At 72.2% G+C, this 57671-nt stretch carries 47 protein-coding genes and 2 riboswitches (1 of these 49 only partly in view); of the genes, 35 read left to right on the plus strand and 12 right to left on the minus strand.

The genetic code is table 11. The features are described 5' to 3' along the window. Window positions 1-23: 23 nt before the first annotated feature. The 6 genes from LIU39_RS13370 to gcvT form a co-directional block, all read right to left on the minus strand. Window positions 24-488, minus strand: a complete 465-nt coding sequence (locus tag LIU39_RS13370; RefSeq protein ID WP_227046894.1) for a MarR family winged helix-turn-helix transcriptional regulator — start codon at window positions 486-488, stop codon at window positions 24-26. Window positions 489-734: 246 nt separating this feature from the next. After that, entirely contained in the window at window positions 735-2117 is a 1383-nt protein-coding gene (locus tag LIU39_RS13375) for an L-serine ammonia-lyase (RefSeq protein WP_227046895.1), read from the minus strand. A 104-nt stretch (window positions 2118-2221) separates the two neighbouring features. Next, window positions 2222-3892 (minus strand): APC family permease, encoded by a 1671-nt coding sequence (locus tag LIU39_RS13380; protein WP_227046896.1) that lies wholly within the window; start codon window positions 3890-3892, stop codon window positions 2222-2224. A 212-nt stretch (window positions 3893-4104) separates the two neighbouring features. Next, the gene (glyA, locus tag LIU39_RS13385; protein ID WP_227046897.1) at window positions 4105-5364 is read right to left on the minus strand and encodes a serine hydroxymethyltransferase; all 1260 of its coding nucleotides are present in this window, start codon (window positions 5362-5364) and stop codon (window positions 4105-4107) included. Between the two features lie 65 nt (window positions 5365-5429). Beyond that, the gene (gcvH, locus tag LIU39_RS13390) at window positions 5430-5807 is read right to left on the minus strand and encodes a glycine cleavage system protein GcvH (protein WP_227046898.1); all 378 of its coding nucleotides are present in this window, start codon (window positions 5805-5807) and stop codon (window positions 5430-5432) included. A gap of 99 nt (window positions 5808-5906) precedes the next feature. Continuing rightward, window positions 5907-7034: a glycine cleavage system aminomethyltransferase GcvT gene (gene gcvT, locus LIU39_RS13395; protein WP_227046899.1), complete on the minus strand. Its 1128-nt coding sequence runs from the start codon at window positions 7032-7034 to the stop codon at window positions 5907-5909. A gap of 34 nt (window positions 7035-7068) precedes the next feature. After that, a riboswitch (glycine riboswitch) is annotated at window positions 7069-7185 on the minus strand. Continuing rightward, window positions 7186-7280, minus strand: a riboswitch (glycine riboswitch). A 218-nt stretch (window positions 7281-7498) separates the two neighbouring features. Between gcvT and LIU39_RS13400 the strand changes: the two genes are divergently transcribed. The 9 genes from LIU39_RS13400 (at window position 7499) to LIU39_RS13440 (ending at window position 18128) form a co-directional block, all read left to right on the plus strand. Continuing rightward, window positions 7499-8209, plus strand: coding sequence for an AAA family ATPase (locus tag LIU39_RS13400; RefSeq protein WP_372463853.1), 711 nt, complete (start codon window positions 7499-7501; stop codon window positions 8207-8209). A gap of 102 nt (window positions 8210-8311) precedes the next feature. Continuing rightward, window positions 8312-9109 (plus strand): enhanced serine sensitivity protein SseB, encoded by a 798-nt coding sequence (locus tag LIU39_RS13405; RefSeq protein WP_227046900.1) that lies wholly within the window; start codon window positions 8312-8314, stop codon window positions 9107-9109. 59 nt (window positions 9110-9168) lie between these two features. Then, on the plus strand, window positions 9169-9972 hold the full coding sequence (locus tag LIU39_RS13410; protein WP_227046901.1) for an enhanced serine sensitivity protein SseB C-terminal domain-containing protein: 804 nt from the start codon (window positions 9169-9171) through the stop codon (window positions 9970-9972). 381 nt (window positions 9973-10353) lie between these two features. Next, complete coding sequence (locus LIU39_RS13415; RefSeq protein WP_227046902.1) at window positions 10354-11352, plus strand: ABC transporter permease; 999 nt, start codon at window positions 10354-10356, stop codon at window positions 11350-11352. A gap of 105 nt (window positions 11353-11457) precedes the next feature. Beyond that, complete coding sequence (locus LIU39_RS13420) at window positions 11458-13209, plus strand: ABC transporter substrate-binding protein (RefSeq protein WP_227046903.1); 1752 nt, start codon at window positions 11458-11460, stop codon at window positions 13207-13209. 76 nt (window positions 13210-13285) lie between these two features. After that, window positions 13286-14296 carry an ABC transporter permease gene (locus LIU39_RS13425; RefSeq protein ID WP_227046904.1) on the plus strand — a complete coding sequence of 337 codons (1011 nt, stop codon included), beginning with the start codon at window positions 13286-13288 and terminating at the stop codon, window positions 14294-14296. A 131-nt stretch (window positions 14297-14427) separates the two neighbouring features. Continuing rightward, entirely contained in the window at window positions 14428-15492 is a 1065-nt protein-coding gene (locus tag LIU39_RS13430) for an ABC transporter ATP-binding protein (RefSeq protein ID WP_227046964.1), read from the plus strand. Continuing rightward, complete coding sequence (locus LIU39_RS13435) at window positions 15489-16607, plus strand: ABC transporter ATP-binding protein (RefSeq protein ID WP_227046905.1); 1119 nt, start codon at window positions 15489-15491, stop codon at window positions 16605-16607. Before LIU39_RS13430 ends, LIU39_RS13435 begins: the two co-directional genes overlap by 4 nt. Before the next feature lie 90 nt (window positions 16608-16697). After that, a complete protein-coding gene (locus tag LIU39_RS13440; RefSeq protein ID WP_227046906.1) occupies window positions 16698-18128 on the plus strand; it encodes a M1 family metallopeptidase in 1431 nt (476 codons plus the stop codon). 19 nt (window positions 18129-18147) lie between these two features. Here the strand turns inward: LIU39_RS13440 and LIU39_RS13445 are convergent, their stop codons facing one another. Further along, on the minus strand, window positions 18148-18777 hold the full coding sequence (locus tag LIU39_RS13445; RefSeq protein WP_227046907.1) for a trimeric intracellular cation channel family protein: 630 nt from the start codon (window positions 18775-18777) through the stop codon (window positions 18148-18150). Between the two features lie 96 nt (window positions 18778-18873). Between LIU39_RS13445 and LIU39_RS13450 the strand changes: the two genes are divergently transcribed. From LIU39_RS13450 to LIU39_RS34905, 5 genes are all read left to right on the plus strand, one after another. Then, on the plus strand, window positions 18874-19722 hold the full coding sequence (locus LIU39_RS13450) for a thioesterase family protein (protein ID WP_227046908.1): 849 nt from the start codon (window positions 18874-18876) through the stop codon (window positions 19720-19722). 120 nt (window positions 19723-19842) lie between these two features. Continuing rightward, a complete protein-coding gene (locus tag LIU39_RS13455; protein WP_227046909.1) occupies window positions 19843-20283 on the plus strand; it encodes a CU044_2847 family protein in 441 nt (146 codons plus the stop codon). Further along, entirely contained in the window at window positions 20280-22442 is a 2163-nt protein-coding gene (locus LIU39_RS13460) for a VMAP-C domain-containing protein (protein WP_227046910.1), read from the plus strand. The genes LIU39_RS13455 and LIU39_RS13460 overlap by 4 nt, the downstream gene beginning before the upstream one ends. 66 nt (window positions 22443-22508) lie before the next feature. Beyond that, entirely contained in the window at window positions 22509-23525 is a 1017-nt protein-coding gene (locus LIU39_RS13465) for an AAA family ATPase (RefSeq protein ID WP_227046911.1), read from the plus strand. After that, entirely contained in the window at window positions 23522-27841 is a 4320-nt protein-coding gene (locus LIU39_RS34905; protein ID WP_264482718.1) for an SAV_2336 N-terminal domain-related protein, read from the plus strand. Before LIU39_RS13465 ends, LIU39_RS34905 begins: the two co-directional genes overlap by 4 nt. Window positions 27842-27854: 13 nt before the next feature. Here LIU39_RS34905 and LIU39_RS13480 read toward each other — a convergent pair whose 3' ends face one another. Beyond that, window positions 27855-28691, minus strand: coding sequence for an alpha/beta fold hydrolase (locus LIU39_RS13480; RefSeq protein ID WP_227046913.1), 837 nt, complete (start codon window positions 28689-28691; stop codon window positions 27855-27857). A gap of 166 nt (window positions 28692-28857) precedes the next feature. On the opposite strand from LIU39_RS13480, the gene LIU39_RS13485 reads away from it, so the two are divergent. After that, window positions 28858-30027, plus strand: coding sequence for a cysteine desulfurase family protein (locus LIU39_RS13485; RefSeq protein ID WP_227046914.1), 1170 nt, complete (start codon window positions 28858-28860; stop codon window positions 30025-30027). 73 nt (window positions 30028-30100) lie between these two features. Then, entirely contained in the window at window positions 30101-30877 is a 777-nt protein-coding gene (locus tag LIU39_RS13490) for a GIDE domain-containing protein (RefSeq protein WP_227046915.1), read from the plus strand. On the opposite strand, the gene LIU39_RS13495 is transcribed toward LIU39_RS13490, so the two are convergent. Continuing rightward, the gene (locus LIU39_RS13495; RefSeq protein WP_227046916.1) at window positions 30867-31553 is read right to left on the minus strand and encodes an N-acetylmuramoyl-L-alanine amidase; all 687 of its coding nucleotides are present in this window, start codon (window positions 31551-31553) and stop codon (window positions 30867-30869) included. The two genes, LIU39_RS13490 and LIU39_RS13495, sit on opposite strands and share 11 nt — an antisense overlap. A 53-nt stretch (window positions 31554-31606) precedes the next feature. Here LIU39_RS13495 and mnmA point away from each other — a divergent pair, with 53 nt between their 5' ends. The 3 genes from mnmA (at window position 31607) to gdhA (ending at window position 35156) form a co-directional block, all read left to right on the plus strand. After that, window positions 31607-32734, plus strand: coding sequence for a tRNA 2-thiouridine(34) synthase MnmA (mnmA, locus tag LIU39_RS13500; protein ID WP_227046917.1), 1128 nt, complete (start codon window positions 31607-31609; stop codon window positions 32732-32734). A 169-nt stretch (window positions 32735-32903) separates the two neighbouring features. After that, complete coding sequence (locus tag LIU39_RS13505) at window positions 32904-33632, plus strand: VC0807 family protein (protein WP_227046918.1); 729 nt, start codon at window positions 32904-32906, stop codon at window positions 33630-33632. 147 nt (window positions 33633-33779) lie between these two features. Further along, complete coding sequence (gene gdhA / locus LIU39_RS13510; RefSeq protein ID WP_227046919.1) at window positions 33780-35156, plus strand: NADP-specific glutamate dehydrogenase; 1377 nt, start codon at window positions 33780-33782, stop codon at window positions 35154-35156. Window positions 35157-35268: 112 nt separating this feature from the next. On the opposite strand, the gene LIU39_RS13515 is transcribed toward gdhA, so the two are convergent. Next, window positions 35269-35928, minus strand: a complete 660-nt coding sequence (locus tag LIU39_RS13515; protein WP_227046920.1) for a hypothetical protein — start codon at window positions 35926-35928, stop codon at window positions 35269-35271. 407 nt (window positions 35929-36335) lie between these two features. Between LIU39_RS13515 and LIU39_RS13520 the strand changes: the two genes are divergently transcribed. The 14 genes from LIU39_RS13520 to LIU39_RS13585 all read left to right on the plus strand — a co-directional run bounded on the left by LIU39_RS13520 (window position 36336) and on the right by LIU39_RS13585 (window position 53634). After that, window positions 36336-36878 (plus strand): LOG family protein, encoded by a 543-nt coding sequence (locus LIU39_RS13520; protein WP_227046921.1) that lies wholly within the window; start codon window positions 36336-36338, stop codon window positions 36876-36878. A gap of 86 nt (window positions 36879-36964) precedes the next feature. Next, the gene (locus tag LIU39_RS13525) at window positions 36965-37654 is read left to right on the plus strand and encodes an SDR family oxidoreductase (protein WP_227046922.1); all 690 of its coding nucleotides are present in this window, start codon (window positions 36965-36967) and stop codon (window positions 37652-37654) included. Window positions 37655-37728: 74 nt separating this feature from the next. Further along, window positions 37729-38172: a MarR family winged helix-turn-helix transcriptional regulator gene (locus LIU39_RS13530; RefSeq protein ID WP_227046923.1), complete on the plus strand. Its 444-nt coding sequence runs from the start codon at window positions 37729-37731 to the stop codon at window positions 38170-38172. Window positions 38173-38350: 178 nt separating this feature from the next. Next, window positions 38351-39811, plus strand: a complete 1461-nt coding sequence (locus tag LIU39_RS13535) for an MFS transporter (protein ID WP_227046924.1) — start codon at window positions 38351-38353, stop codon at window positions 39809-39811. A 173-nt stretch (window positions 39812-39984) separates the two neighbouring features. Continuing rightward, window positions 39985-40938: a methionine synthase gene (locus LIU39_RS13540; protein WP_264482740.1), complete on the plus strand. Its 954-nt coding sequence runs from the start codon at window positions 39985-39987 to the stop codon at window positions 40936-40938. A gap of 31 nt (window positions 40939-40969) precedes the next feature. After that, the gene (gene ligA / locus LIU39_RS13545; protein WP_227046926.1) at window positions 40970-43186 is read left to right on the plus strand and encodes an NAD-dependent DNA ligase LigA; all 2217 of its coding nucleotides are present in this window, start codon (window positions 40970-40972) and stop codon (window positions 43184-43186) included. 156 nt (window positions 43187-43342) lie between these two features. Beyond that, on the plus strand, window positions 43343-45451 hold the full coding sequence (locus LIU39_RS13550) for a putative bifunctional diguanylate cyclase/phosphodiesterase (protein ID WP_227046927.1): 2109 nt from the start codon (window positions 43343-43345) through the stop codon (window positions 45449-45451). Between the two features lie 402 nt (window positions 45452-45853). After that, complete coding sequence (gatC, locus tag LIU39_RS13555; RefSeq protein WP_030258164.1) at window positions 45854-46150, plus strand: Asp-tRNA(Asn)/Glu-tRNA(Gln) amidotransferase subunit GatC; 297 nt, start codon at window positions 45854-45856, stop codon at window positions 46148-46150. Window positions 46151-46155: 5 nt separating this feature from the next. Beyond that, on the plus strand, window positions 46156-47649 hold the full coding sequence (gatA, locus tag LIU39_RS13560) for an Asp-tRNA(Asn)/Glu-tRNA(Gln) amidotransferase subunit GatA (RefSeq protein WP_264482720.1): 1494 nt from the start codon (window positions 46156-46158) through the stop codon (window positions 47647-47649). A gap of 5 nt (window positions 47650-47654) precedes the next feature. Further along, a complete protein-coding gene (locus LIU39_RS13565) occupies window positions 47655-47888 on the plus strand; it encodes a hypothetical protein (protein ID WP_227046966.1) in 234 nt (77 codons plus the stop codon). Between the two features lie 16 nt (window positions 47889-47904). After that, window positions 47905-49416 (plus strand): Asp-tRNA(Asn)/Glu-tRNA(Gln) amidotransferase subunit GatB, encoded by a 1512-nt coding sequence (gene gatB, locus LIU39_RS13570; protein WP_227046930.1) that lies wholly within the window; start codon window positions 47905-47907, stop codon window positions 49414-49416. Between the two features lie 190 nt (window positions 49417-49606). Next, a complete protein-coding gene (locus tag LIU39_RS13575) occupies window positions 49607-50509 on the plus strand; it encodes a TIGR03620 family F420-dependent LLM class oxidoreductase (protein ID WP_227046931.1) in 903 nt (300 codons plus the stop codon). A gap of 214 nt (window positions 50510-50723) precedes the next feature. Then, window positions 50724-52835 carry a phosphocholine-specific phospholipase C gene (locus LIU39_RS13580; protein WP_227046932.1) on the plus strand — a complete coding sequence of 704 codons (2112 nt, stop codon included), beginning with the start codon at window positions 50724-50726 and terminating at the stop codon, window positions 52833-52835. Between the two features lie 136 nt (window positions 52836-52971). Further along, window positions 52972-53634 (plus strand): hypothetical protein, encoded by a 663-nt coding sequence (locus tag LIU39_RS13585; RefSeq protein ID WP_227046933.1) that lies wholly within the window; start codon window positions 52972-52974, stop codon window positions 53632-53634. Between the two features lie 100 nt (window positions 53635-53734). Here LIU39_RS13585 and LIU39_RS13590 read toward each other — a convergent pair whose 3' ends face one another. Both LIU39_RS13590 and LIU39_RS13595 read right to left on the minus strand, forming a co-directional pair. Next, on the minus strand, window positions 53735-54886 hold the full coding sequence (locus LIU39_RS13590) for a PQQ-dependent sugar dehydrogenase (RefSeq protein WP_227046934.1): 1152 nt from the start codon (window positions 54884-54886) through the stop codon (window positions 53735-53737). Between the two features lie 144 nt (window positions 54887-55030). Then, window positions 55031-56062, minus strand: a complete 1032-nt coding sequence (locus tag LIU39_RS13595) for an aldo/keto reductase (protein ID WP_227046935.1) — start codon at window positions 56060-56062, stop codon at window positions 55031-55033. Window positions 56063-56150: 88 nt separating this feature from the next. On the opposite strand from LIU39_RS13595, the gene LIU39_RS13600 reads away from it, so the two are divergent. Both LIU39_RS13600 and LIU39_RS13605 read left to right on the plus strand, forming a co-directional pair. After that, entirely contained in the window at window positions 56151-57128 is a 978-nt protein-coding gene (locus tag LIU39_RS13600; protein ID WP_227046936.1) for a 2-hydroxyacid dehydrogenase, read from the plus strand. A 290-nt stretch (window positions 57129-57418) separates the two neighbouring features. After that, window positions 57419-57671, plus strand: the 5' end (the start) of a protein-coding gene (locus LIU39_RS13605) for an EAL domain-containing protein (protein WP_227046937.1). The gene runs 2669 nt beyond the window's last position; the window shows 253 of its 2922 coding nt (coding positions 1-253); the start codon lies at window positions 57419-57421; its stop codon lies beyond the right edge, outside the window.

Genomic DNA, 57671 nt, shown 5'->3' on the forward strand with positions numbered 1-57671 from the left:
GTCGCTTCCCCCGGCGCCGCGCCCTACCGGCTCGGTGCGGCGGGCCCGGCGGGATGGCGGAGGTCCTCGGCGGCGTTCGAGACGCGCTGGAGCAGGTCAAGGAACACGGTCCGCTCGGCCGGTTCCAGTGGGGCGAGGAAGACCTGGTTCATCCGGGCGGTGCGCACCGCGAGCTTCTTGTGCACCCGTACGCCCTCGTCGGTGGCGCGTAGCACCGAGCGCCGGCCGTCGTGCGGATCGCGGACCTTGCCCACCATGCCGCGCGCGACGAGCCGGCGGATCACCTCGGCGATGGTCGACCGGTCCAGGCCGACCCGCTCGCCGACCGTGCGCTGGTCGAGCCCGTCCTCGTCGACCAGCGCGTTCAGTACGGCGAACTGCGGTGAGGTGACCTCCTCCGAGACGATGGTGTTCCACAGCAGGGTGTGCGCCTGCTGGAAGCGGCGGGCCAGATGGCCCGGATGGCTGCTGAGGTCGAGCGTGGGCACGCCGGGCCCTCCCCGTGATCGTGTGGACACCGTGCGTGTCGCAGTGATGGACGTTCAGTCTACCGGGGCACATTTCGTGCACGGAGGGACTTGAACCGGGCTACTGGCCGCGACGGAAGTCGACTTGGCGGCAGCTGGTCAGTGCGCTGAGTAAATAACCGGGCGGTCACGGAACGGCCGACGGCCGCAGGCCCGCCCGCCGCGGGGCGGCCCTGCGGCCGTCGTCGAACGCTCCGCCGCCTGCGGTCAGCACTCGATGATGTTCACCGCGAGCCCGCCGCGGGCCGTCTCCTTGTACTTGACGCTCATGTCGGCGCCGGTCTCCTTCATGGTCTTGATGACCTTGTCGAGGGAGACGTGGTGGCGGCCGTCGCCGCGCAGCGACATCCGCGCGGCGGTGACCGCCTTGACCGAGGCCATGCCGTTGCGCTCGATGCACGGGATCTGGACGAGGCCGCCCACCGGGTCACAGGTCAGGCCGAGGTTGTGCTCCATGCCGATCTCGGCGGCGTTCTCGACCTGTTCGGGCGAGCCGCCGAGCACCTCGGCGAGACCGCCTGCGGCCATCGAGCAGGCGGAGCCGACCTCGCCCTGGCAGCCGACCTCGGCGCCGGAGATGGAGGCGTTCTCCTTGAACAGCATGCCGATCGCGCCCGCCGCGAGCAGGAACCTGACCACGCCGTCCTCGTCCGCACCCGGCACGAAGTTGACGTAGTAGTGCAGCACGGCGGGGATGATGCCGGCCGCGCCGTTGGTGGGGGCGGTCACCACCCGGCCGCCGGCGGCGTTCTCCTCGTTGACGGCCATCGCGTAGAGGGTGATCCACTCCATGGCGTGCGCCTGCGGGTCGCCCGCCGAGCGCAGCGCGCGGGCGGCGTTGGCGGCGCGGCGGCGGACCTTGAGGCCGCCGGGCAGGATGCCCTCGCGGGTCATTCCGCGCTCCACACAGCCCTGCATGACCTTCCAGATCTCCAGCAGCCCGGCCCGGATCTCCGCCTCGGTGCGCCACGCCTTCTCGTTCTCCAGCATCAGCGCGGAGATGGACAGGCCGGTGTCCTGGGACAGCCGAAGGAGTTCGTCGCCGGTGCGGAAGGAGTGCGTCAGGACGGTGTCGTCGAGCTTGATGCGGTCCTCGGCCGCGGCGTCCTCGTCGACGACGAAGCCGCCGCCCACCGAGTAGTACGTCTTCTCCAGCAGCGGCGCACCGTGCGTGTCGTAGGCGAAGAGGGTCATGCCGTTGGCGTGGTACGGCAGCGAGCGGCGGCGGTGCAGGATCAGCTGGGTGGGCTCGTCGAAGTCGATCTCGTGCGCGCTGCCTATCTCGGCCTCCAGCAGGCGGAGCCGGCCGGTCCTGCGGATGCGGTCCACGAGCGCGTCGGCGTTCTCGACGTCGACGGAGCGCGGGGAGTGGCCCTCCAGACCGAGCAGGACGGCCTTGGGGGTGCCGTGGCCGTGACCGGTGGCGCCGAGCGAGCCGAAGAGTTCGGCACGCACCGACACGGTCTGGGCCAGCAGCCCGTCCTTCTTGAGCCGTCCGACGAACATCCGGGCGGCCCGCATGGGGCCGACCGTGTGGGAGCTGGAGGGGCCGATGCCGATGGAGAAGAGGTCGAAGACAGAGATGGCCACGGTGGCGAACTCCCTTGTCTGCTCGTGGTGGACGGTGGAGCAATGGGGTGGTTGATACGTTTCTGCGCCGACTGATGAGCGTAACCCGGACCGGGCGCCCGTGGTCAGACGGCAACCGTCGGGCGGTCGTCCTCCGGGGTAACGGGCGGTGCCGCGGCCGCGGGGGCGGCCTCCGGCGGGGCGGCGGCCGCGGGTTCCGCGCCGGCCAGGCCCGCGTGATGGGCCCGGACCCCGGCGCGTACCGCCCAGAAGTAGAAGGCCACGGCCGAGACGGCGACCAGCGCGATGTCCAGGCCGCCGGGAATGATGCCACGGCCGCCGAAGTCCGGGCTGCCCAGCGCGGAGACCAGCGCCATCCACAGCAGGAAGGCGACCATCCACCACGCCGGCGCGAACTGCCCGCGCAGCCGCCGGCCGGTCCGGCGCAGCACCAGCGCGGCGACGGGCACCGCGATGAGGGTGAGCGCCGCCACCTTGGCGGTGTCCGGCGACCGCGACCAGTACAGCGCGCAGGCCGCGAAGGCGAAGGTGACCGGGCACAGGACGGCGGCGGCCGGGAGGCGGAACGGGCGCGGCAGATCCGGCTTCGTCCGCCGGAAGACCCCGACCGCGACCGGGCCGATCAGATACGAGATGACCATGGCCGCCGAGATCACCCCGGCCAGCGCCTCCCAGCTGTGCCCGACGGTGACCAGCAGCAGGACGGAGAAGCCGAGGTTGAGCCACATCGCCGGGCGCGCGGTGCCGTACCTGGGGTGCACGGCCGCCAGCTTCTTCGGGAAGAAGCCGGTCTCGGCGATGTTCTGGACCATGTAGGAGGCCGAGGCGACGTTGGCGATGTTCGATCCGGCCGGCGAGATGAAGGCGCCGAACTGGAGCATCGTGACGACCCAGTGCAGCATCAGCAGCTTGGCGAGATCGGCGAACGGCGAACTGAAGTCCACGCCCCGCCAGCCGCCCGCGGTGGTGAGCTGCTCGGGCGGTACGGCGCCCAGGTACGCGGTCTGGAGCGCCAGGTAGATCACCAGGCCCAGGGCGAGTGCCCCGACCAGTGCGACCGGGATGGCCCGGCCCGGGTTCCTGGCCGCGCCGCCGAGGTTGACCACGGCCTGGAAGCCGTTGAAGGCGAAGACGACGCCGGACGTGGTGACGGCGGTCAGCACCGCGGACCAGCCGTACGGGGCGAAGCCGCCGTGCGCGGTGAAGTTGGAGGTGTGGAAGCCGGAGGCGATCAGGGCGGCCACCGCGAGGACCGGGATCACGAACTTGACCAGGGTCAGGACGGTGTTCGCGCGGGCCAGCAGCTGAACCGACCAGTAGCAGGTCAGCCACAGTGCGAAGGTCAGGACCAGCGCGACGCCGATGCCCGAAACGGTCAGCTCGTGGCGCTCCCCGTCGACCAGGCCGCGGGCCCAGCCGAAGCTCCAGGAGGACATGTACTGGGTGGCGGCGATCGACTCGATCGGGATGAGCGAGGCGACGGCGATCCACACCGCCCAGCCGGTGAGGAAGCCCAGGACGGGCCCGTGCGAGAGATGGCCGTAGCGGGCCATCCCGCCGGGTATCGGGTACGCCGAGCCGACCTCCGCGTACGTCATGGCGATCATGCCGATGAGGAGGGCGCCGATCACCCAGGCGGCCAGCGCGGCGGGGCCCGCCACCTGGGCGGCGGTGCCGGCGCCGAAGAGCCAGCCGGAGCCGAAGATCGACCCGATGCCGATCATGATGAGGGCGAAGAGGCTGAGCCCCTTCCTGTTGCCCGCGCTCATGTCCATGGAGTGCGTGTGTCCGTCCTCTGTCGCGGAAACCCCCGTCACCGAGGGCGATACCACCTTATGTGCCGACAAATGCACGGATTGCGGGCAGGCAGACCGCGAGCCCGGGACCAACGGCCCCGGGCTCGCGGCCCGTTCACCTTCCGGATGCCGGCGGACCGGCCTCGGGAAGGCTCAGTTCGTGCATCGCGTCACATCGTGGCGCGTGCCCCTCAGAGCGAGGGGTAGAGCGGGTACTTCTCGGCGAGCGCGGTGACCCGGGCCTTGAGGGACTCGGTGTCGTACGACGGCTTGAGCGCCTCGGCGATGATGTCGGCGACCTCGCGGAAGTCGGCCTCCTGGAAGCCGCGGGTGGCCAGCGCCGGGGTGCCGATGCGCAGGCCGGAGGTGACCATCGGGGGCCGCGGGTCGTTCGGGACCGCGTTGCGGTTGACCGTGATGCCGACCTCGTGGAGGCGGTCCTCGGCCTGCTGGCCGTCAAGCCGGCTGTGACGCAGGTCGACGAGGACGAGGTGGACGTCGGTGCCGCCGGACAGGACCGAGACGCCGTGCTCGGTGACGTCGTCCTGGACGAGGCGTTCGGCCAGGATGCGGGCACCGTCCAGGGTGCGCTGCTGGCGCTCCTTGAAGTCGTCCGATGCGGCGACCTTGAAGGACACCGCCTTCGCCGCGATGACGTGCTCCAGGGGACCGCCCTGCTGGCCCGGGAAGACCGCCGAGTTGATCTTCTTGGCGAGGTCCTGGGTGGAGAGGATGACGCCGCCGCGGGGGCCGCCGAGGGTCTTGTGGGTGGTGGTGGTCACGACGTGGGCGTGCGGCACGGGCGAGGGGTGCAGGCCCGCGGCGACCAGACCGGCGAAGTGCGCCATGTCGACCATCAGGTACGCGCCGACCTCGTCCGCGATGCGGCGGAACTCCGCGAAGTCCAGCTGACGCGGGTAGGCGGACCAGCCGGCCACGATCAGCTTCGGGCGGTGCTCCTTGGCGAGGCGCTCGACCTCTTCCATGTCGACCAGGTTCGACTTCTCGTCGACGTGGTAGGGGACCACGTTGTAGAGCTTGCCGGAGAAGTTGATCTTCATGCCGTGGGTGAGGTGGCCGCCGTGGGCGAGATTGAGGCCCAGGATGGTGTCGCCCGGCTTGATGAGGGCGAACATGGCGGCGGCGTTGGCCTGTGCGCCGGAGTGCGGCTGGACGTTGGCGGCCTCGGCGCCGAAGAGCGCCTTGATGCGGTCGATGGCGATCTGCTCGACGACGTCGACGTGTTCGCAGCCGCCGTAGTAGCGGCGGCCGGGGTAGCCCTCGGCGTATTTGTTGGTGAGGACGGAGCCCTGGGCCTCCATGACGGCGACCGGAGCGAAGTTCTCCGAGGCGATCATTTCGAGGGTGGACTGCTGGCGGTGCAGCTCGGCATCGACGGCGGCGGCGACGTCGGGGTCGAGGTCATGGAGGGAGCTGTTGAGAAGCGACATGAGTCTTTCCTGGGGAGTCAGGGGGCGCGAAGCGCTTCCGGGACGGGCGGGGCGGAGCGGCGTACTCAGCCGGCGGTGAAGGCGGTGTACTCGTCAGCGGAGAGCAGGTCACCCGGCTCGGCGGTGATCTTCACCTTGAACAGCCAGCCGCCCTCGAACGGGGCGGAGTTCACCAGCGAAGGGTCATCGGTGACGACCTCGTTGACCTCGATGATCTCGCCGTCGACCGGCGCGTAGAGATCGCTGACCGACTTGGTCGACTCCAGCTCACCGCAGCTCTCGCCCGCCGTGACCGTGGCACCGACCTCAGGAAGCTGCACGAAGACGACATCGCCGAGCGCGTTCGCCGCGTGCTCCGTGATGCCGACCGTCGAGACGCCGTCCTCGGCGACCGACAGCCACTCGTGCTCCTTGCTGTAGCGCAGCTGCTGGGGGTTGCTCATGGGTCGATTCTCCTGTACGCGAAGGGGTGATCGTGAAAGGGGTCTTGCACAGTGAGACACACGGGGTGCGGCGGCGCCGGGGTGTGCCCCGGGAGCGGGCTACTTCTGCCGCTTGTAGAAGGGCAGCGCGACGACCTCGTACGGCTCGTGGCTGCCGCGGATGTCGACCCTGACGCCCTCGGTGCCCGGCGCGGCGTGCGCGGCGTCGACGTACGCGATGGCCAGCGGCTTGCCGAGGGTGGGTGACGGCGCTCCGGAGGTGACCTCGCCGATGACCGTGCCCGCCGCGTCGACCACGGGGTAGCCGGCCCGCGGGACGCGGCGGCCCTCGGCGATCAGGCCCACCAGCTTGCGGGGCGGGGCGGACTCGGCGCGGGCGGCGGCCGCCTCCAGCGCGGCGCGGCCCACGAAGTCACCGCCGTTGGAGGTCTTCTCGAACTTCACGACCCGTCCGAGGCCCGCGTCGAACGGCGTGGTCGCGGCGGTCAGCTCGTGCCCGTACAGCGGCATGCCCGCCTCCAGGCGCAGGGTGTCGCGGCAGGAAAGCCCGCACGGCACCAGGCCCGCGTCCTTGCCGGCCGCGGTCAGCGCCTCCCACAGGGCGACCGCGTCGGCGGGCCGGACGAACAGCTCGAAGCCGTCCTCACCGGTGTAGCCGGTACGGGCGATCAGCGCCGGGACGCCGGCGACCGTGCCGGGCAGGCCCGCGTAGTACTTCAGCCCGTCCAGGTCTGCGTCGGTGACGGCCTTGAGGATGCGGGGGGACTCCGGGCCCTGCACCGCGAGCAGCGCGTACGCGTCCCGGTCGTCGCGGATCGCGGCGTCGAAACCGCCCGCGCGTGCGGTCAGCTCGTCCAGGACGATCTGGGCGTTGGAGGCGTTCGCGACGACCAGGTACTCCTGGTCGCCGGTCCGGTAGACGATCAGGTCGTCGAGGATGCCGCCGCCGGCCTCGCAGATCATGGTGTAGCGGGCGCGGCCGGCCCTGACCCCGCCGATGTTGCCGACCAGGGCGTAGTCCAGCAGGTCGGCGGCCTGCGGTCCGGTGATGGTGATCTCGCCCATGTGGGAGAGGTCGAAGAGGCCGGCGCGGGTGCGGACGGCGACGTGCTCGTCGCGCTCACTGCCGTAGCGCAGCGGCATGTCCCAGCCGGCGAAGTCGGTCATGGTCGCGCCGAGCGCGCGATGGGTGGCATCCAGCGCCGTGCGGCGGGGGGCTTCTGTCATGGTTCCGGGCTCCCAGGCATGGGTGAGAGGACATGTCTCCCCATCTGTCATCGGAACCTGAGAGGTTCACCGGAATCCCGCGAACGGGCCGGTTTGCACCTTGGGTGGAGCCGCCCCTTCAACCGGGCAGTGGCTCGCTTTTCAGATCTGCCTCGCCCGCGCGGTATCGGGGCCTGAGAGATTCAAGGGAGGACTTGCTCCTTCGGCGCCCCGGCGCACGGCCGGGGACTCTCCCGCGCGGATTCAAGCGGCCGGTATGCAGTTGACGGTGCACATGTGAACGAAGGTGTGCACGTGGCGCCGACATCATTGCACGGGATCGCCGGACGCAGGAGCCCTGGCCGCCGCCCCCTTCGGCAGACCGAAGAGCCGGCCAACCGCCTTGATGGACATTACCTTTTCTTGACACTCTGCGGGGAGGGACGGGCCAGGCCCGGACCACCGGACCGGGAGGGGCGATCACGGTGCACAGCGAGGCCGCATACGCGACGACTTCGGGGGCCGCGGGCGCCGCGCTGCCGCGGCCCCGACGCGCACCGCGGGTCGTGTCGCAGCCCCTGGCACGGCCGGGGCTCGGCCCGCAGGTCATGGACCTGCGGGGGCTGCCCGCCGCCCGGCACCTGACGGGGCTGCACTGCGCCGCCGGCGCCCTCGTCGTGGTCTCCGGACTGCCCGGCAGCGGCAAGAGCACGCTGATGCACCGCCTCGTCCCGGCCCTGGACGGCCGCGGCGCCCCGGTGCACCGCATCGACTCGCAGGACGCCCGCGCACGCTGGGAGCGCGGCAGGCTGCGCCGGTGGCCGTACCCGCTTTACCGCCCGCTGGTCCGTGCCGCCCACTACGCCGGGCTGCGCCGCGCGCTGCGCTCGGGCGGCAGCGTGGTGGTGCACGACTGCGGGACGCTCGCGTGGGTGCGCCGCTGGATCGCGCGCGCGGCCCGCAGGGACGGCCGCGCAGTGCACCTGGTGCTGCTGGACGTGCCGGCCGAAGTGGCGCTTGACGGCCAGGCGTTGCGCGGACGCGAGGTGTCCTGGTACGCCTTCGCCCGGCACCGCAGGGCCGTCGGCAGGCTGCTCGGCGGGGCGGAGCGGGGACGGCTGCCCCGGGGCTTCGGCTCGGCCGTCCTGCTGGACCGGGCGGCCGCCGACGCGCTGCGCACGGTCGGATTCGGCTGAGCGGGCCGCGCGGAACCGGCACCACGGGCGGGCAACCCACTGCCCCGTGCACTCGTCTAGGCTTTTCGGCCAGGTAGCGCGGTTGGAAGTGGGCGGATGGACATGAATTTTTCGGAGCACGGGATACCTCGGCTGGCATGGCCGGCCAACGAGTTGGAAGAGGTGCTCGCGGCCTCGGTCGGGCACCCGGGCGCGGGCGCCCGGATCGTGGAGGTGCTGGGCCGCAGCCGGCTGTGGATCCCGCTGCCGAACGGCGGCGGGCCGGACGGCGCGGGCCTCGGTGCCGGCGGCCTCGACCTGCCCACCGTCGAGCTGGACGGCCTCGCCTACGTGCCGGTCTACAGCTCCGAGCAGGAGTTCCTGCGGGTCGTCGGCTCGCACCTGCCCTTCACCGTCGCGCCGGCCAGGGAGTTCGCCCGCGGGCTGCCGGCGAAGCTCGGCATCGCCGTCAACCCCGACGGCACGGTCGGGGTGCCGCTGCCGGCGCCCGCGGTGGCCGCGCTGTGCCGGGAGGGCGGTCCGGAGGCCGGGGCCGTTTCGTCCGGCGGCCGGGTGCGGCTCTTCGAACCGGACTGGCAGGACGAGCCGGTGGACTTCCTCGCGGCGGCGGGTCTGGAGTTCTCGGCCGCCGGATTTGTCCTGACTGCCCGACGTGTCCTGGCCAGTGTGGAAGGCGACACGCCCGCGTTGTTCGTCGGAGTTCAGGTCGACACCGCCGCCGTGCCGCTGCACGACGACCGCACGCGGGAGGCCGCGCTGTCGGCCCTGGGACGTGCGCTCGGTGCGGTCCCGGTGCCCTGGCCCGTCCAGCTCGTCATGCTGGACATCGCTCAGGGTGACCCGGTGGCCGACCGGATGCTGGAGCGCGTGCGCCCCTTCTACGCCCGGGACCACTCGTAAGCTGGTTGGATGACGGGCGGGCGCACCCCACGGTGCCTGCCGGAGAAGGGACGGACCACGTGAGCGCGGGTGCGCATCAGGGAGCGGCGGCGGCCGGTCAGGTCGAACAGATGCTGGCGCAGGTCTCGCCCGGCCGCTACGACGCCTACGAGGCGCTGCTGCACGCCCTCGCCGCCGGACAGGTCTGGATGCTGCTCTGGCAGGGCCGGGCCGGAATGCCCGACGCGCAGTACGGAAACATGGAGGTCGAAGGGCTCGGCTACGCGCCCTGCGTCACCTCGGCGCCGGAACTCGCCGCCTCCGGCTGGAACCGCGACCACGAGTTGGTCACCGGCGTCGACATCGCCGCCTCGCTCTTTCCCGACCGCTGGGGCCTGTGGCTGAATCCGCACGCTCCCGGCGGCGGCGTCGGCATTCCCTGGCTGGACCTGCGCCGGATCGCCGGCGGCCTTGACCGGCTGCCCGCAGGGCCGCTGCGGATCACCGAACCGGCCATCGAACTCCCGCAGTTCTACGCCCTGCTCGCGCAGAACGCGCACCGTACGCCGGCCGTAAGGGCGTTGCGCAGGGCCTGGGTGCAGCCCGCGCTCGGGGCGCCGTATCTGGCCATCGGCCTCGACCTGTACGACACCGGCCAACAGGCCGTGGACGCGGTGCGGTTGATGATCCAGCAGTCGATCGGCGCGGTGCCGGACGGCCTGCCGGTCTCGACCGTCGCGATGAACGACGAGTACGACCCCGTCGGCATGTGGATGCGGGCCTGTGCGCGCCCCTTCTTCGACCGGGACGGCTACGGCGGACCCGGTGGTCGGATGCCCGCCCCCGCGCCGTCCTACGGTTACGGCTACCCGCGTCCCTACTGACGCCGCCCGGCGCCGTCGAGGCGTCGATTTACGGGCGAATTCTCCCTGTCTGCCCACCCGTTGGGCCCCTCCTTCGTGTCCGCCTGCTCCGCTGAGCCGGTAGTTCTGTCCGTATAACGGAAACCTGCTGACCACATCACAGTTGCGCATCCATTCACCGTCAGGGCTGGTGAGTGATCGCGAATCGGATGAAGACTCCGGCAGCAGGGTCTCGGCCCTGTGTACGAACGTCATCCGACCACCGGTGTCGCGTGGCCCTGTGGACTGCCGCGGGGCGAACTTCCGCGGCACCTGCACCACTTGCACCAGTGATGTGAACCAGGCCGCCACCGCGGCGGGGCGTGGGCCGGCCACCGTCGGCCGAGAGGGGTCAAAGGCACCGTGACCGCACCGATCGAGACCACCGGGGCGGCTGCGCAGGCGCAGCCGGAAGCGGTGCTGCAGGGCGTGGAGACCAAGCGGATCGAGGGGCGTTCGCTCGGCCGCATCGCGCTGCTGCGCTTCCGCCGAGACAAGGTCGCGGTGGTGGGCGCCATCGTTGTCATCCTCCTCATCGCCATCGCCGCGCTGTCCCGTCCGATCCAGGCCCTGCTCGGACTGGACCCGGACGCGCCGCAGCAGTCGCTCATCGACCCCAACACCACGCTGCCCAAGGGCGACATGGGCGGGATGAGCCTGGACCACCCGTTGGGCGTGGACCCGAAGTTCGGCCGTGACCTGCTCGCCCGCGTGCTGGAGGGCTCCTGGGTCTCGCTGATCGTCGCCTTCGGCGCCACCCTGCTGTCGGTGGCCATCGGTACGGTCATGGGAGTGATCGCCGGCTTCTACCGGGGCCGGGTCGACGCGGTCATCAGCCGGCTGATGGACGTCTTCCTGGCGTTCCCGCTGCTGCTGTTCGCCATCGCGATCTCCGCGTCCCTCCAGGGCGGCGCCTTCGGCCTCACCGGACTGCCGCTGCACCTCTCCGTGCTGATCTTCGTGATCGGGTTCTTCAACTGGCCGTACATGGGCCGGATCGTGCGCGCCCAGACGCTGTCGCTGCGCGAGCGGGAATTCGTCGACGCGGCCCGCGGCATGGGTGCGCGCGGCCCGTTCATCCTCTTCCGCGAGCTGCTGCCCAACCTCGTCGGCCCGATCGTCGTCTACTCGACGCTGCTGATCCCCTCCAACATCCTCTTCGAGGCGGCCCTGAGCTTCCTGGGCGTCGGCATCCAGCCGCCCCAGGCGTCCTGGGGCGGGATGCTCAACCAGGCGGTCAAGTACTACGAGGTCGACCCGCAGTACATGCTCGTCCCCGGTATCGCGATCTTCGTCACCGTGCTGGCGTTCAACCTGCTCGGCGACGGACTGCGGGACGCGCTGGACCCGCGCAGCCGCTGAGGTCCGCCGGACCGCGGACCGGCGCCCGCATCCCGGCGCTCCGATGATTTCTCTCTTCCGAAGTTTTCCGACGTTTTCCGACGAATGAAGGGGACAGCCACCATCATGCGAAGGTCAGTTCCGGTCGCGGCGACAGCGGCCATCACCAGTGCGGGCCTTTTGCTGGCCGGCTGCAGCGGGGGCGGCACCTCCGGAAGTTCCGGGGAGGCGAACGCCGCGACCAAGGGCATCGTCAACGTCTCGAACGAGAAGGGCGGCACGCTCAACTACGCGATGAGCGACACGCCCGAGTCGTTCGACCCCGGCAACACCTACTACGCGTTCGTCTACAACTTCAGCCGCCTCTACGCGCGTTCACTGACCGCCTTCAAGGCGGCGCCCGGCTCCAAGGGCAACGAACTCGCGCCGGACCTGGCCGAGTCGATGGGCAAGTCCAGCGACGGCGGCAAGACCTGGACGTACAAGATCCGCAAGGGTCTGAAGTACGACGACGGTTCCGCCATCACCTCGCAGGACGTCAAGTACGCGGTCGAGCGCAGCAACTTCGCCCGTGACACGCTGTCCCTGGGTCCGAACTACTTCCAGCAGTTCCTCAAGGACAACGACGGCGACGGCTACAAGGGCCCGTACAAGGACAAGAGCAAGGCCGGCCTGAAGTCCATCGAGACGCCGGACGACCAGACCATCGTCTTCCACCTGAAGAAGGCGTTCGCGGAGTTCGACTACCTGGTCAGCGCCCCGCAGACGGCGCCGGTCCCGCAGGACAAGGACAAGGGCGCGGACTACACCAAGCACGTGGTCTCCTCCGGGTCCTACAAGTTCCAGGACTACCAGGAGGGCAAGCAGCTCACCCTGGTCCGCAACCCGCACTGGGACGCCAAGACCGACCCGCTGCGCAAGCAGCTGCCCGACAAGATCGTCCTGAAGCTGAAGGTGGCCCAGTCCACCATCGACAAGGACCTGCTGGCCGGCAACACCCAGGTCGACATGGCGGGCAAGGGCGTCGACGCGCAGACGCAGGCCCAGCTGCTGACCAACTCCAAGGAGAAGGGCAACACCGACAACGCCCTCGGCCAGCGGCTCAACTACATGGCGATCAACACCAAGGTGAAGCCGTTCACCAACGTCGAGTGCCGCAAGGCCGTCGAGTACGCCGTCGACAAGAAGGCCGTGCAGACCTCGCTCGGCGGCCCGATCCGCGGTGACCTGGCCTCCACGGTCCTGCCGACCGACATCGACGGCTACCAGAAGTACGACCTGTACCCGCAGAAGTACTCCGGCGACAAGCTGGACCTCACCGAGGCCAAGAAGCACTGGGCCAAGTGCGGCGCCGGCAAGGTCAACACCACGATCCTGGCGCGCAACGACCGCCAGGAAGAGGTGGACGCGGCGACCTCGGTCGTCGACTCGCTGAAGCAGATCGGCGTCAACGCCAAGATCCAGCAGTACCCGACGAGCAAGTACTTCTCGGACTACGCCGGTGTGCCGAAGTTCAACCAGAAGAACAACGTCGGCCTGATGATGATGCAGTGGGGCGCCGACTTCCCGACCGGCTACGGCTACCTCCAGCAGATCCTGCACGGCAAGGCCATCAGCCAGTCCGGCAACTCCAACCTCTCGGAGCTGGACGACCCGGAGATCAACAAGCTGCTCGACGGCGCCGTCGCCAACCCCGACAAGGCCGCGCGCGAGAAGGCGTACGCCGAGATCGACAAGAAGGCCATGGAGCAGGCCGCGCTGGTTCCGCTCACCTACTTCAAGGTGCTGAACTACCGCTCGCCCAAGGCCACCAACCTGGTGTCGACCTCGGCCTACAGCGGTCAGTACGACTACCTCACCATCGGCGTCAAGAAGTAAGCCCCGGAAGGCAGGTGAAGGCATTGGTGCCCGTCGGCCGGCCGGTCCGGCCCGCGGGCACCGACGCCGCATCCCCGTGTTCTCGTACATCATCCGCAGGTTGATCAGCGCGGTGATCCTGCTGCTGATCGTCAGCGCGGTCACCTTCGGCATCTTCTTCCTGCTGCCGAAGCTCGCCGGGCAGACCACCGACCAACTTGCCCAGCAGTACATCGGCAAGGCGCCCACACCTGCCGACATCGCCGCGGTGAAGAGGAATCTCGGCCTGGACAAACCCGTGTACGAACAGTACTGGGAGTTCCTCAAGGGCATCTTCGTCGGCGTGGACTACAAGTTCGGTCCGGAAGCGGCACGCTGCAACGTGCCGTGCTTCGGCTACTCGTTCAAGACCCACATCGAGGTCTGGCCGGAGATCCAGTCCCGGCTTCCGGTCACCCTCTCGCTCGCCTTCGGCGCGGCGGTCGTCTGGCTGGTCTCCGGCATCACCACCGGCGTGATCTCCGCGCTGCGCCCCGGCTCGATCTTCGACCGGCTGTCGATGGGCATCGCGCTGGCCGGCGTCTCGCTGCCGATGTTCTTCACCGGAGCGGTCGCGCTGGCCCTGTTCACCTATCAGTGGCCGATCTTCGAACGCAGCGACTACGTGCCGCTCTTGGAGAATCCCTTCCTGTGGGCCAGAACGCTGGTCCTGCCCTGGGTGACGTTGGCCTTCCTCTATTCGGCGCTGTACGCCCGCCTCACCAGAGCCGGGATGATGGAAACCCTCGGCGAGGACTACATCCGTACCGCGCGGGCCAAGGGCCTGGGGGAGCGTACGGTCGTCGTCCGGCACGGCCTGCGCGCCGCCCTCACGCCCATCGTCACCGTCTTCGGCATGGACCTGGGGCTGCTGCTGGGCGGAGCGCTGATCACCGAACAGGTCTTCTCGCTGCAAGGGGTGGGCGCCTTCGCGGTGCAGGCGATCACCGACAACGACCTGCCGAAGGTCCTCGGCGTCACGCTGCTCGCCGCGTTCTTCATCGTCCTTTGCAACCTGGTGGTGGACGTTCTGTACGCCGCCGTCGATCCGCGGGTGAGGCTCTCGTGACTGATTCCTCCGAATCCTCCGGAACCTCCGAGGACAAGGCCGGCACGGCGTCTTCGGTCGAGCCGGAGCCCGAGGCCGGGACCGTTACCGAGCCCGAGCCCGCGACGGCCCCTGCCACAGCGGCCGGTCCGGTGCCCGCGGCCGGGAGCGGGATCGCGCCCACCGCCTTCCTCGAAGTGCGGGACCTCCAGGTGCACTTCCCGACCGACGACGGCCTCGTGAAGTCCGTCGACGGGCTCTCCTTCGCCCTGGAGAAGGGCAAGACGCTCGGCATCGTCGGCGAGTCGGGCTCCGGCAAGTCCGTCACCTCGCTCGCCGTGATGGGCCTGCACCGCGCCTCACGGCAGCAGCGCAGCAAGGTCCGGATGTCCGGTGAGATCTGGCTGGACGGCAAGGAACTTGTCGGCGCCGAGCCGGACGAGGTGCGGCGGCTGCGGGGCCGCGAGATGGCGATGATCTTCCAGGACCCGCTGTCCGCGCTGCACCCCTACTACACGGTCGGCCAGCAGATCGTGGAGGCGTACCGGGTCCACAACGACGTCGACAAGAAGACGGCGCGCAAGCGGGCCGTCGAGATGCTCGACCGGGTCGGCATCCCGCAGCCCGACAAGCGGGTGGACGACCATCCGCACCAGTTCTCCGGCGGTATGCGCCAGCGCGCCATGATCGCGATGGCGCTGGTCAACAACCCGGAACTGCTGATCGCCGACGAGCCGACCACCGCCCTCGACGTCACCGTCCAGGCGCAGATCCTGGACCTGATCCGCGATCTGCAGAAGGAGTTCGGCTCCGCGGTCGTCATCATCACCCACGACCTGGGGGTGGTGGCCGAGCTGGCCGACGACCTGCTGGTGATGTACGGCGGCCGGTGCGTCGAACGCGGCCCCGCCGAGCGGATCTTCGCCACGCCGCAGCACCCCTACACCTGGGGCCTGCTCGGCTCGATGCCGCGGATCGACCGCGATCAGACCGACCGGCTCATCCCGGTCAAGGGCGCGCCGCCCAGCCTGATCAACGTGCCGTCCGGCTGTGCCTTCCACCCCCGCTGCCCGTACGCGGACGTCCCCAAGGACAACCTCACCCGCACCGTGCGCCCCGAACTCGGCCAGGTCGACGGCGGGCACTTCTCCGCCTGCCACATGGCGCCGCAGGAGCGGGAGCGTATCTGGACCGAAGAGATTGCGCCGAAGCTGTGACCGAGACGACTGACGACGAGAGCCAGAACACCCCGGCGGACGGGCCGGGCGATGCCGCGTCCCCGGCCGCGTCCGACGCCGAGCCGCTGCTGCGGGTGCGCGGTCTGATGCGGCACTTCCCGATCACCAAGGGGCTGCTCAAGCGGCAGGTCGGGGCCGTGCAGGCGGTCGACGGCATCGACTTCGACGTGTACCCGGGGGAGACCCTCGGCGTGGTCGGCGAGTCCGGCTGCGGCAAGTCCACGATGGGCCGGCTGATCACCCGGCTCGACGAACCGACCGGCGGAAGCATCGAGTTCGAGGGCAAGGACATCACCCACCTGTCCACGGGCAGGCTGCGGCCGATGCGCCGCGACGTCCAGATGATCTTCCAGGATCCGTACGGCTCGCTGAACCCGCGGCACACCATCGGCGGGATCATCGGCACCCCCTTCCGCCTCCAGGGCGTGGAGCCGGAGGGCGGAGTGAAGAAGGAGGTGCAGCGGCTGCTGGAGCTGGTGGGCCTGAGCCCGGAGCACTACAACCGCTACCCGCACGAGTTCTCCGGCGGCCAGCGGCAGCGCATCGGCATCGCCCGCGCCCTGGCGCTCAAGCCGAAGCTGGTGGTGGCCGACGAGCCGGTCTCGGCCCTCGACGTCTCCATCCAGGCGCAGGTCGTCAACCTCATGGACGACCTCCAGGACGAGCTGGGGCTGACCTACGTCATCATCGCCCACGACCTCTCGGTCATCCGGCACGTATCGGACCGGATCGCGGTCATGTACCTCGGAAAGATCGTGGAGTTGAGCGACCGCGCCTCGCTCTACGCGTCGCCGCTGCACCCGTACACCAAGGCGCTGCTGTCGGCGGTGCCGGTGCCGGACCCGAAGCGGCGTACCGAGCGCGACCGGATCCTGCTCAAGGGCGACGTGCCCTCGCCGATCAACCCGCCGTCCGGCTGCCGGTTCCGCACCCGCTGCTGGAAGGCGACCGAGGTGTGCACCACCACCGAGCCGCCGCTGGTCGCGCTGCGCACCGGGCACCAGGTCGCCTGCCACCACCCGGAGCCGGTCACCGGTGAGCCGGCGGCGGCCGGTGGTGCGGGCGGTAAGGAGTCAACTGGCGGTCACGCCTGAGGACTTGGCAAAGTCCCGGGTAAAGCGGCGCGGGAGAGTGCAGAGTCGGCACGGTTGCTTCATTCCTCCGTGTGTTCGAAGGGACGGCTCATGGCACTCTCCCGTTCTGCCCGTCGCGGTACCCGTCTGCTCGCGCTCGCCACCGCGGTGGCCGCCGCCGCGTCCATCGCCGCAGGGCCCGGCGCATCGGCCGCCGTGCCAGGGGCATCGCCCGGCGCGCCCGGCGTCGGCGACGCGTACTTCCCGAACCTCGGCAACGGCGGGTTCGACGCCCTGCACTATGACCTGGGCGTCAGCTACCACCCCGACAGCGGCCGCCTCGACGGCCGCACGACACTGACCGCCAGGGCCACCCAGAACCTCTCCGCCTTCGACCTCGACCTGCAGAAACTCGATGTCGCCTCGGTCCGGGTCAACGGCCGCCGGGCGGACTTCAGCAGATCCGGCGACGAGCTGACCGTGCGGCCGGGCGATCCGCTGCTCCGCGGCCGCAAGTTCACCGTGACCGTGGTCTACAGCGGCGTACCCAAGCCGCTGAGCGGCCCGATCGTCTTCGGGTCCGACTACGGCTGGATGAAGACCAAGGACGGCGTCTTCGTCGCCTGCGAGCCGAACGCCGCCTCGACGTGGTTCCCCTCCAGCGACCACCCGAGCGACAAGGCGACCTACGACATCCGGATCGACGCGCCCAAGGGCCTGACCGGCGTCTCCAACGGCCGCCTCGTCGACTCCGGCGAGCGCAACGGCCGTTCGTACGCGCACTGGCGGGAGAGCCGCCCGATGGCGCCGTACCTCGCCACCGCCACCATCGGAAAGTTCGACGTCAAGACGGGTACCACACCCGGCGGCACGCCGATCTACGTCGCCACCGACCCGACCCTGCCCACCGGCAAGGTCGACGTCTACGGCGTCACCGCCGCGGCCACCGACTACTGGTCCGAGCTCTTCGGCCCGTACCCCTTCGAGGAGACCGGCGCGGTCGTCGACGACATGCCGCAGGCCGGCTTCTCGCTGGAGGTGCAGTCCAAGCCGGTGTACTCGGCGGTCCGCAACGAGACGACGATCGTCCACGAGCTGGCCCACCAGTGGTTCGGCGACTCGGTCTCGGTCAAGCAGTGGAAGAACATCTGGCTCAACGAGGGCTTCGCGACCTACGCGCAGTGGCTCTGGAGCGAGCACAAGGGCACCAAGAGCGCCCACGACGCGTTCCGCGCGGAGTACGCGTCGATACCGGCGGGCGACGACTTCTGGAAGATCAAGGTTGGCGACCCGCAGCGCGACACGATGTTCTCCGACTCGGTCTACGAGCGGGGCGCGATGACGCTCCAGGCGCTGCGCGAGCGGATCGGCGACAAGGCGTTCTTCCGGCTGCTGCCGGCCTGGACCTCGGCGCACCGCTACGGCAACGCCGAGACCTCGCAGTTCATCGCGCTCGCCGAGAAGATCTCGGGACAGCGGCTTGGTGACCTCTTCACCACCTGGCTCCACACGCCGGAGCGGCCCGAGCTGCCGGGCAAGTAGCCGGGCGGGCCGGGGCCCGTCAGTCCGCCGTGCCCCGGCCGCCCTTCAGCTGCTGCGGCCGGGGCAGGTGCAGTCCGAGGTAGACCGCGGCCATCCGCAGGGCGAAGACCAGACCGGCCGATGCCGCGGTCGCCGCGGTGCCGTTGACGCCGAGGTGGTGCAGCGCCAGCAGGCAGCAGCCGCCGGCCAGGGCGGCGATGGCGTAGACGTCCTCGCGCAGCAGCAGCGGAGGGAACTCCCCGCACAGCACGTCCCGGACGACCTCGCCCGTCACGCCGGTCAGCACCGCGAGGATGATCACGGCGAGCGGGGTGGCGCCCGCGTCGATGGCGGCGCGGGCGCCGATCACGGTGACGACGGCGAGCCCGGCGGCGTCGACGACCAGCAGGGACTTGTGCGGCAGGGTCCGGAAGCGCAGATAGATCATGGTGCCGACGCCGACGCAGATGATCACTGTCAGCAGTACCCAGTCGTGGGTCCAGTACAGCGGATGCCGGTTGAGGATGAGATCGCGCAGCGTGCCGCCGGAGATCGAGGCGGCGAAGGCGAGCACCAGGCCGCCGAAGGGATCCATGTTGGCGCGGTACGCGGCCAGCACTCCGCTCGCGGCGAAGGCGGCGACGCCGACCAGGTAGAGCACGTGAAGCATGGCGGAATCATCGCAGGCCCAGGAGGTGCCGTGGCCGGATGTGTGCCATCAAAGTGACACTACCGGTCGGTAACTGTTCGGTGTAGCGTGCATGCCATGGCTACGGTGACCCCAGGTAACAGCGAGTTCGACCGCGATACGGCGGTCGTGCGCCGCGCCCCCGGCGTCTACGACGCCCGGCTCCCGGCCGGCTGGACGGTCGTCCACGCGGTCAACGGCGGCTTCCTGCTCGCCCTGATGGGCCGCGCCCTGGGCGACACCCTGCCGCACCCGGACCCGTTCTCCGTCACCGCGCACTACCTGACCGCCTCGGTCCCGGGGCCGGCCGTCATACGCACCGAGGTGGTCCGCACCGGCCGGACGATGTCCACCGGCGCCGCCACCCTCGTGCAGTTCACGGAGGACGGCACCGAGGTCGAGCGGCTGCGGGTGCTCGGGGCCTACGGCGACCTCGACGCGCTGCCCGACGACGTCCGCACCAGCGCCAAGCCGCCCGCGCTGCCCCCGTACGAACACTGCCTGGGTGCCGACAGCGCGCCCGGAGGGCAGCCGCCGATACCCGGCAGCACCTCCATCGCCGACCGGCTGGCGGTGCGGCTGGATCCGGCCACCGCCGGCTGGGCGGTCGGCGCCCCCTCCGGCAAGGGCGAGATGCGCGGCTGGTTCGGCCTCGCCGACGGGCGCGACCACGACCCGCTGTCCCTCCTGCTGGCCGTCGACGGCATGCCGCCCACCGCCTTCGACCTGGGCCTGTCCGGCTGGGTGCCGACCGTGGAACTCACCACCCACATCCGCTGCCGCCCGGCTCCCGGCCCGCTGCGGGTCGTCCTGAGCACCCGTAATCTCGCGGGCGGCTTCCTGGAGGAGGACGGCGAGATCTGGGACTCCCAGGACCGCCTCGTCGCCCAATCCCGCCAGCTGGCACGGGCGTTGCTCGACAGTTGACACCCTGGGCACCCGCCCCCGCGGGTGCCCCCGTAGCGCCCGCGGCCGAGGTCGCGTCCGCTACGTCTCCGGCGCAAAAGAGAGACCACATTCCGCCGCGCCCGTGTCAGACTGATCGACATGGGGGACGTAGCACTCAGCATCGATGACGGCACTGTCGTATGGCTGCGGGCCACACCCGCCGCCCCGGCCGAAGGGCACCGGCCTGCCGAGGGCGACGGCGGTCAACAGCATGGCAGTGACAGCGAGTTGGAACTTCCCGAAGGCTTCGGGTCGGCGCTGCCGGTCAGCGTCGACAGCCGGCTGCACCGCACGCTCACCCGCAGCGGCGAAGTGCTCGAAGAGGCCCTGCGGCCGCTCGGCAGCGTGCTCGGGCAGATCCACCGCTCGATCGCGGACAGCAGCCACCACCCGGACGAGGTCACCGTCCAGTTCGGCGTCACTCTCGGCTCCGACCTGAAGCTCGGGGTGTTCTCCGGCAAGGGCGACGCCAGCTTCACCGTCTCCGCCACCTGGAAGCTCGGCAGCGACGCGGGTGAGACCGGCGGGACGACGCCGTGATCACCGGTGCCGGTGACGACACCCCGCTGCACCGCTCCTTCGTCTCCGTACGGCACGCCGGAGCGGCCATCGGCTGCGGTGTGCTGATCGCCGACCGGCTCGTCCTCACCTGCGCCCATGTCGTCAACAGTGCGCTGGGCAGGGACCGTTTCGACCGGCAGCCGCCCGGCGCCGAAGCGGTCACCCTCCGGCTGCCGCACCTCGCACCGGGCCGCGACCTCACCGCCCACGTCGTGCACGAATGGTGGTCACCGCCGCGCGCCACGGCCCGCGGCAGCGAACCCGCCGTGCCGGGCCGGGTGCCGTACCACGGAGACCTCGCCGTCCTGGAGCTGGCGGCCGACCCGCCCGACGGGGCGCAGCCCGCGCCCTTCCTGCCGCACGGCCACGCCGGCGAGGTCATCGCCCTGTGGGCCAGCGGCCATCCGCTGCCCACCGTGCGCGCGGTGCCGCGGGTCTCGGCACCGCCCTGGATCGCGCTGGACGTGCTCGGCTCAGGACAGGTCACCGAAGGATTCAGCGGCGGACCGCTGTGGGACCGCGCACGCCAGGCCGTCGTCGGCCTGGTCGCCGCCGTCCACCGGCCCGTGGACGGCTCCGCCGGAGCGCAGCCGACGATGTACGCCCTCAGCGTGCCCGCCATCGAAGCCGAACTGCCCACCCTGCCGCCGCCCGCCGTCCCCACCGCCAAGCGCGGCGTGCAACAGCTGCTGGGCGCGCTGGAGCGGATCCTGACCCGGCCGGACGCGGTGCTCGCCTGCGAGGAACGGCTGGCCGCCCGGCTCGGCAGGCCGTCGGCAGGACCCGCCGCCGACCTGGAGCGGCTGGTCGGCCTGGCCGTCGGCGTCCGCCGCGGCATCCCCGAACTCCTCGAACTGGTCCGGGACCACCAGGAACCCCGGGGCGGCCCGCACGGCACGGCCGCCCACGGCGCACGGGACGACTGGGAAGCGCTGCGCAGAGCGGCCCGCACGGTACGCCCCGGCGAATACCTGACCACCCAGCAGCGCCGCGACCTGTCGGGACTGCTGGCCCACTGCTCCCGCACCGACCCGCGCACCCTGCTGGAGCGGGTCCTGCCGCACGCGCCGGAACTGCCCGCGGTGGCCGGACTGCCCGACGCCGTCGACGCGTTGGAAGGATTCCCGCCCGCCCCCGGGACGCCACTGCCGCCGCTGCTGCAAGGGGTGGTGCGGATCAGCACGGACGAACGGGCGGCCGGTGCCTACCCGGCCGACGACCTGGACGCCTGGACCGGCCGCGTCGCCGCCCGTTCGGGTGTGGACGAGGCGGCGGTCAGGCAGTTCAGGGCCGACCTCGCGGCCGCCGCGGTCCGGCCCCCGGCGCCCGGCGCCGCCCACCCGGCGGGCTTCGCCCCCGTCGCGCCGCGCTTCGCCCCGCGCGTCCAGGTCGAGTTGCTGCCGGGGCCCGCGGGCCGTGGCTTCACGTACCAGATGTGGACCTGGCCCGACCGCGCCTCGCACCGCCTCCTCATGGTCCGGGACACCGAGGCGGGCAGCGAGCAGGTGATCGACGACATCCGCCGGGCGCTGCGCACCGAGGTCAGGGAGGACCCGGAGACCGCGCTGGTGGAGTTCTTCCTGCCGGCCGCCTGGCTCGGCCTCGACGTGGACTCCTGGGAGTCCTGCGACAGCGACGAGGACGGCCCGTTCGCGCCCGGCATCACCCGGCGGGTGGTGGTACGCACCACCGAGCGGTCCCGGGAGAGCTATGCCGGCTGGAAGCACCGCACCGCCGCGCTGCCGCAGGCCGAAGCGGTCGTCCTCGACCACCGGCACACCGACCGCAAGGTGGCCCGCGCCCAGCTCGAAGTGCACCGCGACGCCGGCACGGTGGTGCTGTGCTGCCCGCCCGACCACCACGGCCCGCTGCTGCGGCAGTGCGTCCAGGCGGGCGTGCACACCGTCCTGTGGCACCGTGCCGAACACGGCGAGCGGATCGCCAGGGACCTGCTGACGCTGGTGGACGGCACGGACCACACCGAGATCCCCGAGGCGGTGCGCCTGGAGCGGGCCAAGGCCGTCGCCGAGCCCGAACACACCGCGCACCACGGCAGGCGGCTGTCCCTGCTCTACGACGCACCCGACCACCGTCCCGGCCCGCTCGCGCCGGACGCCTGGGTGCTGACGCAGCCGTGAGGGGCGTGCCGTGAGCGCGGCGGACGGGAAACGGGAGACGTACCGGAAACAGGAGGAGAGCACGCGGTGACGGCACAGAGCGCAGCAGGCGGACCCGACGACAGGGCGGCAGGACCCGAGGACTGGTGGGTGTTCCGCGGCCCGTCGCCGCTGCCCGCCCCGCCGCCCTGGCGGCGCTTCCCCGCCGCGACCGGCGGCAGGGAGACGGTGGACCCGTACCTGCTGGAGAGTCACGAGATCTCCGTCGTCAACGCCGCGCTGCACCTGCACCGCCCGCTGCTGGTCACCGGCCGCCCCGGCGCGGGCAAAAGCTCGCTGGCCCGCGCCGTCGCCGACGAACTGGGGCTCGGCGGCGTCCTGCGCTGGTCGGTCAACAGCCGCTCCACCCTCCAGGACGCCCTCTACCGCTACGACGCGGTGGGCCGGCTGCGGGAGACCTCGCTGTGGCGCGAGCGCGAGGAGCTGCGCGGGGTGCCGCGCAGGCCGGCACAGCGGCGGGCCGCGCCGGCCGGCGACATCGGCCAGTACCTGCGGCTCGGTCCGCTGGGCAGCGCGCTGGCGGCCGGCCGGCCCCGGGTGCTGCTCGTCGACGAACTCGACAAGGCCGACATCGACCTGCCCAACGACCTCCTGGTCGTCCTGGAGGAGGGTGAGTTCGAGATCCCGGAACTTGCCCGGCTGCCCGAACACCAGCAGGACGTGCAGGTCCTGTTGAGCGGAAGCCGGGAGCGGGTGCGCATCCACCGCGGCGTGGTCCGCTGCACCCACTTCCCGATCGTGGTCATGACGAGCAACGGCGAACGCGACTTCCCGCCCGCCTTCCTGCGCCGCTGCGTACGGCTCGACCTGCCCGAACCGTCCGGACACCGTCTGCGGAAGATCGTCGAACACCACCTGGGGGCCGAGGCGTTGGCACAGGCGGAGGACCTCATCGAGGCGTTCGAGCAGCGCACCGCGACCCAGACGCTCGCCACCGATCAGCTGCTGGCCGCCGTCCACCTGCGGATCAGCGGCGCCGACCTCAGCAAGGACGAACTCCTCTCCGCCGTACTGCACCGCCTCGACGAGCCGCTGTCGCCATGATCGGCAGGCTGCGGGAGGCGCTGGGCGGCGCCGGATACGACCTGGGAGCGTCCGAACTCCTCGACGTGCTGTGGCTGGCACGGGCCATGGGGGCGTTGCCGGAAGGGGCCGGGGACGGAGACGGGAGCGGAGACGGCGGTGCGGGCGGGGCTTCGGCCTTGGCCGCGGTCGAGGTCGGGGCGGACTCGTCGGACCCGTCGGTCTCGCCGGACCCGTGCGAGGCGGCGGACGTACCGAGCCTGCCGAACTCGCCGGACTCATCGGTCTCTTCGGATGCTCCCGATGCTCCGGGCTCTGATGTCTCGCCGAGCCCGTCGGCCCCATCAGGCCTTCCGGCCCCGTCGGACTCCCCGAACTCTCCGGCCCCTCCCGCAGCCGATGCCCCGGCCGTCCCGCCCCGCCGTGCCCTCTACGGCATGGGGAGTCAGGGGGGCGGGCCGGGCGGGGGGCGGGCCAGGACCGCGCGGGTGCCGGGGCGCCGGGCGCTGCCGCACGCCCAGCGGCTGGGGCGGGAGCTGCGGCCGCTGCACCGTACCCAGGACCATCCCCGGCGCACCGTCACCGACATCGAGGCCACCGTCCGGCTGACCGCGGAGACCGGCTTCCTGGACGTGGTCAGCCGCCCGGAGCAGGAGCGGCGCTGGACGGCGGTGCTGCTGGTGGACGCGTCCCCGTCGCTCCAGGTGTGGGACACCCTGCCCGCCGAACTGCGCGCACTGTTCGCCCGCAGCGGCATCTTCCGCGCCGTACACGTCCACGGCATCGACCCGCGGAATCCGGCGGGGCCGCGGCGCGGGCAGCAGCCGGGCGCCCCTCTGACGTTCCTGCTGACCGACGGCACGAGCGACGGGTGGCGCGACCCGCGGGCCGTCGCGGCGCTGGAGGAGTGGGGCCGTGCGGGCCCGCTGGCCGTCCTCAACCCGCTGCCCCGCAGGCTGTGGCGGGGCACCGCGCTGGAGGCCGTGCCCCGGATGCTCGTTGCGCCCGGCGCGTTCGCCCCGGCCCGCAGGCTGTCCGTCCGCGACCCGCTCAGCGGCGAGCGCGACCCGGAGGCGGACGGCGCGCTCGCGCTGCCGGTGCTGCACCCGACGGCCGCCGCGCTGCGCCAGTGGGCGGGCCTGCTCACCCGCCCCGGCGTCCCGCATCTGCTCGACACGGCGCTGCTGGACGGGACGCCGGTGAGCCCGCGCCGCCTGCCGCAGGGCAGCGCGGAGGAACTGGTCGCGTACTTCCGGGGCGCGTTCTCGCCCGAGGCGTACCGCCTGGCCGTGCGGCTCTCCGCGATCCGGCCGCTGACCACGCCGCTGATGCAGCTGGTCCGCGCGGCCACGATGCGCGACGCCGGGCCCACCCATGTCGCCGAGATACTCCTGGGCGGCCTGCTGGAACCCATCGGGTCAGGCCGGGAGACCACCGCCGCCCGGACCCTCGGCCGCGCCCTGCGCCCCGGCCCGGCGGGCGGCAGGTCCGACCAGCCGGTGTACGACTTCCGGCCCGGCGTACGGGACCTGCTCTCCAGCGGCCTCGGGACGGAGGCGGCCGTGGAGGTCGTCGAGGCGGTCGGCAGGTCCCTGGAGCCGTACATGGGGCGGCTGCCGGACTTTCCCGTGCTGATGGGGGACGCGGCGGGGGAGCTGCGGCTGAAGGAGTCGGCGCGGGCGTTCGCGGTGCTGGCGAGCCCGGTACTGGAACGGATGGGCGGGACACCGGCCGGGGCGGGGACACCGGCCGCGCCGCCGGCCGCGTCCGGCCTGCCCGCGACGCCGCCCGCGCCCGACGGGCCGGTCTCCCCGGCCGACGGTGAACTCCCGGCCGACGAGCCCTTCGTGGGCCGGGACGCGGAAGCCGCCCGGCTGGTGTCAGGGCTGACGGAGGGCGGCGACGGTGGTTCCCAGCGGCCGCGCCGCCGGTTCCTGTACGGGCCTCCGGGCGTCGGCAAGTCGGCGCTCGCCCGGCGGGTGGCGCAGCAGGCGGCCGGGCACTTCCCGGACGGCCGGCTGTTCGTGTCGCTCGCGCGGGCTGCGGGACAGGGCGGGGCGGCAGCCGACGAGGCGGTGGCCGCGGCCCTGGCCGAACTGCTGGTACAGCTCGGCGAACCGGCCGACGGCCTGCCCACAGCCGTCGGCCCCCTCGCCGCCCGCTACCGGTCCCTGACCGAAGGCCGCAGGCTGCTCCTCGTCATCGACGAAGTGCCCCCGGCATCCGGCGGCGCCCCGCCCCCCGAGCTGCTGCCCGCCGGCCCCGGCAGCGCCGTCCTGTGCGTCGCCGCCCGCCGCCCGTCCCCGCGCCAGGCCCCGGACGCGCTGCTGCTGACCGGCCTGCGCCCGGACGCGGCGCGGGAGTTGCTCGGCGCGCTGATCGGCGCGGAGCGGGTGGCGGCGGAACCGGCGGCCGCGGACGCCGTGGTGACCGCGACGGCCGGCCTCCCGGCGGCCCTGCGCACCGCCGCCGCGCAGCTCACGGCGTCCGGGCGGCCGCTCGCCCAGTGGCCGGGCGAGCGGCCCGGCCCCCTCTTCCCCATGGGCCCCGGGGCCGCTGAGGCCACCGGCTCCGCCGCCGCCTGGGCCGACGGCCTCCTCACGGGCCCGGCCGCGCGGCACGCCTTCCGGATGCTTGCCGTCCCGGACGGCGAGGCGATCTCCCGGGACGCGGCGGCCGCACTGCTGGACGTACCGGCGGCGCGGCTTGCGCCGGTCGTGGCCGAGCTGGTGGCGGCCGGGCTCCTGACGGAGTCCGGGTCGGGCCGCTACCGCTACCCCGGGCTGTTGCGCGGGCTCGCCCGTGACCTCGCGCGGCGCGAGCTGCCGGCGTCCGGGCGGGACGCCGCGCTGGCCAGGCTGTTGGCCTGCTACCTCGCCAAGGGGCGGCGGATCCATCAACGCCGTTATCCGGGCGACCGGTTGACGGACGCACTCACCGGGGGCGGACGGGAGAGCGGGCCGCCCGCAGGTGAGCGGCCCGAGACGCCGGCCGGGTGGGCGGACGAGATGCCGCAGGTGCTGGCCCTGGTCCGGCAGGTGGCGGCGGAGGCGGCCACGGGTGCGGCGTCCGGAGGGAGTGCTTCCGGGGTGCGCGCGCACGTGACCCTGCGGCGGGCCGCCGACCTGCTGCTGGTGGCCCAGCCCGCGGCCGAATCCAGCGTGTACGGCGCGGAGTTCGAGCCCGCCGCGCGCATCGTCGCCGACCGCGCGGCCCTGGAGGGCGAGCGGCGGGCGGAAGGCCGGGCCCGGCTGGCACTCGCCGAGGCGCACGCCGCGCGGGGCAGGTTCGCCGATGCGGAGGCGGAGGTGCGGCGCGCGGACCGGGCCGGGCGGGCCGCCGACGATCCCGTCACCGGCTTCCGCGCACCGCTCGCCCACGGCCTCATCGCGCTGCACCAAGGGCGGTTCGACGACGCCGAGCGGCAGTTGACCCCCGTGTGGGAAGGCTGTCGCGCCCGCCGTGACACTCTCGGCGAGGCCGCCGTGCTGGCCGCGCTCGCGCGGGTCTGGGCGGCCGGCGGCGCGGGCGGCGACGCCATCCTCTACGCCGAGTGGAGCGTCGGCGCCTACCAGCGCGTCGGCCGCACCCCGCGGCGCGCGCACGGCCTGTACGCGCTGGCCGAGGCGCTGGCGGCGGACGGCAGGAACGGCGGGGCGCTGCGCCGCATCTCCGAGGCGCTGCCGCTGTTCGAGGCCGACGGGCAGGACCTCTGGGCCGCCAGGACCCGCAGCCGGATGGCGCAGGCGATGATCTCGGTGATCCGGCCGCACGACGCGCTGACCGCCGCACAGGACGCGGCCGCGCGGCTGATGATGCCCGGTGGCGAACGCTGGCGGGCCGACGCGCTGGCCGTGCTGGGACGGGCCGAGAGCGCCCTGGGGCACCAGCAGAGCGCGGAGGCCCACTGGCGGGACGCGCTCGCCGTCTACGAGGAGTTCGACGCGGCGGCGGAGGCCGACGAGATCCGCGCCCTGCTGCGCGACCGGCCCGGATCGCCCGCGGGCACCTCCCGCACGTCGGAGTGGGCGCGGGCCGGCACCGCGCTGCGCGATCTGACCGCCGCCGTCCGGGTGCTGCGCGACCGGCTGCGGCTGCACACCGCGGGCCGGGCGGCGTCCGCCGCGGAGGCCCGGCACCTCACCACCCTGGCCGCGGCGGAGACCGGGCTGGCCGCCCGGCTGGCCGCGTTCGCCCGCACCGGCCGCCCGGACGAGGCGGCCGGCTCCGAAGAGGAGCGCCTGCGGGCGGTGGCGGCGCAGCTCGCGGAGTCCGAGGCGGCGGATGCCGGGCTGACGGCCGCCGCCCGGGACGTGGCCAGGCGCCTCGGGCGGTAGCGGGCGCCGCCTCTCACTCCGCCCCCAGGAACTCCACCAGCTCCGCCGTCAGTTCGGCCGGGGCGTCCTCCTGGACGAGATGCCCGGCGCCCTCGATCGGGCGCAGCCGGGCGCCGGGGATGCGGGCGGCCAGTTCGCGGCCCTTGGCGGCCGGGATCCAGGTGTCGTCGGTGCCCCAGCAGATCAGCGTCGGCAGCGTGATCTCGCCGTACCTGCCCTCGATCTCGTCCGTCATCCGCTGGTCGTTCTGGGCGATCTGCCGGTAGAAGGCGGGCTGCCCGGCCGCCGTGCACCACGGTGCGACGAGCCGGTCGAGCACCTCGGGGTGCAGCCCGGGACGGCTCGCCGACGCGACGTACTCGCGGACCAGGGCGCGGTGCAGCTCCGGCGGCAGTTTGCCGAAGACCTCCGGGTGCGCGCCCAGCAGCCGGTACGTGGGCGAACCCCAGGGCGCCAGCGCGACCGGGTCGACGAGGGCCAGCCGCGCATAGCGGGCGCCGTACAGGAGGTGGGCCCGCAGCGCCACGCAGCCGCCGAAGTCGTGGGCCACGACGGCGGGTTCGGGGAGGTCCCAGTGCGCCAGCAGCTCGGTGAGGGTCACGGCCTGCGCGGCGAGCGAGACGTCCGCGCCGTCCCGCATCTCGGAGCTGCCGTAGCCCGGCATGTCCCAGACGAAGACCTGGTGCCGCCGGGCGAGCGCGCGGGCCACGGCGCGCCAGACGTACGAGGAGAACGGCGTGCCGTGCAGCAGGACGACGGGCGAAGCGCCCGCCCCGGCTTCGCCGAGAGCGGCCCAGCGGACCTCTCCTGCCGAGCCGGTGAAGGTGCGGTCGAGTCGCCACTGTGTCATGAGCGTCAGGCTAGTGACTCCTTACGTGGGGTGTCCAGGGGTGTGCCGCGACCGGCCCGGCGTCCGGGGAGGGGAGGGTGGCAGGCGGGCCGCGGCGCGGGGCGCCACCGCGCGCCGGACATGCGCCCCCGGGGCCCGCGGCGGCTGCTCGTAGAATCGTCGCACCATGGTTTACCTCGACCACGCCGCCACCACTCCGATGCTCCCGGAAGCGGTGCAGGCGATGACCGCCCAGCTGACCGTCACCGGCAACGCGTCCTCCCTGCATGCCGCCGGCCGGCGGGCCCGGCGTGCCGTCGAGGAGGCGCGTGAATCGCTCGCCGCCTCCCTCGGTGCCCGCCCCAGCGAGGTCGTCTTCACGGCCGGCGGCACCGAGGCCGACAACCTCGCGGTCAAGGGCCTGTTCTGGTCCCGCAGGGACGCCGACCCGGCCCGTACCCGCGTCCTCGCCAGCCCCGTCGAGCACCACGCCGTGCTGGACGCCGTTCAGTGGCTCGCCGAGCACGAAGGCGCCGATGTCGAATGGCTGCCGGTCGACGCGCTGGGCCGGGTGCACGCCGACGCGCTGCGCGAGGCCATCGCCCGCAACCCCGCCGACGTCGCCCTGGCCACCGTCATGTGGGCCAACAACGAGATCGGCACTCTCCAGCCGGTCCACGAACTCGCCCGCGTGGCCCGCGAGTTCGAGATCCCCCTGCACGCCGACGCGGTGCAGGCGGTCGGCCAGGTCGAGGTCGGCTTCGCCGCGTCGGGCCTCGCCGCGATGACGGTCTCCGGACACAAGATCGGCGGCCCGTACGGCATCGGCGCGCTGCTGCTCGGCCGCGAGTGGGCGCCTGTCCCGGTGCTGCACGGCGGCGGCCAGGAGCGGCAGGTGCGCTCCGGCACCCTCGACACCCCCGCCATCGCCGCCTTCGCCGCCGCCGGACGGCACGCCACCGCCCACCGCGCGGACTTCGCCCGGGACATCGGCGCGCTCCGCGACGACCTGATCAAGGCCGTCCGCGCCGCCGCCCCCGACGCCGTCCTGGGCGGCGACCCCGACCCGGCGGGACGCCTCCCCGCCAACGCTCACTTCTCCTTCCCCGGCTGCGAGGGCGACTCCCTGCTCCTCCTCCTGGACGCCCAGGGCATCGAGTGCTCCACGGGATCCGCCTGCACGGCCGGCGTCGCCCAGCCGAGCCACGTCCTGCTGGCCGCCGGAATGGCCCCGGAACTGGCCCGCGGTACGCTCCGCTTCTCCCTGGGGCACACCTCCACGGCCGAGGACGTGGCGGCGCTGGCGGACGCCATCGGACCGGTGGTGGAACGGGCGCGCAGCGCGGGCCTGAGCTGAGCCCGGGGGAGCGCACCCGGCGGGCCGCGACGCGTCAGGCCCGCCCCGGACCCGAACCGAACGGGAAGATGCTGTGTTCTGGATACCCGGCCTGATCGCGCTGGCCGCGGCCGCCCTCTGCGGATTCCTCCACCGGGTGTCCCGCACCCGAGCCCGGGTGATGGAACGCACCGAGACGCTGCCGGTGCACGACCTGCGGGCCCTGCACGCGGCCGCCGCCGAAGCCGCGGGCGCGGGACACTTCCGCTACCGCTGTGAGGTCGCGGGCCTGGCCCGCCCGCACAAGGACGGCGCGCTGCGCTCGCAGATCGCGGAGCTGGACTGCGTCTGGCACCGGCACAAGGTCACCCGCAAGTACGAGGAGACCTACCGGGACAGCGACGGCAACCGCAGGCGCCGCACCCGCAACGACGTCGTCTCCCAACACACCACGTCCACCGCGTTCTTCGTCGAGGACGCCACCGGCAAGATGGTGATCCGCCCGGGAGAGCACCCCGTCGTCGGCGCCGAGAAGGTCGTCGACCGCTTCGACCCGCACACCTCGGGCGGCAACCGCCTGGAGATCGGCCCGCTGAGCCTGAACCTCGGTGGCGACGGCACGATCGGCTTCCGGCACGAGGAGTGGATCGTCCGCCCCGGCAGCCGCTTCTTCGTCCACGGAGAGGCCGCCGACGGCAGCGGCCGGCTGGCCGTCGGCGCCCCCGCGGAAGGCGGCGTCTTCGTGATGTCGGTCAAGCCCGAGGAGGAGCTGCTGCGCGGCGAGCGGCGCAAGGCCCTGCTGCTCGGCGCAGGCACCGGCGTGCTCGGCCTCGCGGGAGTCGTCCTCCTGGTCCTCGCCGTCATCCGCTGACGTGCGGCGACGGCGACGGCGGGCGCCGCAGCTCGGCACGGACCAGCCGCAGATAGCGGTCCCAGTCCCAGTACGGCCCCGGATCGGTGTGGTCGGCGCCCGGCACCTCCACGTGCCCGATGAGGTGCTCACGGTCCGCGGGGAAGCCGTAGCGGCGGCAGATGCCGGCCGTCAGGCGGGCCGACGCGGCGTACATGGCGCGGGTGAAGGACTCCGGACGGTCGACGAATCCCTCGTGCTCGATGCCTATGCTGCGTTCGTTGTAGGCGCGGTTCCCGGCGTGGAACGCCACGTCCAGCTCCCGCACCAGCTGCGCGACATGGCCGTCCTTGCGCACGACGTAGTGCGCCGCCGCGGCGTGCCACGGATCCTGGAAGACCTTCAGTGCCGACGCGAAGCTGCCCTGGACGACATGGATCACCACCCGGTCTATGGCGTAGTCGGCCGGGCGCTCGGCCCGCCGCCAGTTCGCCGGATCCGCCGCCACCCACTGGGCACCCCGCTGATCGACGGCTCCCGGTGTCCGCGGCTCGGCTTCCGGCGGCAGCCCGGCCCACCGCCGCAGCTCGCTGCGGGCCGCGAAGGCACCGGTCCCGGCGGCCACCAGGCCGCCGCCTCCGAGCCACAGCGCCCGCCGCCTGCTCACGCCGGGCTTCGGTCGATTCGTCTTCCCCACGTGTGGATAACGCTTTCGGGCCTGTCGGCGGTTCCGTCTACCCTGGGGTGGTTATGACTGACGCTCCCCGCCGCCTCCGTGTCCTTGCCGCCATGTCCGGCGGTGTCGACTCCGCCGTCGCCGCCGCCCGCGCCGCCGAGGCCGGCCATGACGTGACCGGCGTGCACCTCGCGCTCTCCGAGAACCCGAAGTCGTTCCGCACCGGCGCCCGCGGCTGCTGCACGATCGAGGACTCGCACGACGCCCGCCGCGCCGCGGACGTCATCGGCATCCCGTTCTACGTCTGGGACCTCGCCGAGCGCTTCCGCGAGGACGTCGTCGACGACTTCATCGCCGAGTACGAAGCCGGCCGCACCCCGAACCCGTGCCTGCGCTGCAACGAAAAGATCAAGTTCGCCGCGCTGCTCGACAAGGCACTCGCCCTCGGCTTCGACGCGGTGTGCACCGGCCACTACGCCACCGTCGTCCTCCGGGAGGACGGCAGCCGCGAGCTGCACCGCGCGTCCGACATGGCCAAGGACCAGTCGTACGTCCTCGGCGTCCTGGACGACCGGCAGCTGGCGCACGCGATGTTCCCGCTCGGCGACACCCTCACCACCAAGGCCGAGATCCGTGAAGAGGCCGCCCGCCGCGGCCTGTTCGTCGCCAAGAAGCCGGACAGTCACGACATCTGCTTCATCGCCGACGGCGACACCCAGGGCTTCCTCGCCCAGCGCCTGGGCACCGCCGAGGGCGACATCGTCGACGAGTCGGGCAACCGCCTCGGCAGCCACGACGGCGCCTACGGTTTCACCATCGGCCAGCGCAAGGGCCTGCGCATCGGCACCCCGGCGGCCGACGGCAAGCCCCGCTACGTCCTGGACATCTCCCCGGTCGACAACACCGTCACCGTCGGCCCCGCCGCCTCCCTCGACGTCACCGCCCTCACCGCCATCCGCCCCCGCTGGTGCGGCCGCCCGCCGACCGCCGGCCCCACCGTCTACACCGCCCAGCTCCGCGCCCACGGCGGTGAGACGGAAGTGACGGCGGAGGTGGTCGACGGCGCCACGCTCCAGGTGACCTTCACCGAACCGGTCCGCGGCGTGGCCCCGGGACAGGCCATCGTCCTCTACGACGGCACCCGCGTCGTCGGCTCGGCGACCATCGCCACGACCGAGCGCAGGGCGCACGCGGGAGCCTGACCCGCACTCTCCGTGCGCAGGTACTCCACCGCTCGCCCTGACAAATGTCATGGCCAAGGCAGTACAGACGGGACTGTCGGCGGACCGGGGTGCCGGGCGAGGCTGAGGGCACGCCGCAACCGAGCGGCGGCACCGCGCAGTTCAGCGCCCGAACCCGGGGGAGTACGCCATGGGGCAGGACCGGCCCGTCACCGCCGAACGCAGCAATCCGCTGGTGCAGAGCTTCCTTCCGCTGATCGTGGACGCCGGGATTCCGCTGGCCTCGTACTACGTGCTCAGCGGCGGCTTCGGGCTCGGCACGGTGGCCGCGCTCGCCTGGAGCAGCGTGGTGCCGGCGCTGCGGACGGTCTGGGGACTCGCGAGCAGCCGCCGGGTCAACGGCCTGGCGCTGCTGATACTGCTCGTCAACGCCGCCGGCCTGGCGCTGAGCACGATGACCGGCGACCCCCGGCTGATGCTCGCCAAGGACAGCGGCGTGAGCAGCGTCGTCGGGATCGCGGTCCTGGTCTCGGTGCGGTACGGCAGGCCGCTGATGACGGCCGGGCTCAAGCCCTGGGTGACGAAGGGGACCGCGGCGGGCACCGCGGCCTGGGAGCGGCTGAGCGCACGGTCCGCGCCGTTCCGCAGGGCCGAGCGACGGTTCTCCGCGATCTGGGGGAGCGTGCTGCTGGCCGAGTGCGTGGCCCGAGTGGTCGGCGCGTACACGCTGCCGGTGGACACGATGGTCTGGCTGGGCACGGTGATCGCGGTGGTGGCCATCCTGGTGGCGATGGTCGTGGCCGGGGGGAGCTGCGCGGAGCCGATGGAGAAGATGGTCCAGGCCGAGCTGGCGGCGGAAGCGGCGGCCCGGGACGCCGCGGCGGAAGTGGCGGGACCGTCCGCCGGTGTCGCGGCCTGAGCTTTTCCTGACCCCCGAGGCCGAAGACGCGGTACCGGCAATTAGGGTCGGTGACGCGACGGGACGTCAGAGGGCCGCTGCGGCGAGAATGTGCCAGGAACCGAACCGCAGAAGGCTTTTCGTCGGCCACGAAAGGGATCGGAAGATATGTCGACTGTTCAGTCTGAGGTCAAGCCCGGGGTTCATTCGGCCGGGCCGGCATCCCTGCACGCGGAGCTGGTCCGGCGGAATCCCGGTGAGCCGGAATTCCACCAGGCCGCCCTGGAGGTGCTGGAGACGCTGGCCCCTGTGCTGGCGGCCCGTCCGGAGTTCGCCGAGGCAAAAATCCTGGAGCGGATCTGCGAGCCGGAGCGGCAGATCATGTTCCGGGTGCCCTGGCAGGATGATTCCGGGGCGATCCGCGTCAACCGGGGCTTCCGGGTGGAATTCAACAGCGCGCTCGGCCCGTACAAGGGCGGACTGCGATTCCATTCGTCCGTGAATCTGGGGATCGTGAAGTTCCTCGGCTTCGAGCAGATCTTCAAGAATTCCCTCACCGGCCTCAATATCGGCGGCGGCAAGGGCGGCAGCGACTTCGACCCGCACGGCAGGTCGGACGCCGAAGTGATGCGGTTCTGCCAGTCGTTCATGACCGAGCTGTACCGGCACCTGGGCGAGCACACCGACGTGCCGGCCGGTGACATCGGCGTCGGCGGCCGGGAGATCGGCTACCTCTTCGGCCAGTACCGCCGGGTCACCAACCGCTGGGAAGGCGGGATGCTGACCGGCAAGGGCCTCGAATGGGGCGGCTCCAAGGTCCGCACCGAGGCCACCGGCTACGGCAACGTCCTCTTCACCGAGGAGATGCTCAAGAAGCGCGGCGAGGAACTGGATGGCCAGCGGGTCGTGGTCTCCGGCTCGGGCAATGTCGCGATCTACACGATCGAGAAGGCCCAGGCGCTCGGCGCCCACGTCCTGACCTGCTCGGACTCCGGCGGCTACGTCGTCGACGAGAAGGGTATCGACCTGCCGCTGCTCCAGCAGATCAAGGAGATCGAGCGCGGGCGGATCTCCGAGTACGTGGCACGGCGCGGCCCGTCGGCCCGGTACGTCGAGGGCGGGCGGGTGTGGGACGTCGCCTGCGAGGTGGCGCTGCCGTCGGCCACGCAGAACGAACTCGGCGCGGACGCCGCCCGGATCCTGATCCGCAACGGCGTCAAGGCGGTGTCCGAGGGGGCGAACATGCCGACCACCCCGGAGGCGGTGGCCCTCCTCAAGGAGGCCGGCGTGGCCTTCGGCCCCGGCAAGGCCGCCAACGCCGGCGGCGTCGCCACCAGCGCCCTGGAGATGCGGCAGAACTCCGCGCGCGAGTCGTGGACCTTCGAGCGCGCGGAGGCCGAACTCGCGGCGATCATGCAGGGCATCCACCACACCTGCTACGAGACGGCCGAGCGGTTCGGGCTGCCGGGCGACTACGTCGCGGGCGCGAACATCGCCGGCTTCGAGCGGGTCGCGGACGCGATGCTGGCGCAGGGGCTGATCTAGGGCCGCTCGTTCGGATCAGACCGGGCTCGCGGGCACCGGCCCGCCCGTCGTACGGACCGCCGGCCGCGGGCCCGTACGGCGGGCGGCGCGACGGCCGGTGTGGCGCCCGCGGTCAGTCGGCCGGTGGGGTGTCGACGAGGTCGGTGACGAATGTCCGGAGCCGTCCGCGGATCACCGGGGTGACGCCGTGGATGACCTGGGCGCCGTGGGCGACGGCCACCCCGGCGCCGGCGTCGGTGAACCACCGGCTCGTGCGGGGCCCGGCGAGCCAGGTGGGCTGCGACGCGTGCGGGTACGGAGTGGGCGGCAGGCTGCGGCTCACCGGGGTGCCGGGCAGATAGCCGTCGGCCTCGCCCAGCACGGCGCCGGTCCAGGGCGCGGGATCGGACGTCGTCTCGATGTAGAACCGCCCGCCGGCCTCGGCGGCGGCGATCACGACGCCGATCCGCCCGATGCGGCGCGGCGGGGTCCGGGGGCTGGTGATGCCGTCGAGGCGGGTGGGAACACTCTGGCCTGCGGTGAGTTCGGTGTAGCTCCAGGGCGTCGCCCCGGCGATCGACGGCGTGCCCCGCCGGATCGCGGGCAGCGCGCGATAGGTCGCTTCGGCCAGGATCTGCTGTGCCGCACCGGGCGCGGGCACCGCATCGGTCTGGAGGACCGGGCGCCAGTCGGCCGCCTCGCTGTCCATGATCTTGATGAGCCGGGAGATCTGCTCGGAGGTGAGGAAGTCCTCGACGGTCTGCACCATCAGCGTCTCGCTGACGTGAATCACGCTGCCTCCTCGCGCAGATCTGCCGCCCCACCGCATCCCGCTCTCCCCGGGACGACCGGCCCCGGCGCCCGCACCCCGGACGGCGCGCCCGTGCGGACCATCCCCCCGGAGGCCCGCACGGGCGTCGTCCCGGGCAGCCGCACGCTCCCCCCGGCGGTCCGTACGGTTCCCCCCCCCGGGCATCCGTACGTTCCCCCGGCCCTCCGTACGGTCAGCCCGGGTGGTCCCTGCGGTCGGTCCGAGCGGGACGGTCGTCCCGCGTGGCCGTCCGCAGCGGCCGTAGGCCCACCGTCGCTGCGCAGGGATGCCCCTGGGCAGGCGCACACGGGGGCGCACCGACGTGCGGCGCGGCAGGGAAAACGCATCCGACCGGGGGCGCGAGAGACCCGGCTCGTAAGCTGGCGCACATGAACATCTGCGTCTTCTGCTCCGCCGCCGACCTCGACGACCGGTACGTCACCCCCGCCCGGCAGTTCGCCGAGCTGATCGGCAAGGGCGGCCATTCCCTGGTGTGGGGCGGTTCGGACACCGGCCTGATGAAGGTCATGGCCGACGGGGTGCAGGGCGCCGGCGGACGGCTGATCGGCGTCTCCGTGGAGTTCCTGGCGGACAAGGCGCGGGCGGGCGCGGACGAGATGATCGTCACCAAGGACCTCGCCGAGCGGAAGGCGCAGCTGCTGGAGCGCGCCGACGCCGTCGTCATCATGGTCGGCGGCACGGGCACGCTGGACGAGGCCACCGAGATCCTGGAGCTGCGCAAGCACGGGATGCACACCAAGCCGGTCGTCCTGCTCAACACCGCCGGTTTCTATGACGGGTTGAAGGAGCAGTTCCAGCGCATGGAGGCGGAGGGCTTCCTGCCGGTTCCGCTCACGGATCTGGTGTTCTTCGCGGAGGACGGCGTCGGGACGCTCGCGTACCTGGAGGAGCAGGTGGGTGTCCAGGGCTGACGGCCCTTCGCCGGGCGCGCCTCCCGGGCCGCCGGCCGGACCGCGCCCGTCTGCGCGCCGCCGGCCTGCTCGTTAGGATCGGTGGCATGGGAACGCACTTGATCACGGGCGCAGGTTCGGGCATCGGAGCGGCGGTCGCGCGGCGGCTGCTGGAGCGCGGGGAGGAGCTGTGGCTGCTGGCCCGGGACGCCGGCCGGGCCAAGGAGCTGGCCGAGCAGTACCCGGGTGCCCGCACGCTCGTCGGCGACCTCGCCACCCCCGAGAAGCTGTCCTGGGCGTTCGGCAAGCAGCCGCTCCCGGAGCGCATCGACTCGCTCCAGCACATCGCCGGCGTCATAGAGCTGGGCGCCATCGGTGACCTGGGCGCCAAGGCGTGGCAGCGGCAGCTCAACGCCAACCTCGTCTCGCCCGCCGAGCTGACCCGGCTGCTGCTGCCGCTGGTGCGCGTCGCCAAGGGGCACGTCGTCTTCGTCAACTCCGGTGCCGGGCTGCACGCGAACCCCCAGTGGGGCGCGTACGCGGCGAGCAAGCACGGACTCAAGGCGCTGGCCGACTCGCTGCGTGGCGAGGAGCACGAGAACGGCGTGCGGGTCACCTCGGTCTACCCGGGGCGTACGGCCACGCCGATGCAGGCGAGCACGCACCAGCAGGAGGGCAAGGAGTACGACCCGTCCCGCTGGATCGACCCGGAGTCGGTCGCCACGGCCATCCTCACCGCCATCGACCTGCCGCGGGACGCGGAGATCAACGACCTCTCGGTGCGGCCGGGACGCTGAGCCGCCCGGCTCCGGCGGACGTTTTCCGGCGGCGGCCCCTCCGGTTCCCGGTGCCGCGGACGTACGCTGCACGAGTGACCACTGAAGCGAAGTCGACCGCAGCGGCGGGGTGCGGGTTCCGGGAGATCCGGGGGCTCGTCACCGAACTGAGCCGCCGGATGGACGCCCATCAGCGCAGCCGGATCGCCGAACTGGACCTGACTCCCACCCAGGCGAAGGCGCTGGAGGAGCTGGGCGAGCCCAGAACGGCGCGGGAGCTGGCCGGAGTGCTGTGCTGCGAGCCGCCGAATGTCACCTATGTCATCTCCAAACTGGAGAAACAGGGCATGGTCGTACGGCAGCCGCATCCGCTGGACGGGCGGGCCAAGCAGCTGGTGCTGACGGAGGCGGGCCGGGAGCTGCGGCTGGATCTGCTGCGGCGGATGGGCAAAGCCTCGCCGCTCGACCACCTGTCGCACGACGAGCGTGCGGCGCTGCGCGACCAGCTGCTGCGGGCGCTGGACCGCGGCGACGGCTGACCTGCGCGAAGCGGCGTCCCGTGCGGGTGCGCCGTACGGGAGCGAGGTCTCAGGGGAGCGCCCCTGGGGCCTCGTTCGCGTTTTCGGGCATGTGGTTCCGGGGCGGTTCCGTATACGTCAGGTAAAGTTATAGCTGTAACTATTGCCGGAGTGGATAGCTACAGCTTTAACTAAAAGCATGATCACTGAGACGGCGGGGCCGCGCCCTGCGCCGAGCGGAACGACGGGCGCCACCAGCGCGGCAGCGGACGGCGGGCAGCCGGCCCCGCCCTCGCGGCCTGGCGGCGGCGGGGCCCAACTCCTCGTCCTGGCGCTCGGGTTCGTGATGGCGAGCCTGGACACCGGCATCATGAACGTCGCGTCGAACGACCTGCGGGCCCGGCTCGGCCTGACCATGTCGGGACTCACCTGGGTCGTCGACGGCTACGTCCTCGCCTTCGCCTCGCTGCTGCTGCTCGCCGGATCGCTGGCCAAGCGGTTCGGTGCCCGCCGCATCTACCTCACGGGCCTCGCGGTCTTCACCGCCGCCTCGCTCCTGGGCGCCGCCGCGCCGGACGGCGGTGTCCTGGTGGCGGCCCGCTTCCTCCAGGGCCTGGGCGCCGCCCTGTTCATGCCCAGCTCGCTGTCCCTGCTGATGCACGCCTTCCCGGAACCGGCCCGCCGCGCGAAGGTGCTCGGCGTCTGGTCGGCGATCGTCTCGACGTCCGTCGGGCTCGCCCCGTCGATCGGCGGCTTCCTGGTGGGCACGCTCGGCTGGCGCAGCATCTTCCTCGTCAACCTGCCCATCGGGATCCTGGCGCTGCTGCTCACCCGGCGGATCGTGGCGCCCGTCCCCGGCCGCCGCTCGGCGCTCGGCGGCGCCGGGCACCTGCTGGGGCTGCTGGCCCTGGCCTCGCTGAGCTTCGGCCTCATCGAGGGGCCCGCCAAGGGCTGGGCAGCGCCCGAGGTCCTGGGCGCCTTCGCGGTGGCCGCCCTCGCCGCCGCCGGATTCGTCGTCCGCGAACGGACCGCCCGCACCCCGGTCCTGCCGGTCGCGCTCTTCGCCGACAGCCGCTTCTCGGCCGCCAACGCCGTCGGATTCCTCTTCAACTTCGCCTTCTACGGCGTGCTGTTCGTCCTCGGCCTCTTCCTCCAGACCGCACGCGGCGCGGGCCCCGTCACCGCGGGCCTCCAGATGCTGCCCGCCGTCCTGGTCATCCCGTTCGGCAACATGCTCTACGCCCGGATCGGACTGCGGGTCGGCAACCGCACCGCACTGACCGCCTCGCTGGCCTTCTCGGCCGCCGGGTATGCCCTGCTCCACCTGGTGCTCGCGCCGGAACTTCCGTACTGGGCACTGGCGTTGATCCTCGCGCTCACCAACTTCGGCAGCGGCATCGCCTCGCCCGCGATGACCGGCGTGCTGATGGAGGCGACCGGCCGTGAGCACGCCGACATCGGCAGCGCGACCCTCAACGCCAACCGGCAGGTCGGCTCGCTGGTCGGGATCGCCGGAATGGGCGCCGTGCTCATCGCGGCCGGCGGCGGCTACCGGGGCGCCACGTACGCCTTCGCCCTGACCGCACTCGCCCTGGCCGTCGCGGCGGTCGTCGGGTGGCTGGGGGTACGGACGGGCGCGGGCCGGCGCGCGGGCGTCTGAGGGACGCGGGGGCGCCCGGGGCGCCGACGGGCGGGCCGACGGGCACCGGGGCCCGCCCCGCCGCATACCCTTCCGGAGTGAGCGAGAACAGCACGTACGACGGGCAGGGCACGGGCGGCGGGGACGACGGCGGGCGTCCCTGGGGTGCCGGGGCGGCGACCGGGGTCGGGTCGATGCCCGGTGGTGATGCGCGGGAGGCCGCGAAGACCGTGACCGGTTCCCTGGAGACCTTCCCCCACCTGCCGGAGCTGCCGGCCCGCGGCCCCGGCGCCGACATGATCGGGCGGACCCTCGGCATGCTCGTCGAGCTCTACGCCCACGTGGAGCCCAGCGGCTGGCGGATCAGTGACCGGCCCGGACGCGACACCCGGCGCGCCCGCGCCTGGCTCGGCGAAGACCTCGACGCCCTGGAGGAGTTCACCCAGGGATACGAAGGGCCGCTGAAGGTCTCCGCGGTCGGGCCGTGGACCCTGGCGAGCGCCCTGGAGCTGCGCAACGGCGAGGCCGCTGTCAGCGACCCCGGTGCCTGCCGTGACCTTGTGGCTTCCCTGGCGGAGGGGCTGCGCGGCCATCTCGCGGACGTACGACGGCGGGTGCCGGGCGCACAGGTCGTGCTCCAGCTCGACGAGCCGTCGCTCACCTCGGTGCTCCAGGGCCGGGTGAAGTCCGCCAGCGGCTACCGCACCCACCGGGCCGTGGACCGGGTCGTCGTCGAGGGCGCACTGCGGGACCTCGTGGGGGCGGCGCAGGGGCCCGTCGTCGTGCATTCGTGCGCGCCCGAAGTGCCGTTCGGGCTGCTGCGCAGGGCCGGCGTCGCGGGCGTCTCGTTCGATTTCTCGCTGCTCACCGAGCGTGAGGAGGAGGCGATCGGCGAGGCCGTGGAAGGGGGTACGGCCCTGTTCGCCGGTGTGGTGCCGGGCGTGGACGGCCGATTGTCAGACCCTGCCGGTAGCGTCATGGGTGTCAGGACGCTGTGGCGCAGGCTGGGGCTGACTCCGGGGACTCTCACCGAGTCCGTGGTCGTCACCCCGTCGTGCGGGCTGGCGGGCGCTTCGCCCGCTTATGCCCGCTCCGTGCTTGCGCACTGTGTCCGGGCGGCGACATCGCTCGCAGACAACCCTGAGTGACCGCACTCAAGGACCACGGGAGGACAAGACGGTGGCTGGCGAACAGCACGCAGCGGCATCCGATGTGCCCACGGCGGCGCGGGAGAAGCACGCGCAGCTCGCTGAGCAGATCGAGGAGCATCGCTTCCGCTACTACGTGAAGGACGCTCCGGTCGTCAGCGACGCGGAGTTCGACAAGCTGCTCCGCTCCCTGGAGGCACTGGAGAACGAGTATCCGGAGCTGCGCACCCCGGATTCGCCGACCCAGAAGGTCGCGGGGGCGTACGCCACGGAGTTCACCGAGGTCGAGCACCGCGAGCGGATGCTCTCGCTCGACAACGCCTTCGACAACGAGGAGTTGGCGGCCTGGGCCGAGCGGCTCGCCGGGGAGCTGGGCGGCGCACCGAAGGAAGCCGGCTACCACTTCCTGTGCGAGCTGAAGGTGGACGGCCTCGCCGTCAACCTCACCTACGAGCAGGGCCGGCTCACCCGCGCCGCCACCCGCGGCGACGGCCGCACCGGCGAGGACATCACCCCCAACGTCCGCACCATCGCCGAGATCCCGCACCGCCTCACCGGCGAGCGGATCCCGGAGCTGGTCGAGGTCCGCGGGGAGGTGTACTTCCCGATGGAGAAGTTCCTGGAGCTGAACGCCCGCCTGGTCGCCGACGGCAAGCCCCCGTTCGCCAACCCGCGCAACGCCGCCGCGGGTTCGCTCCGCCAGAAGGACCCCAAGGTCACCGCGACCCGCCCGCTCCACATGGTGGTGCACGGCATCGGCGCCCGCGAGGGCTTCGACATCGACTGCCAGTCGCACGCCTACGACCTGCTGCGGGACTGGGGCCTGCCCACCGCGCAGCACAACCAGGTCGTCGACTCCCTGGAAGCCGTACGCGGGTTCATCGCCCACTACGGCGACGCCGAGACCCGCCGCACAGCCGTCGAGCACGAGATCGACGGCGTCGTCGTCAAGCTCGACGAGATCCCGCTCCAGGGACGGCTGGGCTCGACCTCGCGGGCGCCGCGCTGGGCCATCGCCTGGAAGTACCCGCCCGAAGAGGTCAACACCAAGCTGGTCGACATCCGCGTCGGCGTCGGCCGCACGGGCCGGGTCACGCCGTACGCGGTCGTGCAGCCGGTCACCGTGGCCGGTTCCGAGGTCGAGTTCGCGACGCTGCACAACCAGGACGTGGTCAAGGCCAAGGGCGTCTTCATCGGTGACACCGTCGTGATCCGCAAGGCGGGCGACGTCATTCCCGAGATCCTCGGCCCGGTCGTCGATCTGAGGGACGGCAGCGAGCGGGAGTTCGTGATGCCGGCCGACTGCCCCGAGTGCGGGACGGCGCTACAGCCCGCCAAGGAAGGCGACATCGACCTGCGGTGCCCCAACGCCCGCTCCTGCCCCGCCCAGATCCGCGAGCGGCTTTTCTACCTCGCCGGCCGCAAATGCCTCGACATCGAGAACTTCGGCTATGTCGCCGCCACCGCGCTCAGCCAGCCGCTGGAGCCGGCCGAGCCGCCGGTCAAGGACGAGGGCGACCTCTTCGGCCTCTCCATCGAGCAGCTGCTGCCCATCAAGTCCTATGTCCTGGACCCGGATTCCGGTCTGCCCAAGCGCGACCCGGAGACCGGCGAAGAGAAAGTCGTCACCTTCTTCGCCAACCAGAAGGGCGAGCCGAAGAAGAACGCCCTCGCCATGCTGGAGAACATCCAGGCCGCCAAGGAACGCCCGCTGGCCCGGATCATCACCGGACTGTCGATCCGTCACGTCGGCCCGGTGGCCGCCGAGGCACTCGCCCGCGAATTCCGGTCGATCGACCGCATCCGGGAGGCGAGCGAGGAAGAACTCGCCGCCGTGGACGGCGTCGCCGCCACCATCGCCGCCTCGGTCAAGCAGTGGTTCGCCGACGAATGGCACCAGCAGATCATCGAGAAATGGCGGGCCGCCGGAGTCCGGATGGAAGAGGAACAGTCGGGTGAAGAAGGCCCGAGGCCGCTGGAAGGCGTCACCGTCGTCGTAACGGGCACACTTCAGTCACACACCAGAGATGGCGCGAAAGAGGCCCTTCAGAGTCTCGGGGCGAAGGTGACCGGTTCCGTTTCCAAGAAGACCGGATTCGTGGTGGTCGGGGACAACCCCGGCTCCAAGTACGACAAGGCCATGCAGCTGAAGGTGCCGGTACTGGACGACGACGGCTTCGCGGTGCTGCTGGAACAGGGTCCTGACGCAGCACGAGCGGTAGCCGTCACGCCGCCTGAGGAAGAGTGAGATGTCACCGCTTCAGCGCATACCAGAGAGATCCGGGTGGCCAGGTCGCATTCGGGCAACCGCGGCCGATCGCTGCCCGCGGTGGCCCTCGGCGGCCTACTGTTGAGGAGTGCGCCTGCCGTGGTGCGGGCACAGCCGGCTGTGAGAGGGATCGGAATGAAACCGACCGACAGCGCCGCTCCGGCGTCGCGGCTCCGCCGGCTTGTCGTGCCTGCGCTGCCCGCGGCCTTCGTCGTCGTGGCGGGTATCGCGCTCGTCACCGGGGTGATCAGGACCCTGAGCCGAGGCGAGGCACTCTTCCCCGCGGGCACCGCCGGCTGGTCGCTGGCCGTCCTCACCGGCATCATCGTCGGGCACCTGGTCGCCCTCGGTAGGGACCGCTGGTGGGGCGGCACGGGCTCCGGCGCCGCCCTCGCCCTGGCCGTCGTACTCCTCTACGGCCTGATGCCCGCGGTCCTGGTGAGCCTCGCCGTCGTCGTCCTCGTCGGCGCGGCCCGCCGGCACCGCTGGCGGCAGGCGATGGTGCACGGCGCGGTGGACCTGCTGGGCATCGGCGCCGCCGCGCTCTGCCTCGCCGCGCTCGGCACGGTGCCCACCGTCCGCCACCCCTGGCATCCGGAGATCTGGGACCTCACGGTGCTCCCCGAGGTGCTCGCGGCGGCCGCCGGGTATCTCCTCGTCACCCGCGCCCTGTTGTGGTGTTCGGTGCTCCCGCGCAACGGCGGCCTGCCCACCATCACCCGCACCGCCATGACCCGTCAGGTGCTGGTCGGCGTCGCGCTGGTGGGCATCGCCCCGCTGATCGCGGTCACCGCCGTCCACGCGCCGCTGCTGCTGCCGATGTTCGCGGTGCCGCTCATCGCCCTGGACTCCACCCTGTGGATCGCCCGCGCCCGCGCCGAGGAGCAGCTGCGCGACCCGCTGACCGGACTCCCCAACCGCCAGTGGCTCCTGGAGCGCACCTGGTCCGCGCTGGACGAGGCGGAACGCATCGGCGCCCGCTCGGCGCTGGTCCTCATCGACCTCGACCGCTTCCGGTCGGTGAACGACACCCTGGGCCATCTCGCGGGCGACCGCCTGCTGTTGCAGATCGCCGACCGCCTCCGGCACGCCCTGCCCCGGGGCGCGGAGGCCGCCCGGCTCGGCGGGGACGAGTTCGCCGTGCTGCTGCCCACCGCCGACTCGCTCACCAGCGCCCAACGGGTGGCCCGCAACCTCGTCGCCGCCCTGGGGTCACCCCTCGACCTCGACGGCCTGACCCTCGTGCTCGAAGCGAGCGCGGGGGTCGCCGTCTTCCCGGACCACGCACTGGACGCCGAGGGACTGCTGCGCCGGGCCGACGTCGCCATGTACCAGGCCAAGCGGGACCGCAGCGGCGTCGAGGTCTACGAAGCCAAGCGGGACGGCAACACCCCCGACCGGCTCGGCCTGTTGGGCGATCTGCGCCGCGCCCTGGACGCGGGCGACGTCGAACTGCACTACCAGCCCAAGGTCGGCTTCGACGGCCACGTCGCGGGCCTGGAGGCACTGGTCCGCTGGGTGCATCCGGACCGCGGGAGAGTGCCACCGGACGAGTTCATCGCCATCGCCGAGTCCTCCGGCCTGATGCCCCGCCTGACCGAGTACGTCCTGGAGACCGCGCTCGCCCAGGTGGCACGCTGGCGGGCCATGGGTCTGGAAGTGCCGGTCGCGGTGAACGTCTCACCGCGCGACGTCCACTCCCCGGGCTTCGCCGGCGCCGTCGCCGCCCGCCTGGCCCGGCACCGCGTCCCACCAGGATCCCTCCAACTGGAGATAACCGAACACGTCCTGCTGGAGGACCCGCAGCGGGCCGCCGACACCCTCGCCGGACTGACCGGCCACGGCGTGAAGATGTCCCTCGACGACTTCGGCACCGGCTACTCCTCCCTGGTCCACCTGCGTCGGCTGCCGGTCAGCGAGCTGAAGATCGACCGGTCCTTCGTGGCACGCCTCGCGGTCGACAACGAAGACGCCGAGATCGTCCGCTGCACCATCGACCTGGCCCACTCCCTCGGCCTGCTGGTGGTCGCCGAGGGAGTCGAGGACGACGAGACCTGGGAGCGGCTGCGCGACCTCGGCTGTGACGCCGTCCAGGGCTGGCTGGTGGCGGCCGCGATGCCGCCGGACGAGACCACCGCCTGGCTCCGCGCCCGCGGGGAGCACGGCTGGCACCGCGAATCGGAGACGGCCGCCCTCGCGGCGGAGAAGGCTGCCGAACGCCCTTCGGGACAGGTCCTGAACTGACCCGGCCTCCGGCCGTCCCGTGTCCCCGCTCCGATCGCACTCCCCGGCCCCAGCTGCCGCCCGGCGTACCCCCGCCACCGGGCGCCCCCGAGGCCCCGCCCCACTCCACAGAGGCGTCCGACGGCACGCAGCCGCGGCCCGAAGCCGATACCCCGGCGGCCGGTGACGAACGCCCCGGCCACCCCGGCACCGGCGACGTCGGCAAGGAGCCCCCGCACGCCGGTACCTCCTGACGGGCCCGTGAAGCCCCCGGCGGATCCGGGCCCCGTAAGGCGGCTCCGGTGTCTTCCGCCGGGCCTCCGGAGCCCCCTGGGAAAGCCCTGCGCGATTCCTTCCGCGTACGCCATAGGATTGGGCCGTACAACTCACGTAGGACTCCGAGAACCAGCAGAGGATCGCTGCATGCCTGGCATCACGCGCGAGGAGGTCGCCCACCTCGCCCGGCTGGCACGTCTGGAGCTGAAGGACGAAGAGCTCGACCACTTCGCCGGACAGCTCGACGACATCATTGGCGCGGTCGCCCGCGTCTCCGAGGTCGCCGACCAAGACGTCCCGCCGACCTCCCACCCGCTGCCCCTGACCAACGTCATGCGGGCGGACGAGGTCCGTCCGTCGCTGACCCCCGAGCAGGCGCTGTCCGGCGCCCCGGCCCAGGAGCAGCAGCGTTTCAAGGTGCCGCAGATCCTGGGGGAGGAGTGACCGACATGGCAGACCTGATCAAGCTCACCGCCGCCGAGATCGCGGCGAAGATCGCGTCCGGCGAACTGACCGCCGTCGAGGTGACCGAGGCCCACCTGGCCCGCATCGAGGCCGTCGACGAGAAGGTGAACGCCTACCTCCACGTCGACCGCGAAGGCGCGCTGGCCCAGGCCCGCGCCGTCGACGAGAAGAAGGCCCGCGGCGAGAAGCTCGGCCCGCTGGCCGGCGTCCCGCTCGCGCTGAAGGACATCTTCACGACGCAGGACATGCCCACCACCGTCGGCTCGAAGATCCTCGAAGGCTGGATCCCGCCGTACGACGCGACGCTGACCAAGCGGCTCAAGGCCGCCGATGTCGTGATCCTCGGCAAGACCAACATGGACGAGTTCGCCATGGGGTCGTCGACGGAGAACAGCGCCTACGGCCCGACCGGCAACCCCTGGGACCTCACCAAGATCCCCGGCGGCTCCGGCGGCGGCTCCTCCGCGGCCCTCGCCTCCTACCAGGCCCCGCTCGCCATCGGCACGGACACCGGCGGCTCCATCCGCCAGCCCGCCGCCGTCACCGGCACGGTCGGCGTCAAGCCCACCTACGGCGCGGTCTCCCGCTACGGCATGGTCGCCTTCTCCTCCTCCCTCGACCAGGGCGGCCCCTGCGCCCGCACGGTCCTGGACGCGGCGCTGCTGCACGAGGTGATCGCTGGCCACGACGAGCTGGACTCGACGTCCATCGACGCGGCGGTCCCGGCCGTCGTCGATGCCGCCCGCAACGGCTCCGTCGCCGGGATGCGGGTCGGCGTCGTCAAGCAGTTCCGCGGCGAGGGCTATCAGGCGGGCGTGCTCCAGCGGTTCGACGAGTCCGTCGAGCTGCTCAAGAGCCTCGGCGCCGAGATCGTCGAGCTGGACTGCCCGTCCTTCGACCTGGCGCTCTCCGCGTACTACCTGATCGCGCCGTCCGAGTGCTCCTCGAACCTCGCCCGCTTCGACGCCATGCGCTACGGCCTGCGGGTCGGCGACGACGGCACGAGGTCCGCCGAGGACGTCACCGCCCTCACCCGCGAGGCCGGCTTCGGCGACGAGGTCAAGCGCCGCATCATCCTCGGCACCTACGCGCTCAGCTCCGGCTACTACGACGCCTACTACGGCTCGGCGCAGAAGGTCCGCACCCTGATCACGCGGGACTTCGAGAAGTCCTTCGAGACGGTCGACGTCATCGTCTCGCCGACGACGCCCACCACCGCCTTCCCGATCGGTGAGCGCGCGGACGACCCGATGGCGATGTACCTCGCCGACCTGTGCACGATTCCGTCGAACCTGGCCGGCAACTCCGCGATGTCGCTGCCCTGCGGCCTGGCACCGGAGGACGGCCTGCCCGTCGGACTGCAGATCATCGCCCCCGCCATGAAGGACGACCGGCTCTACCAGGTCGGGTCCGCCGTCGAGGCGGCCTTCGTGGAAAAGTGGGGGCACCCGCTGCTGGAGGAGGCACCGTCACTGTGAGCTCAATGACCAAGAAGGCCAAGAACTTCAAGAAGTCCAAGTCCGGCGTCTACCTGTCGATCGGTACCACCGCGTTCGGCGCCCTCAGCGTCTTCAAGCAGGCGAAGACGGCCCGCCAGGAGAACGACACGCTGCGACTGATCGACGCGGGCGTCTCCGCCGCGGCGATCGTCACCGGCCTGGCGATCCTCTACCGCGAACTGAAGCGCCTGGGCGACGACGACGTCCTGCTGGGCTGAGAGGGAAAGTTTCACCGTGACTGTCACTGACCTGGTGTCGTACGAGGACGCTCTCGCGGCGTACGACCCCGTCATGGGCCTGGAGGTCCATGTCGAGCTCGGCACCAAGACCAAGATGTTCTGCGGGTGTGCGACCACGCTGGGCGCCGACGCCAACGCGCAGACCTGCCCCACCTGCCTGGGCCTGCCCGGCTCGCTCCCGGTCGTCAACGCGATCGGCGTCGAGTCGGCCATCAAGATCGGCCTGGCACTGAACTGCTCCATCGCCGAGTGGTGCCGCTTCGCCCGGAAGAACTACTTCTATCCGGACATGCCGAAGAACTTCCAGACCTCCCAGTACGACGAGCCGATCGCCTTCGACGGCTACCTCGACGTACAGCTGGAGGACGGCGAGGTCTTCCGGGTGCAGATCGAGCGCGCCCACATGGAGGAGGACACCGGCAAGTCCACCCACGTCGGCGGCGCGACGGGCCGTATCCACGGTGCCTCGCACTCCCTCCTGGACTACAACCGCGCCGGCATCCCGCTGATCGAGATCGTCACCAAGCCGATCGAGGGCGCCGGCGAGCGGGCCCCCGAGGTCGCCAAGGCGTACGTCGCCGAGCTGCGCGAGCTGATCAAGGCGCTGGGTGTCTCCGAGGCCCGCATGGAGATGGGCCAGATGCGCTGCGACGTGAACCTCTCGCTGCGCCCGAACGGCACCGAGAAGCTCGGCACCCGCTCGGAGACGAAGAACGTCAACTCGCTGCGTTCCGTGGAGCGCGCGGCCCGCTTCGAGATCCAGCGGCACGCCGCGGTGCTCTCCTCCGGCGGCACCATCGTCCAGGAGACCCGGCACTTCCACGAAGAGGACGGCTCGACGACGGCCGGCCGCATCAAGGACAACGCCGAGGACTACCGCTACTTCCCCGAGCCGGACCTGGTGCCGGTGGCCCCCGCGCGCGAGTGGGTCGAGGAACTGCGGGGCGCGCTGCCCGAGTTGCCGCGGCTGCGCCGCAACCGGCTGCGCGAGGAGTGGGGCGTCTCCGCGCACGACATGCAGTCGATCCTCAACGCCGGTGCGGTCGACCTGATCGTCGCCACGACCGAGGCGGGCGCGGACTCCGCCTCCGCCCGTAAGTGGTGGATGGGCGAACTGGCCCGCCGCGCCAACGAGGACGGCGTGGACCTCGCCGCCCTGCCGATCACCCCGGTGCAGGTCGCCCGGGTGGCCGCGCTGGTCGCCGAGGGCTCCCTCAACGACAAGCTGGCCCGCCAGACCATCGAGGGCGTGCTGGCCGGCGAGGGCGACCCGGACACCGTCGTCGAGAAGCGCGGCCTGAAGGTCGTCTCCGACGAGGGCGCCCTGGGCAGCGCCGTCGACGAGGCCATCGCGGGCAACGCCGCCATCGCCGACAAGATCCGCGGCGGCAAGGTCGCGGCGGCCGGTGCGCTGGTCGGCGCGGTCATGAAGGCCACCCGCGGCCAGGCCGATGCGGCCCGGGTCCGCGAACTCATCCTTGAGCGCCTCGGCGTGACAGAGGGCTGAGCACAGCCGCGGCCGGTGCCCCGGCCGCCCGAAGACGGCCGTTCTCCTCCGGGAGGGCGGCCGTCTTCGTGCACCGTCCACCCGACCGGCCCGGCCGGGAATGCCGGGGCACACCGTCGTGCTGTGATCAAGGAAAGGCCCTCCGCCGTGGACGCGGGCGGGCCACCACGCTTCGGACAGTGGAGGAACGGTGCAGCAGCACGCTCTTGTCTCGCGGATCGGCCGGGTCGGTGTCTGGCACGGCGGCCTCGGCGGCGTTCCGGCGGACGAGGCCCGGGAGGCCGCCGCCGAGATCGAGCAACTGGGCTACGGCGCCCTGTGGTTCGGCGAGGGCCCGGGGTCGGAGGCAGTCAGCCAGGCCGCGCTGCTGCTGTCCGCCACCGAGCGGATCACGGTCGCCACCGGCATCGCCAACATCTGGGTCCGTGACGCGTCGGCCGCGTCCGCCGCCGCGCGCAACCTGGCCGCGGCCCACGACGGCCGCTTCCTGCTCGGCCTGGGTGCGAGCCACGCGCCGCTGGTCGACCTGCGGGGCCACACCTACGCCAAGCCGCTGGCGGCCGTGCGCGCGTACCTCGACGCGATGGACGCCGCCCCGTACGCCGGCCCGGCCCCGGATTCCGCCTCCGCCCGGGTGCTGGCCGCGCTCGGCCCGAAGATGCTGGAGCTGGCGGCGGCGCGGGCGGCCGGCGCCCACTCGTACTTCGTGCCCACGCAGCACACCGCACGCGCCCGGGAGATCCTCGGCGCCGGCCCGCTGCTCGCCCCCGAACAGGCCGTACTTCTGGAGACCGACCCGGAGAAGGCCCGTTCGCTGGCCCGTGCCCACCACACGCGGTTCTACCTGGAGCTGCCGAACTACACCGGCAATCTGCGCCGGTTCGGCTTCGGCGACGAGGACTTCGCGAACGGCGGCAGCGACCGGCTGGTGGACGCGATCGTGGCCTGGGGCGACGTGGACGCGATCCGGCGGCGGGTCCAGGAACACCACGACGCGGGCGCCGACCACGTGGCCCTCCAGCCGCTCGCCGCCGACCGCGGCCTGGGCCTGGAGCAACTGCGGGAACTGGCACCGGCGTTGGGTCTGGGCTGACCGCCTCCCGCTGAGGGTGCGGGCCGCCGTGAGGTGGCGCGGCAGCTGCCGTTTCGGCGGTTCCGGCCGTCCGGTGGCACCCCTGCATCGGTCGCGTGTTCCCAAAGTTGTCACCTCGATACCTATCGCCCGTCACGGCCGTCTACTACCGTCCCCGTCGCACCATCTCAATGGGCTGACCGAAGACCATTGACTGTCGACTGGGAGGTCGGGCGTGACACCGGAGGTATCTCGCAGGCGGGTACTGGGAGTTGGCGCTGCCGCGGCGGGGGCGGCGGTCGCCGGATCGCTGCTGCCGCCGTCGTTGCAGGAGGCGCTGGCCGCCGACGCGGCACGGCCGGCGCGGGGCGCGGGCGACCTGCGCGACATCAGGCACGTCGTCGTGCTGATGCAGGAGAACCGTTCCTTCGACCACTACTTCGGCATGCTGCGCGGAGTACGCGGCTACGCCGACCGCAATGCCGTCGAACTGCCCGGCAAGCGCAGCGTCTACGAGCAGCCCGGGGCGCTGGGCATCGGCACCGTCCTGCCGTTCTCGGTCCGCGGGGCCGCGGCCGCGCAGAAGAAGGACCTCCAGTACATAGGGGCGCTCAACCACGAGTGGGTCGGCGGTTCCAAGGCGTGGAACGGCGGCTGGATGAACAACTGGGTCACCGCCAAGACCGCCGCCACCATGGCCCACTACGACCGGCAGGACGTCCCCCTGCACTACGAACTCGCCGACACCTTCACCGTCTGCGACGCCTACCACTCGTCGATCCACTCCTCCACCAGCCCCAACCGCAACCACCTGGTCAGCGGCTGGACCGGCTTCGAACCCGGCACCGGCAAGCGCGCGGTCGGCAACGACGCGTACGACGAGGACACCCACACCGGCTACACCTGGACGACCTACCCCGAGCGGCTGGAGAAGACCGGCCACAGCTGGCGGGTCTACCAGGAGTGGGACAACTTCACCGACAACAACCTGGAGTTCTACGCCCGCTTCAAGGCGGTCGCCAGGAAGGCGCTGGCGAAGGTCGGCGGCGTCTCGAACATGACCGCCTTCTACGGGAAGGTGGCGGGCGCCGGAGCGGACGAACGCAAGCGGCTGCTGGGGCTGCTGGAGGACGGCGTCAAGGCGCTCGGGCGGGCCGACCGCAGCCTGTTCGAGCGGGCGCTGCGGCGCGGCGAGCCGGACACCACGGCCACCGCCTTCGCCGCCGACGTGGCGAGCGGCAAGCTGCCCGAGGTGTCGTACATCGTGCCGTCGGCCGCCGACTCCGAACACCCCGGCTCCTCCTCGCCCGTCGAGAGCGCCACCATCGTCTACAAGGTCCTGGACGCACTCGGCAGGAACCCGGACGTCTGGCGGCACACCGCGCTGTTCCTCACCTACGACGAGAACGACGGCTTCTTCGACCACGTACCGCCGCCGGTGCCGCCCGCAGGGACGGACGGCGAGTTCTGGGACGGGAAGCCGACGGGCCTGGGCATGCGGGTGCCGATGATCGTCATCTCGCCCTGGACGGTCGGCGGTTACGCCTGCTCGCAGGTCTTCGACCACACCTCGATCACCCGCTTCCTGGAACGGTGGACGGGGGTGCGGGAGCCCAACATCAGCGCCTGGCGGCGGACCGTCTGCGGCGACCTCACCGGTGCGTTCGACTTCTCTCGCGGGCGCCGGCAGCCGTCGGTGGAGCAGCCGGGCGAGATCCCGCCGTTCAGCGGCCGCTGGGCGCCGCGCCCGCCGGCCGACCAGGCGCTGCCCCAGCAGGAACACGGCACCCGCCCGGCCCGGCCGCTGCCCTACCAGCCGGACGCCGACGGCGGCCTCGACACGGGCGCCGGCCTTTTCCGGATGGCGCTGCGCAACGGCGGCGCCGCCTCCGCCCACCTCGCGCTCTATCCGTACGCCGGGGAGTACGGGACGCCGCAGCACCGCGACGTGACCGGCAGCGGGAGCTGGGACGTGCCGGTCAAGGACGGGGCGTACCGTTTCACCGTCACCGGGCCGAACGGCTTCCGGCGGGAGTTCGCCGGCCACGGCTCGGGCGCGGCGGCCGCCGCCCAGGTCCGTACCCGCATCGACGCGGACCGCCGGGAGATCCACCTGACCGTCGTCAACGGCGGCACGGCCGACCTCACCGTCACCCTCGCCCCGCTCGCCTACGGGGACACGCCCCGCACGCTGAAGGTGAAGGCCGGCGGCACCCGCACCGTCGCGCACCGGGCGGCGGACGCGCACGGCTGGTACGACCTCGCCCTCACCGTCGCCGAGGACACCTCCTTCCACCGCCGCCTCATGGGACACATCGAGAACGGCAAGGAGTCGGTCACCGGCTGACCGGGCCGGACCGCGCGGCTGACCAGCGGCGGGACGGCGGCCGGCCGGCCCCGGCCCGCCGTCCGTCGCCGCCGCGCACCCCCGCCCCCGCCGCTCTCTCATCCGACTCTCAGACGCGCCCCCTACGGTCGCGCACATGGGAACGACCAGGACGACCGACGAGCGCGCCGCAACGCGAACCGACGACCCGTCCGTGCCGGCCGAAGCCGCCACGGACGTGGAGGAGAAGACCACCGCAGAGCCGGACACCGATGCCGCCACCGGCACCGCGGACGCCGCCGATGAGAAGCGGGCCACCGCCACGGCCGAACACGACGAGGACAGCGATCTCGACGGCCTCGACGACACCGCGGCGGCGCACGACGACGAGGACGCCCTCGACGACGAAGCGCCGGTGCAGGCCACCGCGGGCGTCGGGTTCGGCGCGGGCGCGGTCGTCGCCGCCGGGCTCGGCCTCGCCTCCGTCACCGGCACCTGGCTCGGCACGCTGCTGGCCGAACGGCAGACCCTGCTCGGCCAGATCAAGCTCCAGTCGGGCAAGGCCACCGACCAGATCGCCACCGTCTACGGCACGCCCTGGCACACCACAGCCCTGGTCAACGGCCTGTTCGCGCTGCTCGCCGTGATCATCGGCGGCGCCGTGCTGCTCAACCGCCCGCGCGCCGCCTGGATGCGTGCCGTCGCCTGGGGCGGCCTGGCCCTCGGCGTCCTGGGCATCCTGATCTCCGCCGGAATGTACTTCGACCTCCTGGCGAGCCTGCCCAGCATCCCCAAGGCCCCCGCGGGCGCGGGTTCCTGAGGACCGTACGGCCCCGTCACCGCACCACAGTCAAGGCCCGCCGGTCCGCCCGGCGGGCCTTGGCCGTGCGCGCACCACCGGACGGCATCAGGCGGGACGCTCAGGTCACCTTCAGGTGCAGGATGCGGTCATCGCCCTTGTGCGGCTTGCCCCGCCCGTCGGTGTTGCTCGTGACCAGCCACAACGACCCGTCGTCCGCCGCCACCACGGTCCGCAGCCGCCCGTACGTGCCCTTCAGGAAGGCGTGCGGCGCCGCGGCCGGCTTCGTTCCGTCCAGCGGGATCCGCCACAGCCGCTCGCCGCGCAGCGCCGCCATCCAGAGCGACCCCTTCGCGTACGCGAGGCCGCTGGGTGAGGCGTCCGACGGCTTCCACTGGAGGACCGGATCGGTGAAGCCCGAGCCGCCCTTGCCCTTCCCCTCCCGCTCCGGCCAGCCGTAGTTGTGGCCCGCCTCGATGAGGTTCAGCTCGTCCCAGGTGTCCTGCCCGAACTCCGAGGCCCACAGCCGGTCGTGACTGTCCCAGGCGAGCCCCTGCACATCGCGGTGCCCGTAGTCGTACACCACCGAATCCGCATCGGGATTGCCGCGCGCGGGCTCGCCGTCCGGTGTCATCCGCAGGATCTTGCCGCCCGGGGACGCCTTGTCCTGGGAGAGCTTCCGGTCACCGGTCTCGCCGGTAGCGGCGTAGAGCATCTTGTCCGGGCCGAACGCGATCCGGCCGCCGTTGTGGATGTGCCCCTTGGGGATGCCCCGCAGAATGGTGTCGGGCGCGCCCAGTTGGTTGCCCGCAGGCCGCTTCTCGTCGTAGATCATGCGGGCGATGCGGTTGTCGGATTCGGTGGTGAAATACGCGTAGACCTGGTGGTCGGCGCCGTACGTGGACGACACCGCGAGCCCCAGCAGGCCCCCTTCGCCGCCCGGAGCCACCCCGGGGACCGAGCCCAGTTCGGTCTTCTTGCCGCCGTCCGCGGCGATCCGGTAGATCCTGCCGGTGTCCCGGGAGCCGACCAGCAGATCGCCGCCCGGCAGCAGCGCCACGCCCCAGGGCGAGTCGAGGCCGGTGGCCAGGGTGCCGGTCACCTTCACCGACCCCTTCGCGGGCGGCACGGACGACGACGGGCCCGGACGTGCGGAGCCCTTCGTGCCGGGGGAAGGACCGCCCTTCCCGGGCAGCGCGCCGCCGGCGGAGCAGCCCGCCGCCAGCAGCAGCGAGGCCGCGGCCAACACGACGGTCAGGGAACGGTGTTGCACGGCAGAGTCCTCTCGTCGGCGGAGCGGGACAAGGACACCACATCGGCGCGCGCCGCCGCCGGACGTTCCGGGCCGCAGGGAACGGTGTCGGCGCGGGGCACCACGGCGGCCGGTATCCGGGCCGGACACCGGCCGCGGCCGAGGTCAGTCCCACGACCCCCGGGCCGGCGGCAGCGAGGCGATCTCCGCCAGGTCGGCGCGATCCAGCACCAGCTCGGCGGCCTTGGCGTTCTGCGCGGCCCAGCGCTCCTTCTTCGTCCCCGGCACCGGTACCACGTGCCGCCCCTGCGCCAGCACCCACGCCAGCGCGACCTGTCCCGGCGTCGCGCCGTAGCGCGCCCCCACCCGCCGCAGTCCGGCCACCACCGGCTGGTTCGCCGCCATCATCTCGGCGGTGAACCGCGGATGACGGGCCCGGAGGTCCTCCGGTTCGAAGCCCTGTCCCGGGGTGAGGGTGCCGGTCAGGTAGCCGTTGCCCAGCGGCATCGCCGCCAGGAACCCGACACCGCGCGACTCGCACCACGGCAGCAGCTCCGCCAGCGCCTCGGGCGACCACACCGAAAGCTCCGCCTGCACGCTGCTGACCGGGAAGACCTGCTGGATGCGCTCCAGTTGGCGCAGCGTCCCGTCGTGCATCCGCGACCGGATCCGCCGCGCGCCGCCCGCCGCCTGCCGGTCGGCACGGGTCGGCCGCAGCGCGCGGGCGCCCACGGCGCACAACCCCAGCGAGCGCACCTTCCCCGCGGCCACCAGCTCTGCCATCGCGCCCCAGGTCTCCTCTATCGGGATCTCGGGATCGGCGCGGTGCAGCTGGTAGAGATCGATGCGGTCGGTCCTGAGCCGGCGCAGCGAGGCGTCGCAGGCCCGCTTCACATAGCCCGGCCTGCCGTTGGCCACGATGTGCTGCTCGCCCGCCAGCAGCCCGCACTTGGTCGAGACGAAGGCGTCCGCCCGCCGTTCCTTGAGCGCCCGGCCCACCAGCAGCTCGTTGGTGAACGGCCCGTACATGTCGGCGGTGTCCAGCAGGCTGCACCCCCGGTCGAGCGCGGCGTGCACGGCCCGCAACGAGCCGTCCAAGCTCCGCTGCGACTCGGTGTACCCCCAGTTCATCGGCATGCAGCCGAGCCCGATTGCGCCCACTTCGAGCGCCGCCGCACCGATTGTCCTGCGCTCCACCTGGTCGTGCCTCCGTCCCCTCGCCCCCGGTCAAGGGCCAGACCAAACTAACGTCTGAAGAGAACGCCTCTTCGCATAGCCTCGGACCATGGCAACCGCAGACCCGCACGCAGACGCGATGGACGTATGGCTTCCGATCCCGCCCGACGAGATCGAGGGCCTTCCCGACGGACTGCACTACGTCCACTGGGACGCCGGCCCCGACTACCCGGCCGATCCCGCCCGGTGCGCGTTCTACGCCGTCCCCTATATGAAGGGCGCAGAAGCGTCACTGCGGCCGCTGCCGCTGATGAGCCGGGTCCGCGTGGTGCAGACCCTGACCGCGGGAGTCGAGCACATGCTGCCCGCCCTGCCCCAACTGCCGCACGGAGCCCAGCTGTGCAACGCCCGCGGGCTGCACGACGCCAGCACGGCGGAGCTGGCCCTGACCCTCATCCTGGCGGCGCTGCGCGGCGTGCCCGACTTCGTGCGGGCCCAGGACGAGGGGGAGTGGCGGACAGCTTTCCGGCCCGCACTTGCCGACAAATCCGTTCTCATCGTGGGTTATGGGTCGATCGGCAGTGCCATCGAGGACCGGCTCACGCCCTTCGAGTGCGCGCGGGTGATGCGCATCGCGCGCACCGCCCGTGAGACCGTGCGCGGTCCTGTGCATCCACTGTCCGCCCTGTCCGCCCTCCTGCCCGCCGCCGATGTGGTTGTGCTGGCCACTCCGCTCACGGACGAGACCCGTGGCCTGGTCGGACGTGATTTCCTGGCGCGCATGAAGGACGGCGCACTGGTGGTGAACATCGCGCGCGGCCGGATCGTCGACACGGACGCGCTGCTGGCCGAGCTGACCTCGGGACGGCTGCGCGCGGCCCTCGACGTCACCGATCCGGAACCGCTGCCCGCCGAACACCCTCTGTGGCACGCTCCCGGCGTGCTCATCACTCCACACGTCGGGGGCCCCAGCTCTGCCTTCCTGCCCCGCGCGAAGCGCCTTCTGCGGGACCAGCTGCGGTTGTTCGCCGCTGGGGCACCGCTACGGAACGTGGTCGCTACAGCTGACCGGAATGCTTGCGCGTAGCGCTACGGGTCCGTACGAATGCACGGAGTGTGCAGAAACCCCGTCATCGTCACGCTCCGTAGAAGTGCTATGTCCCTGAGTGACCGTTCTGGTGTATCGTCCCGGTCGGGGACGGCGCCGCGGAGCCGGCGGCGCCCGCGAAGGATCCGGAACTCGAGGGGGGCGACGGCGATGAACGGCCGATGGACGAATCGCGAGACGCGCGATCCACGAGCACCGAGGGGGATATGGCGACAGCCCCCGATGTGCCGACCACGTCGCCACCGCGCCCGGGTGTGCGGGAGGGCCCGGTGAGCGCCCCGGGCGCGGTGCTCTCCCGGCCGCCGGTCCAGGCAGGCGGGCCGCCGAGCCTGCTGCCGCAGGTCGCGCTCGCGGGGGTCTGCGGCGGCTATGCCGTAGGCGCCGCCCTCGGCTGGGGATCACCCCAAGTCGCCAAGTTCATGGGTGACTTCGGACTCAGCTTCGCCGCGTTGGTGGCGGCCGTCTCCTGCGGCCTGTACGCCCGCAGGAGCGGCACCCGCTTCCGCCCCGCCTGGGTGCTCT

The organism is Streptomyces pinistramenti, assembly GCF_020564935.1.
GTDB lineage: Bacteria > Actinomycetota > Actinomycetes > Streptomycetales > Streptomycetaceae > Streptomyces > Streptomyces pinistramenti.

Excerpts from the sequence above, each read along its gene's own strand:
- LIU39_RS13380 (WP_227046896.1), bottom strand. The coding sequence starts at position 3,892 with ATGGACATGAGCGCGGGCAACAGGAAGGGGCTCAGCCTCTTCGCCCTC.
- glyA (WP_227046897.1), bottom strand. The coding sequence starts at position 5,364 with ATGTCGCTTCTCAACAGCTCCCTCCATGACCTCGACCCCGACGTCGCC.
- gcvH (WP_227046898.1), bottom strand. The coding sequence starts at position 5,807 with ATGAGCAACCCCCAGCAGCTGCGCTACAGCAAGGAGCACGAGTGGCTG.
- gcvT (WP_227046899.1), bottom strand. The coding sequence starts at position 7,034 with ATGACAGAAGCCCCCCGCCGCACGGCGCTGGATGCCACCCATCGCGCG.
- LIU39_RS13405 (WP_227046900.1), top strand. The coding sequence starts at position 8,312 with ATGAATTTTTCGGAGCACGGGATACCTCGGCTGGCATGGCCGGCCAAC.
- LIU39_RS13420 (WP_227046903.1), top strand. The coding sequence starts at position 11,458 with ATGCGAAGGTCAGTTCCGGTCGCGGCGACAGCGGCCATCACCAGTGCG.
- LIU39_RS13440 (WP_227046906.1), top strand. The coding sequence starts at position 16,698 with ATGGCACTCTCCCGTTCTGCCCGTCGCGGTACCCGTCTGCTCGCGCTC.
- LIU39_RS13445 (WP_227046907.1), bottom strand. The coding sequence starts at position 18,777 with ATGCTTCACGTGCTCTACCTGGTCGGCGTCGCCGCCTTCGCCGCGAGC.
- LIU39_RS13450 (WP_227046908.1), top strand. The coding sequence starts at position 18,874 with ATGGCTACGGTGACCCCAGGTAACAGCGAGTTCGACCGCGATACGGCG.
- LIU39_RS13455 (WP_227046909.1), top strand. The coding sequence starts at position 19,843 with ATGGGGGACGTAGCACTCAGCATCGATGACGGCACTGTCGTATGGCTG.
- LIU39_RS34905 (WP_264482718.1), top strand. The coding sequence starts at position 23,522 with ATGATCGGCAGGCTGCGGGAGGCGCTGGGCGGCGCCGGATACGACCTG.
- LIU39_RS13480 (WP_227046913.1), bottom strand. The coding sequence starts at position 28,691 with ATGACACAGTGGCGACTCGACCGCACCTTCACCGGCTCGGCAGGAGAG.
- LIU39_RS13485 (WP_227046914.1), top strand. The coding sequence starts at position 28,858 with ATGGTTTACCTCGACCACGCCGCCACCACTCCGATGCTCCCGGAAGCG.
- mnmA (WP_227046917.1), top strand. The coding sequence starts at position 31,607 with ATGACTGACGCTCCCCGCCGCCTCCGTGTCCTTGCCGCCATGTCCGGC.
- LIU39_RS13505 (WP_227046918.1), top strand. The coding sequence starts at position 32,904 with ATGGGGCAGGACCGGCCCGTCACCGCCGAACGCAGCAATCCGCTGGTG.
- gdhA (WP_227046919.1), top strand. The coding sequence starts at position 33,780 with ATGTCGACTGTTCAGTCTGAGGTCAAGCCCGGGGTTCATTCGGCCGGG.
- LIU39_RS13520 (WP_227046921.1), top strand. The coding sequence starts at position 36,336 with ATGAACATCTGCGTCTTCTGCTCCGCCGCCGACCTCGACGACCGGTAC.
- LIU39_RS13525 (WP_227046922.1), top strand. The coding sequence starts at position 36,965 with ATGGGAACGCACTTGATCACGGGCGCAGGTTCGGGCATCGGAGCGGCG.
- LIU39_RS13535 (WP_227046924.1), top strand. The coding sequence starts at position 38,351 with ATGATCACTGAGACGGCGGGGCCGCGCCCTGCGCCGAGCGGAACGACG.
- LIU39_RS13540 (WP_264482740.1), top strand. The coding sequence starts at position 39,985 with ATGCCCGGTGGTGATGCGCGGGAGGCCGCGAAGACCGTGACCGGTTCC.
- LIU39_RS13550 (WP_227046927.1), top strand. The coding sequence starts at position 43,343 with ATGAAACCGACCGACAGCGCCGCTCCGGCGTCGCGGCTCCGCCGGCTT.
- gatC (WP_030258164.1), top strand. The coding sequence starts at position 45,854 with ATGCCTGGCATCACGCGCGAGGAGGTCGCCCACCTCGCCCGGCTGGCA.
- gatA (WP_264482720.1), top strand. The coding sequence starts at position 46,156 with ATGGCAGACCTGATCAAGCTCACCGCCGCCGAGATCGCGGCGAAGATC.
- LIU39_RS13565 (WP_227046966.1), top strand. The coding sequence starts at position 47,655 with ATGACCAAGAAGGCCAAGAACTTCAAGAAGTCCAAGTCCGGCGTCTAC.
- LIU39_RS13585 (WP_227046933.1), top strand. The coding sequence starts at position 52,972 with ATGGGAACGACCAGGACGACCGACGAGCGCGCCGCAACGCGAACCGAC.
- LIU39_RS13600 (WP_227046936.1), top strand. The coding sequence starts at position 56,151 with ATGGCAACCGCAGACCCGCACGCAGACGCGATGGACGTATGGCTTCCG.